Annotated in this window: 50 protein-coding genes and 2 pseudogenes; 23 read left to right on the top strand and 29 right to left on the bottom strand. The window is 37.2% G+C overall.

What is annotated here, in order from left to right; all coding sequences use genetic code 11:
- Positions 1-322: 322 nt before the first annotated feature.
- Positions 323-502: a 30S ribosomal protein S21 gene (rpsU, locus tag H5968_RS14525; protein ID WP_008226419.1), complete on the top strand. Its 180-nt coding sequence runs from the start codon at positions 323-325 to the stop codon at positions 500-502.
- A 300-nt stretch (positions 503-802) separates the two neighbouring features.
- Here the strand turns inward: rpsU (H5968_RS14525) and pth are convergent, their stop codons facing one another.
- The 3 genes from pth to psbH form a co-directional block, all read right to left on the bottom strand.
- Complete coding sequence (pth, locus tag H5968_RS14520; protein ID WP_187040526.1) at positions 803-1,435, bottom strand: aminoacyl-tRNA hydrolase; 633 nt, start codon at positions 1,433-1,435, stop codon at positions 803-805.
- Between the two features lie 54 nt (positions 1,436-1,489).
- Positions 1,490-1,741, bottom strand: coding sequence for a TatA/E family twin arginine-targeting protein translocase (locus H5968_RS14515; RefSeq protein WP_137667466.1), 252 nt, complete (start codon positions 1,739-1,741; stop codon positions 1,490-1,492).
- 213 nt (positions 1,742-1,954) lie between these two features.
- Complete coding sequence (gene psbH, locus H5968_RS14510; RefSeq protein ID WP_096566033.1) at positions 1,955-2,158, bottom strand: photosystem II reaction center phosphoprotein PsbH; 204 nt, start codon at positions 2,156-2,158, stop codon at positions 1,955-1,957.
- A 233-nt stretch (positions 2,159-2,391) separates the two neighbouring features.
- On the opposite strand from psbH, the gene psbN reads away from it, so the two are divergent.
- Both psbN and H5968_RS14500 read left to right on the top strand, forming a co-directional pair.
- Positions 2,392-2,529, top strand: a complete 138-nt coding sequence (gene psbN, locus H5968_RS14505) for a photosystem II reaction center protein PsbN (protein ID WP_096566031.1) — start codon at positions 2,392-2,394, stop codon at positions 2,527-2,529.
- 93 nt (positions 2,530-2,622) lie between these two features.
- Positions 2,623-3,051: an AAA family ATPase gene (locus H5968_RS14500; RefSeq protein WP_187040525.1), complete on the top strand. Its 429-nt coding sequence runs from the start codon at positions 2,623-2,625 to the stop codon at positions 3,049-3,051.
- Positions 3,052-3,067: 16 nt separating this feature from the next.
- Here H5968_RS14500 and H5968_RS26140 read toward each other — a convergent pair.
- The 4 genes and pseudogenes from H5968_RS26140 to H5968_RS14480 all read right to left on the bottom strand — a co-directional run.
- Positions 3,068-3,139, bottom strand: a pseudogene (locus H5968_RS26140) (nucleotidyltransferase domain-containing protein); the annotation flags it as partial.
- Between the two features lie 238 nt (positions 3,140-3,377).
- Positions 3,378-3,776 carry a type II toxin-antitoxin system VapC family toxin gene (locus H5968_RS14490; RefSeq protein WP_187040524.1) on the bottom strand — a complete coding sequence of 133 codons (399 nt, stop codon included), beginning with the start codon at positions 3,774-3,776 and terminating at the stop codon, positions 3,378-3,380.
- Positions 3,773-4,042 (bottom strand): hypothetical protein, encoded by a 270-nt coding sequence (locus tag H5968_RS14485; RefSeq protein ID WP_137668830.1) that lies wholly within the window; start codon positions 4,040-4,042, stop codon positions 3,773-3,775. The genes H5968_RS14490 and H5968_RS14485 overlap by 4 nt, the downstream gene beginning before the upstream one ends.
- Before the next feature lie 189 nt (positions 4,043-4,231).
- The gene (locus H5968_RS14480) at positions 4,232-7,429 is read right to left on the bottom strand and encodes an alpha-mannosidase (RefSeq protein WP_187040523.1); all 3,198 of its coding nucleotides are present in this window, start codon (positions 7,427-7,429) and stop codon (positions 4,232-4,234) included.
- A 234-nt stretch (positions 7,430-7,663) separates the two neighbouring features.
- Between H5968_RS14480 and H5968_RS14475 the strand changes: the two genes are divergently transcribed.
- A complete protein-coding gene (locus H5968_RS14475) occupies positions 7,664-9,121 on the top strand; it encodes a hypothetical protein (protein ID WP_187040522.1) in 1,458 nt (485 codons plus the stop codon).
- Positions 9,122-9,384: 263 nt separating this feature from the next.
- Here H5968_RS14475 and H5968_RS14470 read toward each other — a convergent pair whose 3' ends face one another.
- Together H5968_RS14470 and H5968_RS14465 are read right to left on the bottom strand one after the other, a co-directional pair.
- Positions 9,385-10,449 (bottom strand): DUF6765 family protein, encoded by a 1,065-nt coding sequence (locus tag H5968_RS14470; protein WP_187040521.1) that lies wholly within the window; start codon positions 10,447-10,449, stop codon positions 9,385-9,387.
- Between the two features lie 117 nt (positions 10,450-10,566).
- Positions 10,567-11,490, bottom strand: a complete 924-nt coding sequence (locus H5968_RS14465) for a 1-acyl-sn-glycerol-3-phosphate acyltransferase (protein WP_187040520.1) — start codon at positions 11,488-11,490, stop codon at positions 10,567-10,569.
- A 156-nt stretch (positions 11,491-11,646) separates the two neighbouring features.
- On the opposite strand from H5968_RS14465, the gene H5968_RS14460 reads away from it, so the two are divergent.
- The 4 genes and pseudogenes from H5968_RS14460 to H5968_RS14445 all read left to right on the top strand — a co-directional run bounded on the left by H5968_RS14460 (position 11,647) and on the right by H5968_RS14445 (position 17,716).
- A complete protein-coding gene (locus H5968_RS14460; RefSeq protein WP_187040519.1) occupies positions 11,647-12,534 on the top strand; it encodes an alpha/beta hydrolase in 888 nt (295 codons plus the stop codon).
- A 74-nt stretch (positions 12,535-12,608) separates the two neighbouring features.
- Positions 12,609-13,469, top strand: a complete 861-nt coding sequence (locus tag H5968_RS14455; RefSeq protein WP_187040529.1) for a Tab2/Atab2 family RNA-binding protein — start codon at positions 12,609-12,611, stop codon at positions 13,467-13,469.
- A 130-nt stretch (positions 13,470-13,599) separates the two neighbouring features.
- Positions 13,600-14,914: pseudogene (locus tag H5968_RS14450) on the top strand (TldD/PmbA family protein).
- A gap of 180 nt (positions 14,915-15,094) precedes the next feature.
- Positions 15,095-17,716 (top strand): chloride channel protein, encoded by a 2,622-nt coding sequence (locus tag H5968_RS14445; RefSeq protein WP_187040518.1) that lies wholly within the window; start codon positions 15,095-15,097, stop codon positions 17,714-17,716.
- A gap of 235 nt (positions 17,717-17,951) precedes the next feature.
- Here H5968_RS14445 and H5968_RS14440 read toward each other — a convergent pair whose 3' ends face one another.
- The gene (locus tag H5968_RS14440; protein ID WP_096572584.1) at positions 17,952-18,161 is read right to left on the bottom strand and encodes a hypothetical protein; all 210 of its coding nucleotides are present in this window, start codon (positions 18,159-18,161) and stop codon (positions 17,952-17,954) included.
- Positions 18,162-18,442: 281 nt separating this feature from the next.
- Between H5968_RS14440 and H5968_RS14435 the strand changes: the two genes are divergently transcribed.
- The 3 genes from H5968_RS14435 to H5968_RS14425 all read left to right on the top strand — a co-directional run bounded on the left by H5968_RS14435 (position 18,443) and on the right by H5968_RS14425 (position 21,401).
- Entirely contained in the window at positions 18,443-20,602 is a 2,160-nt protein-coding gene (locus H5968_RS14435) for a Tex family protein (protein WP_187040517.1), read from the top strand.
- A gap of 178 nt (positions 20,603-20,780) precedes the next feature.
- Positions 20,781-21,170 carry a phage holin family protein gene (locus H5968_RS14430; protein ID WP_096566009.1) on the top strand — a complete coding sequence of 130 codons (390 nt, stop codon included), beginning with the start codon at positions 20,781-20,783 and terminating at the stop codon, positions 21,168-21,170.
- 42 nt (positions 21,171-21,212) lie between these two features.
- Entirely contained in the window at positions 21,213-21,401 is a 189-nt protein-coding gene (locus tag H5968_RS14425; protein WP_187040516.1) for a YqaE/Pmp3 family membrane protein, read from the top strand.
- A 154-nt stretch (positions 21,402-21,555) separates the two neighbouring features.
- Here the strand turns inward: H5968_RS14425 and H5968_RS14420 are convergent, their stop codons facing one another.
- Both H5968_RS14420 and sbcD read right to left on the bottom strand, forming a co-directional pair.
- Positions 21,556-23,391, bottom strand: a complete 1,836-nt coding sequence (locus H5968_RS14420; protein ID WP_187040515.1) for an APC family permease — start codon at positions 23,389-23,391, stop codon at positions 21,556-21,558.
- 127 nt (positions 23,392-23,518) lie between these two features.
- Positions 23,519-24,760, bottom strand: coding sequence for an exonuclease subunit SbcD (sbcD, locus tag H5968_RS14415; protein WP_187040514.1), 1,242 nt, complete (start codon positions 24,758-24,760; stop codon positions 23,519-23,521).
- Between the two features lie 225 nt (positions 24,761-24,985).
- On the opposite strand from sbcD, the gene H5968_RS14410 reads away from it, so the two are divergent.
- The 3 genes from H5968_RS14410 to H5968_RS14400 all read left to right on the top strand — a co-directional run bounded on the left by H5968_RS14410 (position 24,986) and on the right by H5968_RS14400 (position 26,984).
- Positions 24,986-25,870 (top strand): serine/threonine-protein kinase, encoded by an 885-nt coding sequence (locus H5968_RS14410; RefSeq protein ID WP_222620682.1) that lies wholly within the window; start codon positions 24,986-24,988, stop codon positions 25,868-25,870.
- A 471-nt stretch (positions 25,871-26,341) separates the two neighbouring features.
- The gene (locus H5968_RS14405; protein ID WP_187040512.1) at positions 26,342-26,590 is read left to right on the top strand and encodes a DUF2281 domain-containing protein; all 249 of its coding nucleotides are present in this window, start codon (positions 26,342-26,344) and stop codon (positions 26,588-26,590) included.
- Position 26,591: 1 nt separating this feature from the next.
- Positions 26,592-26,984, top strand: coding sequence for a type II toxin-antitoxin system VapC family toxin (locus H5968_RS14400; protein WP_187040511.1), 393 nt, complete (start codon positions 26,592-26,594; stop codon positions 26,982-26,984).
- 461 nt (positions 26,985-27,445) lie between these two features.
- On the opposite strand, the gene cysH is transcribed toward H5968_RS14400, so the two are convergent.
- The 7 genes from cysH to H5968_RS25160 all read right to left on the bottom strand — a co-directional run bounded on the left by cysH (position 27,446) and on the right by H5968_RS25160 (position 33,248).
- The gene (cysH, locus tag H5968_RS14395; RefSeq protein ID WP_187040510.1) at positions 27,446-28,150 is read right to left on the bottom strand and encodes a phosphoadenosine phosphosulfate reductase; all 705 of its coding nucleotides are present in this window, start codon (positions 28,148-28,150) and stop codon (positions 27,446-27,448) included.
- 203 nt (positions 28,151-28,353) lie between these two features.
- Positions 28,354-28,860: a DUF29 family protein gene (locus H5968_RS14390; RefSeq protein WP_187040509.1), complete on the bottom strand. Its 507-nt coding sequence runs from the start codon at positions 28,858-28,860 to the stop codon at positions 28,354-28,356.
- A 13-nt stretch (positions 28,861-28,873) separates the two neighbouring features.
- Positions 28,874-29,392 (bottom strand): DUF29 family protein, encoded by a 519-nt coding sequence (locus H5968_RS14385; protein WP_187040508.1) that lies wholly within the window; start codon positions 29,390-29,392, stop codon positions 28,874-28,876.
- A 13-nt stretch (positions 29,393-29,405) separates the two neighbouring features.
- Positions 29,406-29,924, bottom strand: coding sequence for a DUF29 family protein (locus H5968_RS14380; protein WP_187040507.1), 519 nt, complete (start codon positions 29,922-29,924; stop codon positions 29,406-29,408).
- 150 nt (positions 29,925-30,074) lie between these two features.
- Positions 30,075-32,456, bottom strand: coding sequence for a phosphoketolase (locus H5968_RS14375; protein ID WP_187040506.1), 2,382 nt, complete (start codon positions 32,454-32,456; stop codon positions 30,075-30,077).
- A gap of 155 nt (positions 32,457-32,611) precedes the next feature.
- A complete protein-coding gene (locus tag H5968_RS14370) occupies positions 32,612-32,812 on the bottom strand; it encodes a type II toxin-antitoxin system HicB family antitoxin (RefSeq protein ID WP_187040505.1) in 201 nt (66 codons plus the stop codon).
- Between the two features lie 64 nt (positions 32,813-32,876).
- The gene (locus H5968_RS25160) at positions 32,877-33,248 is read right to left on the bottom strand and encodes a hypothetical protein (RefSeq protein ID WP_222620681.1); all 372 of its coding nucleotides are present in this window, start codon (positions 33,246-33,248) and stop codon (positions 32,877-32,879) included.
- 127 nt (positions 33,249-33,375) lie between these two features.
- Here H5968_RS25160 and H5968_RS14360 point away from each other — a divergent pair, with 127 nt between their 5' ends.
- From H5968_RS14360 to rpsU (H5968_RS14345), 4 genes are all read left to right on the top strand, one after another.
- Positions 33,376-34,116 carry a dienelactone hydrolase family protein gene (locus H5968_RS14360; protein ID WP_187040528.1) on the top strand — a complete coding sequence of 247 codons (741 nt, stop codon included), beginning with the start codon at positions 33,376-33,378 and terminating at the stop codon, positions 34,114-34,116.
- A 255-nt stretch (positions 34,117-34,371) separates the two neighbouring features.
- A complete protein-coding gene (locus tag H5968_RS14355; RefSeq protein WP_187040504.1) occupies positions 34,372-35,226 on the top strand; it encodes a 3'(2'),5'-bisphosphate nucleotidase CysQ in 855 nt (284 codons plus the stop codon).
- 323 nt (positions 35,227-35,549) lie between these two features.
- Complete coding sequence (locus tag H5968_RS14350; RefSeq protein WP_187040503.1) at positions 35,550-35,876, top strand: RNA-binding protein; 327 nt, start codon at positions 35,550-35,552, stop codon at positions 35,874-35,876.
- A 129-nt stretch (positions 35,877-36,005) separates the two neighbouring features.
- Positions 36,006-36,200 (top strand): 30S ribosomal protein S21, encoded by a 195-nt coding sequence (rpsU, locus tag H5968_RS14345; RefSeq protein WP_013192888.1) that lies wholly within the window; start codon positions 36,006-36,008, stop codon positions 36,198-36,200.
- A gap of 228 nt (positions 36,201-36,428) precedes the next feature.
- On the opposite strand, the gene H5968_RS14340 is transcribed toward rpsU (H5968_RS14345), so the two are convergent.
- From H5968_RS14340 to H5968_RS14330, 3 genes are all read right to left on the bottom strand, one after another.
- Positions 36,429-37,316 (bottom strand): hypothetical protein, encoded by an 888-nt coding sequence (locus tag H5968_RS14340; protein WP_187040502.1) that lies wholly within the window; start codon positions 37,314-37,316, stop codon positions 36,429-36,431.
- A 42-nt stretch (positions 37,317-37,358) separates the two neighbouring features.
- A complete protein-coding gene (locus H5968_RS14335; protein ID WP_096565969.1) occupies positions 37,359-37,868 on the bottom strand; it encodes a hypothetical protein in 510 nt (169 codons plus the stop codon).
- Between the two features lie 114 nt (positions 37,869-37,982).
- The gene (locus H5968_RS14330) at positions 37,983-38,639 is read right to left on the bottom strand and encodes a class I SAM-dependent methyltransferase (RefSeq protein WP_187040501.1); all 657 of its coding nucleotides are present in this window, start codon (positions 38,637-38,639) and stop codon (positions 37,983-37,985) included.
- Positions 38,640-38,904: 265 nt separating this feature from the next.
- Here H5968_RS14330 and H5968_RS14325 point away from each other — a divergent pair, with 265 nt between their 5' ends.
- Complete coding sequence (locus H5968_RS14325; RefSeq protein ID WP_187040500.1) at positions 38,905-40,557, top strand: glycosyltransferase family 39 protein; 1,653 nt, start codon at positions 38,905-38,907, stop codon at positions 40,555-40,557.
- A gap of 31 nt (positions 40,558-40,588) precedes the next feature.
- Here the strand turns inward: H5968_RS14325 and H5968_RS14320 are convergent, their stop codons facing one another.
- Positions 40,589-41,383, bottom strand: coding sequence for a histidine kinase (locus tag H5968_RS14320; protein ID WP_096565965.1), 795 nt, complete (start codon positions 41,381-41,383; stop codon positions 40,589-40,591).
- Between the two features lie 206 nt (positions 41,384-41,589).
- On the opposite strand from H5968_RS14320, the gene H5968_RS14315 reads away from it, so the two are divergent.
- From H5968_RS14315 to H5968_RS14305, 3 genes are read left to right on the top strand one after another with little or no spacing between them, the layout of a single operon-like run.
- On the top strand, positions 41,590-41,814 hold the full coding sequence (locus H5968_RS14315; protein WP_096565963.1) for a hypothetical protein: 225 nt from the start codon (positions 41,590-41,592) through the stop codon (positions 41,812-41,814).
- A gap of 2 nt (positions 41,815-41,816) precedes the next feature.
- A complete protein-coding gene (petJ, locus tag H5968_RS14310; RefSeq protein WP_187040499.1) occupies positions 41,817-42,152 on the top strand; it encodes a cytochrome c6 PetJ in 336 nt (111 codons plus the stop codon).
- A gap of 13 nt (positions 42,153-42,165) precedes the next feature.
- Entirely contained in the window at positions 42,166-43,185 is a 1,020-nt protein-coding gene (locus H5968_RS14305) for an aldo/keto reductase (protein WP_187040527.1), read from the top strand.
- A 382-nt stretch (positions 43,186-43,567) separates the two neighbouring features.
- Here H5968_RS14305 and H5968_RS14300 read toward each other — a convergent pair whose 3' ends face one another.
- The 5 genes from H5968_RS14300 to H5968_RS14280 form a co-directional block, all read right to left on the bottom strand.
- Positions 43,568-44,200 carry a bifunctional 4-hydroxy-2-oxoglutarate aldolase/2-dehydro-3-deoxy-phosphogluconate aldolase gene (locus H5968_RS14300; RefSeq protein ID WP_187040498.1) on the bottom strand — a complete coding sequence of 211 codons (633 nt, stop codon included), beginning with the start codon at positions 44,198-44,200 and terminating at the stop codon, positions 43,568-43,570.
- A gap of 188 nt (positions 44,201-44,388) precedes the next feature.
- Positions 44,389-44,529, bottom strand: a complete 141-nt coding sequence (psaI, locus tag H5968_RS14295; RefSeq protein ID WP_096565957.1) for a photosystem I reaction center subunit VIII — start codon at positions 44,527-44,529, stop codon at positions 44,389-44,391.
- A 97-nt stretch (positions 44,530-44,626) separates the two neighbouring features.
- Positions 44,627-47,140, bottom strand: a complete 2,514-nt coding sequence (locus H5968_RS14290) for a hypothetical protein (RefSeq protein ID WP_255427136.1) — start codon at positions 47,138-47,140, stop codon at positions 44,627-44,629.
- Positions 47,141-47,323: 183 nt separating this feature from the next.
- Positions 47,324-47,476: a hypothetical protein gene (locus tag H5968_RS14285; RefSeq protein ID WP_187040496.1), complete on the bottom strand. Its 153-nt coding sequence runs from the start codon at positions 47,474-47,476 to the stop codon at positions 47,324-47,326.
- Between the two features lie 10 nt (positions 47,477-47,486).
- Positions 47,487-48,119, bottom strand: coding sequence for a type I restriction enzyme HsdR N-terminal domain-containing protein (locus tag H5968_RS14280; protein WP_187040495.1), 633 nt, complete (start codon positions 48,117-48,119; stop codon positions 47,487-47,489).
- A gap of 478 nt (positions 48,120-48,597) precedes the next feature.
- On the opposite strand from H5968_RS14280, the gene H5968_RS14275 reads away from it, so the two are divergent.
- Positions 48,598-49,095, top strand: coding sequence for a hypothetical protein (locus H5968_RS14275; RefSeq protein ID WP_096565955.1), 498 nt, complete (start codon positions 48,598-48,600; stop codon positions 49,093-49,095).
- Positions 49,096-49,201: 106 nt separating this feature from the next.
- On the opposite strand, the gene H5968_RS14270 is transcribed toward H5968_RS14275, so the two are convergent.
- Positions 49,202-49,548, bottom strand: a 347-nt coding sequence (locus H5968_RS14270; RefSeq protein WP_187040494.1) for an RNA-guided endonuclease TnpB family protein, incomplete at its 5' end; no start/stop codon positions are given.

The following is a 49,548-nucleotide window of genomic DNA, read 5'->3' as shown; positions in this document are numbered from 1 at the left end:
GGCATTTTTGGTGTTTTTCTTTTTCAACAATGTATTTTTTCGCTAATATGTGATTTTTTAGGCTCAGTTTCCTTTCTTATTTCCGTAATTTCTCTATGTGCCAGATCAGGGTGCGGAATGTGGGTTTAATTACAAGTTAAGGATGTAAAAATTTTAATTAATTTTAATTATTTTAAAATATTTATGAATCAGCTTAAATGGGCAAGATAGTTAATTCCAAAATAAGATCAAACTCGTTTGACACTATGACACTATATAGTTTTGCTAAGTTTGCGGCTAATATTACAATGGAGATAATTGACAAATTGAGGAAAGACCCAGAATGACCCAAGTGGTTCTAGGAGAAAACGAAGGAATAGATTCAGCCCTGCGTCGGTTTAAACGCCAGGTTTCCAAAGCTGGAATTTTGGCTGACGTAAAGTATCATCGTCACTTTGAAACCCCCCTGGAAAAGCGCAAACGTAAAGCAGTCGCAGCTAGACGGAAACGCCGTTTTAAATAAACCTATTCGGTTTGGTAATGGATTGCTTGAGATATCCTTATCAATCAAGCACAATACCTTTACCATGTTCTTAAAATAATTCAGGAAGCTGCGACACACCCCTGATGGGGTGTAATTTTATTGGTGGAACTTAGTGCGTAAGCCTTTTGTCTTGCTTAGATGGAGTTAGCGGAAATCGCTTTCCATCTAACAAAAATGGTGACTGGTGATTGGTGACTGGTGACTGGTGACTGGTGACTGGGGATAAATATTTACTTTCTGACTCCTGACTCCTGACTCCTGAACTCCTTCTCCTAACTCCTATCCCTCAGCACTCCAGCTATTACAACGGTTCATGGCTTTTTCTACACCTTGCTTTAATGTGAGTTCTGCACACTCAACCACAAAGTCTAAAACCACATTCATTAATTTTGATTCTGTAGCAGAGAACTTTCCCAAAACATGAGAAACCGTGTCAGCATTATCATCATTTGCTGCACCTTTGGGTTTACCAATACCGATGCGTAAGCGGGGGAAGTTTTGACTATTTAAATGGGAAATAATACTCTTCATCCCATTATGTCCACCTGCTGAACCAGATAAACGCAGGCGAGTTTTCCCTAACGGTAAATCCATATCATCATAAATGACTAACACAGATTCAGGAGGTATTTTATACCAACTTATTACCGCTTGGACTGATTGCCCGGAACGGTTCATGTAAGTTAGCGGTTTTACAAGCCGAATTTTACCGCCTCCAGGTGCTAAACCTTCTGCAAAATGTCCTTGAAACTTACGATTTTCGGTTAAAGAAAATTGCCAAGCGTGGGCAAGAGCATCAATAGCCGCAAAACCAATATTATGGCGTGTTTGATCATACTTAGGCTCTGGATTCCCCAACCCGACTATTAACTGGGGAATAACCAAAGCAGGTTGCTTAACAGCTTCTGTCATCCGATTTTTGGATTTTGGGTTAATTTAGAGGATAAATCTGAAATTTGGAGAATTTTAGACAGAATTATCCTGTTTAGTAGATTCTATTTGTTTAGGTTCGAGTTCAGCAGTGGTTTTTACAGGTTGGTCTAGTTTTTCCGCTTCTTTCTTAAATTCGTTTTGAAACTCATTAGAAGCATCTTGGAAACTGCGAATGGTTTTACCCAAACTACGACCGATTTCTGGTAGTTTCTTAGGACCAAAGATTAATAAAGCTACTACCATAATTACAGCCATTTCTGGCAAACCAATACCAAATATATTCATTATTTTTTTTCCTTTAGCTCATCTTCAAATATATCAGGTGACTGGGGACTGGGGACTGGGGACACTTCGACAAGCTCAGTGCATCGCTGGGGACTGGGAGAAAAATTCTTTATCCGTTCCCTGTTAAAAGTTCCCTGTTCCCTATTAACTGAAAAACCCGGACAGGCCGGGTCTATATTAACTTGTATCCAAGTTATAATAGCTGTGTAGCAATTAGCCGCCTAAACTGCGCCAGTCTACAAGTACATCTTGAATTAACAGAGACTTGTTGTAAACTTGCAGAATAATGAGCAAGAACACGAAAAATAAACCCATAAAAACACCCATTAAAGGTGTTGTTCCCCAACCGGGGGATACTTTACCATATTCAGCGTTTAAGGGTCTGAGGATATCTCCCAATTTAGTCCGTTGTGCCATAGTTCACCTAAGATCAGTTGCCAAAACTTTTTTTATTTTTTTATTCCCCTCTGTAGGGTGCTGCAATATTTCAGCAGGATTTTAACCTTACGTTTGGGATGATTCTGACTATGACGATAATACCACTATCAGGGTAGGGCGGTTTACCTGACTTTAATGAATGGAGAATATAGTATTTACGTTAAGTTTTGTAATACTCTAGAAGATAACGCTCATAATATAACTCTAAATTTATGGACTTAGAACCTGGTTTAGTTCTTGGTGTTTCTTTTTCTGCCATCCTGATTGCTATTACTGGTATGGCAATTTACACATCCTTTGGTCCACCAAGCAGGGAATTAGCTGATCCTTTTGAGGATCACGAAGATTAAAAGCGTGATTAGTTTGATATGATGGTGGGCTATGCCCACCCTTTGGGGATGTTAAAATTAAGATCCCCGACTCATATATATAGGTGAATATTTATGAATCAAATTATTTTACAACTTATTGAAAATAAGAATTATAAAAATTTGTCTCTACCGCATCCTATAGAGTTAGATAATTTGAATATTTTTATCGGTTCTAATGGTTCAGGTAAAAGTAATTTTATCAGTTGTTTAAAATTTTTAAAGGACTGTTTAACTACTATTCCTGATGAAAGTCGGGGTGTGAGTAGTTTTGAAGATGCTGTTACCAAAATTGGGGCTGATAGAATTTTAGATAATACTGTAGAAAGTCCTGCGGTTATTAATTTTAGCTATTGTTTCTCTCAAAAATCACTAACTGAACCGCAGACGGAAAACTTTGACATAATGTTAACTCTAAGTCTTTATGTAGACAGAAGAAAGAAAAGCAAAATAGGTATTTATCAAGAATTTTTATTAGGAGGACAAAATCTGAATCGGGAGTAGCATCACCACGCGCTTGAGAACCAAAAAGAATTACTGCTATGAGTTGATTTTGATAAGTTGCAAGCAAATTATCGCATAATTCTTGCATAATTTGTTCTAGTTTGGGGTGTTTCATAGTTGTTTATTTGAGGATTTTTTTGTCAGAATCAGGATAACCAGGATTATAGGATTTTCAGGATGTTTTTGGATGATTGTTTGTTGGGAAGTTGGAGATTTTATTTGTCTGAATCAGGATGTCCAGGATTTGAGGATTTATAGGATGTTTTTGAATGATTATTTGTTGGGAGTTGAAGATCCATGATAGGATGTACAGGATGAAACCAATTCTAACGCCATACCTGCACTTTCATAACATCAAAATGATAGTCATAAGTCCATATTTGCAATTTCATTTCTTCAGATAAAATCGCAGTGATAGCATCACAGAGAGTAATTTTTTGATCTGGAAAAAAAGCGGTCTTTTCTGCTGCTGCTATATACTGTTCTTGGGAAGGGTTAATAAAATAAACTGATTCTATACAATCTCTAGCAAATTTAATTGCTTGTTCAGTTCCCAGACGATATAGCAAAAGATTATATGTTTCTAGATAAACAGGAAAGGGAACTAAGATTGTTAAATTTTCTGCATTGATTCTTTGTATTTGAGTTTTTGAACGCTGATGATATTGATCATCTATATCTATAGCAGCATAAAGGGGTCCAGTGTCAGCAATTATAGCTCTCAAGGTGTGTTTGGTGGTAATGATTGTGAGTATATTTGTTTAGCGAGAATTTGATCATGATTTACCGAGGTATCCAAAAATCCGCTTCCTTTAGTTGTAGGAGTAAAGTTAATTGGTTTTTTTGGAGGTAAATAACCACGTTGACTCAAAAATTCGATGATGGCATTTTCAATAATATCATTAGCAGGTAATAGATTTTCCTGATCTTTGATATAACTATTGAGAGCATTTGCTAATGTATCTGGTAATGTAATGTTGAGGGATTGCATAGGTTTTTAGTGGAAATTATATCTATATTATATTCTTGTCTGAATCAGGATAACCAGGATTTTAGGATTTACAGGATGTTTTTGGATGATTTTTGGTGGGAAGTTGGGGATTTTATTTGTCTGAATCAGACAAATACAACTTTAAACACAAACAAACCATCTAAAAATTACCATCCTGAAAATCCTGATTCAGACAAGTATTTCAAAACTTCCAATTTTCCAAGGTGCGATTTTTCCAACTTCCTCATTTACCTTCCTCTCCAATAAATCAACCGCTTCCCCTAACCTAAAATATGCACTTTCTAAACCTAACTCTGCTGTTTCTCCATGACATTCATAAAAACGCAAAATGATTTTTTTACTATCATCTTCACTGACTTTAAAAGCTGTGATAATTAAATTATTATCTGCTAATTTGATAAAACTTTGATTCGGTAAAATACCAGATGCAGATTTTTTGATTTCTGGATTTATCAACACATTTAATGGTATATTTAATTCATATCCTTTTTTCACTGTTTCCGCTTCTTGCCAACTGCCAAGATGAGGATATAAACTATAGGTAAATTCGTGTATTCCTCTATCTGTTTCTGGGTCTGGCCAGTTGGGACTTCTTAATAATGTCAGACGGATTTGATTGGGTTTAACATCGTATCCATATTTACAATCATTGAGTAAGCTAAAACCGTATTTTCCGCTATCTGTTTCTGTGGTTAAATCCGCCCATTGTAAAGCGGGTACTTCCCATTTTGCTTGTTCTGCGGTGGTTTGGGGGTTAGTTGGGCGGTTAATGACTCCGCAGGGGATTTCATAAGTTGCAGTTTCGGTGGTAAAATTTAAAGGGAAGCTGGTTTTAACTAATACTTGATTTTCTTGCCAATTTACAGTATTATTAATTTTAAGGATGGGGGTACTTTTTTGTAAGATGTAATTTTGGGTAAATTCAGATTTACCGATTTTACGAATCACTTGTAAATTCTGTTGAATTTCTCCATGTTCTAACCATTGAATTGATAGTAATTCGCTTGGAGGTAGGGGTTTTGTGCTATAATTTGGATCAATATTCCAAGCGTCCCAATATTGTCCACTATCTTGAAAAGCTTGGAGTTGGTTTCCTGCACCGTTTAATATTTCCCGTTGTTGGTTTTTATCAAAAATGCTGTCTATATCTCCGGTTTGGGGGTTAATTTTTACTTGGAGATATTCATTTTCTAAAGTCCAATTTTTCGGAAGTTCGTTTTTTGCAATGTTTGATTTTTCCGATGTGGGAGAAAGCCAATATATTTGATATCCTATAGATGGGACAGTTGCGAAAAATAATAAAGAATTTGCGGTTTGTTGGGTGGTAACTTCATTTCCTTGAACATCGTAAACTTTCCAACTCTGATCTTCTAAACTAAAAATATGGGAACTAACAAAAGCACCCTCTGAAACACTCTTGACTTCGCGTTCTTTGCGTTCTTTGCGGTTCATTATAATATGTATAACTTCCGATCGCTCCCAGTTGAGAGAGTTAAAAATTATTATAGGAATAGTATTAGGTTCGGGTGGTTGTGGTAAAGTAATGTGAGATGCGATCGCCCTTAAAGCATCATCTAAAATTCTATTTCCCACTTGTTGAACTTCTTCCCACTCCGGTAACGCATCGTGATAAACTTGGGTAATAGAAGAACCGGGTAAAATATCGTGAAACTGGTTAAACAGAACTTTTTTCCAAGAAGTTTCTATTTCCATTTTCGGATATTCACAACCATATATAGAAGTTGCCAGAGTTGCGAATAACTCAGCTTGATATAATAGATGTTCAGATTTACGATTGTAGCGTTTTTGATCTGCGTGAGTCGTATAACATCCGCGATGAAATTCCAAATATAACTCATCTTCCCATATTGGGAGAGGTGCGGGTAAATTTTCCGAGTCTAATTTTATATGTTGTAGATAATTTTCGGCGGTGGAAAATTGCAACTTGGGTAAAATGGGGGAATGTTCCCAGCGTCGTGCTACTTCTAGCATATCACGAGTAGGACCACCACCATGATCACCGACACCAGGAAGCCAAAGCGCATCATATAAACCCGTTTGAGTTTGCCACTCACACAGATATTGAGTCATCTTAACCGGATCAATAGTTTCCCCGATGAGAGCAGACATATAACTTAATATTTGACTACCATCTGGCGATCGCCACCAAAATAAACCATAATCAAATTTAGTAGTATCATTCCAGCGTAGCTTTTGAGTAACAAAAAACTCAACCCCTGCATTTACCAAAAACTGTGGTAAAGTTGCACAAAAACCAAAAGTATCAGGGACCCAAACTATGGGAGATATTTTTCCAAACTTCTGCAAAAAATAACGCTGACCATATAATAATTGTCTAACAATAGACTCACCAGAGATCAAATTCAAATCTGGTTCAACCCAGAAACCCCCCAAAACCTCCCACCTTCCAGATTTTACCTGACTTTGAATCTCCCGAAATAACAGAGGACGATTTTCCTCAACCCAAGCATACAAAGCAGGAGTAGAATGACAGAATATTAACTCAGAAAAATCTGATTGTAACCTTAAAACCGACTCAAAAGTATTTTGTGCAGCGTTCCAAGTTTCTGAAACAGGCCATAACCATGCTAAATCTAAATGAGCATGACCCAACAAATATATTTTAGATTTTAGATTTTGGATTTTGGATTGAAGTAAAAGCTGACGTAGGTTAAAAACAACATTCTTCCAATCTTCTTCTTCCCTCTCTTCCTTTGCGTTCTTTGCGCCTTTGCGGTTCCTTACCTCATCAACCCCCGCAACCAAACCAGCTAAACCCTGCGGTGAAAACCTTTCCAAAAGAACATGAGTAATAGCCAACTCATCAGCCACAATACCCGGGTCTACATCATTGTAACCCAAAGACTCAAAAATTAAAAGCGATCGCACCAAAGCACCATCACAATGACCAGGACTCACCAACCGCAAACAAACAAAAAACGCATCACCCGGTTTTACCCCTTGACTTAAAAGCACCCGTGGGGAACAATCAAATAAATCCCCAATTAAAACCAGATTACCATTAACATAAACCTCAACCGCATCAGCCCACCAAAGCAAAGACAACCGCAAAGACAAACCAGATAAAGGATAACCTTGCAAACTTTCAGGAACAGTGAACCTTTGCGCTAACCAAAGAACCTGTTTTCCCCCATCCCAAACAACCTGATTTTTCTGATTTATCTTAACAGATTGCCAGTCAGATAGATCAGAATTTACTACCTCATTAACTTCTAACTCATTAACTTCTAAATTACCTTGCTGATAAACCCAAGAAGAAAGGATATTAATTTGACATAAAGAGCGTAAATTTTCAACAGTCTTTGATATAGATGTAGTATCCATAGGAGTAAAATGAAAAGTTAGAGAAAATCAACAATGAAAATTCACAAGAGAAAACCACGCTCAGAACTTAAACATAAATTGAGATTGTCAAAATTAAACTCATCTGAATTTATTTTCAGTTATGATTATATCACTAACTAAATCTCAATCACAAGTTACGGGCAATCACATTTCACAAGAATCGGCAAAATTAATCAAAACTCAGCCTAATTACAGACTAATTATATTGATATCATGTCCTCCAGTTCATCTCGTCCTTATCAAAGTAAAGTATTTAACTTCTTCAATCAGCAATCTCGGCGGTTGAGTCAAAAATTAGAAAGTACCATCCGTAACTTACAAGTTGCTACAAAATGGAGTGTAGAGGCGTTACTTTATCCACTGTATCAAGCATTGCAGCCTGATAAACAACCAGGAAAGAAATTACAAACTTCAGCTAAGACCACCCAAACATACTTAAAATCCCATACTCCCCCACCAGCAGACACGCCTATTCAGAACGTCATAGAATTAGTTAAAAATTTACCATCTGCTGCCGCTGCTGAATCAGAAACTTTACAAAATGTCAAATCTTCAGGTTTCTTAGGTAAAACCTGGGAAAAAATCACTCATAGTTTTGGGTGGTTGCAAACTCAAAAAGCGCCGAAATTACCATCAGAAAATACTTTACAGCATCATATCCCCACTGTACAGGGAATTGCTGTCAAATTAGAAACTAGAGATTTGGTACTTGTCAGCGACAATAACAAAGTTTTTGATGTTTTGACAATATCCCAACAAAGAAAATTAAATGATACAATTAATCAAGAAATTGCCGAATATTCCCAAGTTTTACAATTAGTAGCAGCCCAAAAAGAGCAGAATTTATTACCAGAAATTGACCGGATTTTAAACAAATTAACTAATAGTTCAGATTCTAGTATAACAAATGTTACCGAAAATCAAAACACCCTAGAAATCAAATCTTATCCTGGTAAAATTTTAGCATTTTTAGATACAGCCTTAGCCAAATTAGAAGCTAAAGCAATTGTGCCTGTAAAACAACAAAGTCAGGGAATTATTAAAGTTGCCAAAACTCAATTAGATATCTTTATTTATGGGAAAGAACAGGTAGAAGCTAGGGGAGAAATTTCTGTAAATGCTGATAATTTAGAACAGCCAACTTTGAATATTCCAGCTTTAATTGAATCTGCAATTAATTACTTTTTTGGTGGTAGAAAAATTCCCCAACTTAGGGAAGATGAAAAAGACTATAAATTTCATGAAATTCCCAACCAAACTGTTAACACATTTATTGATACTCGGCAAATTCAAACATCTGAGTTAACCGGAGATTCTTGGTTAACTTGGGGTGATTTATTTGGTAATTTGGAAATCACAGCAGAAATCAAGGCTAACACCACAGAAGACAAAAATCAAGAAGTATTAAATACAAAGGAAAGGAAGGTTTTTAAAAACAAAAAATCTGTATCATCAACACCTGAATCTAGTTTTGCAAATGAAAGAGAAGCGGAAAAACAACAACAAAAACATAAATTAAAACCCGACTGGATAGAGACAACCGCTACATTTATCGGGTATGAAAAACACCCATTAGAGCAAATTTTAGCATGGTTGGATCACGTCATGCTGTGGATAGAAATGATTTTTATGAACATGATTTATTTCTTTAAAGGATTGTTGCAAGGTTAGTTTTTTCAACATTATCCAATAAATTGAGTATGTCAAGACGTGATATCTACCATAATTGTTTACAATAGAACTAGGACAGATTTTAATCAAGAACAAGATTATCAAATTAATTGTACTTGGTTTCCGTCATCCCAAAATTCGACCCTATACAAATTTTGCTGTTGGTTAGTTGGAATATTAATTTAATCCATATTTTAAAATGCAAATATTCCCGACTTTTTTACAATATAATACCAGAAGTTGGGGTCTAAAATTCACCTAAATTAAGCTACACAAATGCCATATTTAGGTAATAAATCATGAATAATATAAAATTGATGTGCTTGTAAAGCGTCGTGAAATAATTTCCAATTACTGACTAAAAAACTAGGATGATAGTGGAAAATTTCATTATCCTTATCAACTGCTTTTTCAGTTCGTAAAGCTTGATATTTCCAAGACCCTTGACCTTTAGGAATATAGTCTACATTAGCATCTCCAAAACTAAATTTACCTTGAGAAATAGCATCTAACCATTTGTGATGACGTGCATGACCATTTTTATCTTTAATATTTTCTAACATCCAAGCAATTAAACTTTTATCTGCTTCCGGTAAACCTGGTACAATGGCATCAGCATCACCTAATAAATAACGCTGCATAGCCTTACACATATTATCAGCAGCTTCTAAAAAATCTTCAGGATTATTGCGTCTAATTTTCTCACCTCTACCATTAATATAACCCCAACGTAAATAAGGTTTATCAGGATGACTTAAAACCGCACCATGTCCTAAAGGTAAAGCTTCACTAACAAAATAATTTTTCAATCTATCCATCAAATTTTTATCAGGTTTGTCATTTTCATCAAGTAATTTTTTCGCTTCATTAACTCGATGGTTAACACCTGCAAAACCTTGATGCGCCCAAGTATCAACATAAACGTGCATTGTAATCCCTAAACGATGTAAACTATAAGCAGTTTGACGACATTGAATACACTCCCTTACCATCTGCTGTGCAACATCACTATTAGGACGACAAATTAACTTTTCAATAAACTTTCCTTCCGGGTTCTCACCTGCTTTTTTACCCCCATTTCCTGGTAAAAAATGAAAAGGTATCCACACATGATAATTTGCTAATTCTTGAAAGTTGCGATAATCTAACATCTTATGCGCTGAACTGATGCGGGTAAACATCGCCCCATTATCAAATTTAATAATACCGCCATTAATGGCATCATCTACATATTGGGCGCAGTAAGCGATAATACTAGCATCTTCATGTTTAAAACCCGCTAGTCGTGCCACTACGTAGGTAACACCGTGGTGAAAGTCTATTTGCATTTTAAATAACTGCGGTTAAGGATTTTTAAATTTAGGAATAGACTATAACAATTTGGGTGCTTATTTCCTTTTTCTTCCTCTCTGCGACTCTGCGACTCTGCGTGATCAAAAATCTTATTACCACAACATCCGATTCAAAAAATGTTGTAACAACTTTATCCCCTCCGGTTCATGATAATCTGTAGGTAACAAATCCCTTATTGCTTGTTCCAAAGTTTCCACAGCTACATCTATTTCCTGACGCTTTGGCCGAGAAGTTGCAGGAAAATACAAAGGTTCACCTACCCAAATTGTTAACTTTTTTCTCCAAAATAAATCATGAGTGCCGATTAATGCTATGGGTACAATTGGCACTCCAGCCCGCAACGCATAAATTACAGTTCCCCGTTTTAGGGGATGCAAACGACCCTCAGCATTTCCCAGTCTACCTTCGGGAAAAATCATCAACCCATCCCCACGGGCTAAAATTGCCGAAACAATGCGGTCTATGCGGCGGACTGTTTGGATATTTCCACCAGGATTAACGGTACTTTTAATAACTTCTGCCAGTTCCTTTAAATCATCCCTTCCCGCTTCAGCAGCAGCAATAACAGCCTGTTCTTCTCCCCAAATGCGTTCCAAAGGAATAACACCACCTGCAAAACCTAAAATCAGGCGTTTCCACCATTTATTATAGAGAGTGCGGGCATCACCAAGAATATAATAATACGATTGAGTCGGTATTTCTGCGAGTAAAATCAAGGGATCAAAATGATGGAGATGATTAGCAGCTAAAATAGCTGATGTCTGCGGTATATTTTCCATATTTTCTACATGGACACGGAAAAAGCAATGAATGAGCGATCGCAACACCCAACGTCTGATATTAGCATTAACTCGCGGTTCTGTATTTTCCTGATCAATAGCAGATAACTGATTGAGAGTAGTATCAATAGTATCTCGAATAGTGCGATCGCTCGCCGCCGCCACACCTTCCCAAACCCGTTTAATAGCGTTCTCAGTCAAAAGCGGTAAATTATCAGACTCGTTATTATTTTCCATCTTTACAACATACTGTAACAACCCAATCACCAATCACCAATCACCAATCACCAATCACCAAAATTTCTGTAATCCTCCCACAGTTAGAAGATATTTTCCCTACAATGTACGTTGATAAGCTAAAAACTTGCTGGGAAATTAGGTAAAAAACTAATCATGACTATTTACCACAGCGTAGGCACATTTAAAGGTGTTGGGGGAATTGATCTGTATTATCAAAACTGGAATCCAGGGGGTAAAATCAGGGGGATATTAGCATTAGTACATGGACTCGGAGGACACAGCGGACTTTACAAAAATATAATTGAACATTTGTTACCTCAGCAATATGCTGTTTATGGCTTAGATTTGCGTGGTCATGGACAATCACCAGGTCAAAGAGGTTACATTAATACTTGGTCCGAGTTTCGTGATGATGTGCGAACATTCTTAAAAATGATGCAACAGCAACAACCAGAATGTCCAATTTTTCTATTTGGACACAGCATGGGGGGAATGATAGTTTTAGAATATGCTTTGCGCCATCCAGAAGAGATATCTGCATTACAGGGAGTGATTGCAGTTGCACCTAGTATTGGAGAAGTGGGAGTATCACCAGTGCGCGTACTGCTGGGAAAAATGCTTTCGAGGTTGTGGCCGCGTTTCTCCTTAAATACTGGACTCGACATCACCGCAGGTTCAAGAGATCCGAAAATTGTAGCTACCTACACTCAAGATCCCTTACGCCATACCCGTGCTACCGCTCGTTTTTCTACAGAGTTCTTTACTACACTAGCTTGGATTAATGCCCATGCTGAAGAATGGAAAGCACCTTTATTGATTTTACATGGTGGTGCTGACAGAGTGGTTTTTCCAGAGGGGAGTGAAATTTTTTATCAACGAGTAACTTACCCAGATAAGTTGCGTATTGAATATTCGGGAGCATATCACGATTTACATTGTGATCTTAATTATCGTGAATTTCTCTCGGATTTGAGTAATTGGATGGAACAACATTTACCAGCACAAGTGCGACAATTAGAGCCGATGATGAGTAATGAATGATCGTTCATTGCGGCTGTAGATTGGTAGAGTGGAAAGACAACAAAACATCAACTCGCCAGATTTCATCGTATAACATGGGCAGTATTTGGGAACTCGATTTTTACTCTCGTCCGATATTGGACGCAAATCAAAAAAAAGTTTGGGAAGTCTTAGTGTGTGAAAGTCCTACTGATGTACGCACTAAAACAGATTCCTTGTTTCGCTATGCTCAATATTGCCCTAGTACCCAAGTAAATTCAGTTTGGTTGCGGACAGCGTTACAAGAAGCGATCAAGAAAGCGGGAAAAGCACCAATTAAAATCCGCTTTTTCCGTCGGCAAATGAATAATATGATTACCAAAGCCTGTCAAGATATAGGTATTCCTGCCTTACCTAGTCGGAAAGCATTGATTCTCAATCAATGGATACAACAGCGAATGGAGGAAGTTTATCCCCAAGAACCAGGATATCAAGGCGGTACAAATCTTTCTGTGCGCTTAGAAAGACCCTTACCCCAGCGTTTACCGGATGCGTTGGAAGGCAAACAATGGGCATTTGTGAGTTTAGAAGCCGGAGATTTTGCAGATATGCCAGAATGGGAAATTGGCTTTGGTGAAGCTTTTCCCCTAGAATTGGCACAATTACCCCCAGAAACTCGCATTCCGGGGATTTTGATTTTTTCACCTAGAGCTTTACCTATCGCTGGGTGGATGTCAGGTTTAGAGTTAGCTTATTTGCGATTTGATACCAGTCAAGGAGACAGATTGATTTTAGAAACCGGTGCAACAGAAAGTTGGATTTTGGCAAATATCAGAACTCCTCAACTGCTCAAAGAAGCACAAGGTTTTGAAGCAGCCAAACAACAAGCCAATGGAGTGCATTTTATTGGTGTCCAGTCCGATCCCCAAGCTCAATCTTTTGCTGGTTTTTGGCTGTTACAAGAGGTGAATCTGTAGGGACTGGTGACTGGTGACTGGTGACCAGTCCCCAATTACCCAAAAATAATAACTGTTGATGCACGCTGATGGGATAATGGACTGGTCTATCTGGGGTTCAAAATCCAAAATCCACAATTAATCAAGGGAAATGGGTTCTGCAAAATTGTCACAAGATACACTAGCGGAACAGTTGCTAGAACTGGCTTTAAAATCTGGCGCAGAGGCTGCGGAAGTGTATCAGTCCCGATCGCTTTCTCGTCCTGTGTTTTTTGAGGCCAACCGCTTAAAACAACTAGAAACCAGTCAATCTGAAGGTACAGCATTGCGGCTATGGCGAAACGGTCGTCCAGGACTGACTGTGGCTTACGGTTCTGTAGATCCTCAAGGGATGGTAGAACGAGCTTTAGTTCTCAGTCAGTTAAATCACCCTGAACCTGTAGAACTCAGTAGTAATTCTGAAAAATATTACCCTGATTTGGGGGAAGCTGTTCCAGTGGACAAACTGATAGACTGGGGCAAAAATGCGATCGCTATCGTGCGTGAATTCTATCCTGATGTTCTCTGTAATAGTGATTGGGAATGTGATGTAGAAAATACTCGGTTAATCAATAGCAAAGGTTTGGATTGTCACTATACTGATACTACTCTCAGTTGCTATATGTCCGCAGAATGGGTCAGGGGTGATGATTTTCTCAGTGTTGCTGATGGACAAACTCAACGCGGTGAACTTGAACCCGCCAGAGTGGCGAATCAAATTTTACAGCGATTAAATTGGGCAAAAGAAAACGTTTCTACCCCTAGCGGTCGGTTTCCAGTTTTATTTACTTCCAAAGCTGCGGATATGCTTTGGGGAACTGTGCAAGCGGCATTAAATGGATAAGCAAGTCTTGGAAAAAGCTTCTCCTTGGGCAGAAAAAAAGGGTCTACCTGTTGTTGCACCCTCTCTCACCCTTTACCAAAACCCCCAAGCAGGTCCTTACAGTTGTCCTTTTGATGATGAAGGCAATCCTACCAAGTCTTTGATATTTATCGAAAACGGAATTTTACGCAATTTTTATAGCGATCGCACTATTGGCAGACAATTAGGTATTGGTAGCACTGGTAATGGTTTTCGTCCTGGTTTGGGTAGTTATCCCACCCCTGGTTTATTTAACTTTCTCATCCAACCTGGTAAAGCAACGTTACAAGAATTAATTCAAGATATGGATGAAGGTTTAATAGTCGATCAAATGCTAGGAGGAGGAGGAGGAATTTCTGGTGATTTTTCTATCAATATTGATTTGGGATATTTGGTAAAAAAAGGTCAAATAATTGGTAGAGTTAAAGATACAATGGTCGCCGGCAATGTTTACACAGCCCTCAAACAAATAGTTAAACTCGGTGGGGATGCAGACTGGAATGGTTCTTGTTATACTCCATCTTTGATAGTGGAAGGACTTTCTACAACTGGGAAAAATAGTTGATTTCAGGAGACAGGTGACAGTTGACAGGTGACAGGTGACAGTAAGAAGGTAAGAGAGAATAGCTAATAATTTTACCAATCACCAATCACCAATCACCAATCACCAATCACCAATTATAGAGAATTATGATTTATGGAGGTTATTTTTCAATTTTGAATGTTGAATTTTAAATTTTAAATTATGATTTCCCTGGACATACTAACCCAGCGTTTTCGCAACTTGTGGCAGTCCAAAAAAAGTTTAGCAATATCTTCAATGGGCTATGCCAATATTGAAGCTTGTGTCATAGGAATTATTGCGGCTTTATCAGCAGTATTACTTAAACAAGGTTCAGGTTGGTTGGGAACATGGCGAGTTCACAGTACCCAACTTTTACCAGCTTGGCTAACTTTACCTTTAATTGGGATGAGTTTTGGCTTTTTAGCAGGTTGGTTGGTACAAAGGTTAGCACCAGAGGCCGCAGGTAGTGGTATTCCTCAAGTTAAAGCTAGTCTTGCTAATGTTCCTATTAAGTTATCCTGGCGAGTGGCATTAATTAAGTTACTCAGTGCTATCATTGCCTTGGGTTCGGGGATCACATTAGGAAGACAAGGCCCCACTGTCCAAGTAGGTGCAGGTTTAGCGGCCGGAATGAGTCGCACTTTTCCCACTTCCCCAGAACATCGCCGCCAAATGATCGCCGCAGGTGCAGGTGCTGGTTTATCCGCTGCTTTTAATGCCCCTATTGCTGGGGTATTATTTATTATTGAAGAGTTACTCCAAGATTTATCAGGACTAACTTTAGGAACTGCCATTATTGCCTGTTTTATCGGTGGTGTAATTTCCCGGTTATTAGGTGGTGGAAGTTTGCAACTAAACCTAGAATTAATGGACTATTCTAGCCAATTTTCCCTGCAAGAAATTCCTATATTTTTATTGTTAGGTGTGTTGGCAGGGTTGCTAGGTGCTGTATTTAATCACGGTTTAATATTCAGTATTAAAACTTATCGGAGATTACACATTAGCTTATCTTTAAGAGTGGCTTTAGCAGGCTTGATTTCGGGTTTAATAGTGGCTTTACTCCCGGAATATTATCGTGATAATGCTGGTTTACGGGAGTATATGATTGCCAGTCAACCGAATCTTTTGTTAGCAATTATCACTTTTATTAGTCAATTTATTTTAACATTAATTGCCTTTGGTTCTGGCGCTCCAGGGGGATTATTTGCACCCAGTTTAATTTTAGGTTCTTGTTTAGGTCATATAGTTGGAGTTTGTGAGTTTCAACTGTGGGGTTTTGGTTCTCCGACTACCTACGCTTTAGCAGGAATGGGGGGCTTTTTTAGCGCCGTTTCTAAAGTTCCAATTACAGCTATTGTGATTATTTTTGAAATGACGACAGATTTCAATCTTGTATTACCTTTGATGATTGTTTCTGTCACTTCTTATTTAGTTGCGGATCAAGTTTTACCTGGTTCACTGTATGAAAAACTTTTACTATTAAATGGGATCAAACTTCAGAAAAATGCTCCAATTGAAGGGGTATTAACTGAATTAACAGCCAAGGATGTAATGCAGCAACGGGTAGAAACTCTAGAGGCAGAAATGTCTATAGAAGAATCAATTCAAGCCTTTTCTCGTTCTCATCATCGGGGTTTTCCAGTGGTAGAAAAAAATCAATTAGTGGGAATTATTACTCAATCAGATATACAAAATGTTTACCCCTTCCGGCATACAGTTTTAAGGGAAATAATGACACCAAAACCAATCACAGTTAAGCCGACACAAACTTTGAGTGATGTACTGTATTTACTGGATCGTTATCAAATTAGTCGTTTACCAGTGGTAGAAAAACAAAAATTGATTGGTATTATTACTCGTGCAGATATTATTAGAGCAGAAGCAGATCATCTGAACTGTAAAAATGGTATGACTGGACCACAACCAGAACCATCTTATGTAGTGTACCAAACGCGATCGCCTAGTGTGGGTAGAGGTAGATTATTAGTTACACTTGCTAACCCAGATACAGCAGACACTCTGTTACAAATGGCTGCTACTATTGCCCGCGATCGCCATTATGAATTAGAGTGTTTACAAATTATTTTAGTATCCCGTAACAGTTCCCCATCAGAAACAGAAGTCAGAACTACAAGAAGTCGTCGCTTACTCAGACACGCGGAAGCTTTAGCCAAAAAATTGCATATTCCTATTCATACACAAATACGAGTTGCCCATGATGTTGGGCAAGCAATTTTAGAAACAATCAAAGAACGTCATATAGATTTAATGTTCATGGGTTGGAAAGGAAATACTTCTACCCCCGGCCGTATTTTTGGTACTGTTGTTGACACTATAATTCGTCAAGCTACCTGTGATGTAGTTGTTGTGAAGTTAGGCAATTATTCAGAACCTCCCCATTTTAATCGTTGGTTAGTACCAATGGCAGGGGGACCAAATGCACCTATAGCCATTAAATTATTACCAGCTTTAGTCACATTAGGAAATGAGCCAGAAATTCGCCTCACTCAAGTATTTAAACCATCGGAATTAAAACCAAATCTGCAATTTTTAGAAGAATATACTCGTCAGTTAATCCGACACCGCAATTTACATAGTAATGTTTTTGCAACACCTATAGAAGCTGATTCTGTTACCGAAGGGGTAATTAATTTAGTCAAGAAAGAAGATTTTGATGTTGTAGTTTTGGGTGCTTCTCGTGAGGGTTTATTACAACAAGCAATTCACGGTAATATTCCTGAAAATATTGCTTCTGGTGTTGATAGTACAGTAATTTTAGTGAGAGGAGAAATTAATTCATAATAGGTGATTGGTAATTGGTGATTGGTAATTGGTGATTGGTGATTGGTGATTGGTGATTGGTGATTGGTGATTGGTAATAGGTGATTGGTGATTGGTGATTGGTGATTGGTAACTAGATCATGATTTTAGAACGAAATATAACCAACGCATTTCAAATGGATGAAACCACGTAGCAACGCCATGTACACTCTTTGAGTGTGTAGAGTCGCATTGCTACTGTTTTACCACAAACCGTTTAATAATATTTCTTCAACAACTTGTTAGAAAATAAAAGTACAAAAACTAACAAACTTAACTGAATTTGCCAAGGTGCAACAATCAGGCTCAGAATCAGCGTTACAGCCGTCAATACACCTGAAATATAAGCAACTTCATCATTATGTTTGTTCCAAAAGTAACCAGTAATTAACCCAGTAAATAATGGAATCAGAAAAAACAAAGGCATTTTAACCAATCCTGAACTAACAGCCTCATGGTTGAAATCCATAGATTCAACCTATAGGAGGAATAAGAATTGATTATACACTTACGTATGTTTCCTTTACAAGAATTTTACAATATTTTTCTTGAACAAAGCTTAAACTGAGGATAGGAAACAGTTTAAGTTATATAACTGGGTATATAATTGGGTATATAATTGGGTATATTATGAAATTTACAGGCTTGTACTGGCATATTGAGCAAGCATATTAAATTTTGAAGTAGCATTTTTAACTAAAAAATCGAATGTTGAACATTCCGCAATTACTAGCAACAGAACTAGAACTTAAACCCCATCAGGTGCAGAACGCACTGGAACTTTTCGCTGAGGGTGCGACAATTCCCTTTATTGCACGGTATCGCAAAGAACGCACTGGAGAAATGAATGAAGTGCAGTTACGGGACTTATCTGATAGGCATACATACTTAACAGAATTAGAAGAAAGAAAGCAAGTAATTTTAAATGCTATATCAGAACAAGGTAAACTGACAGACGAACTACAGCAGAAAATAACCTCCTGTTTACAAAAAACAGAACTTGAGGATTTATACTTACCATACAAACCAAAACGCCGCACCCGTGCAACTATCGCTAGAGAGAAAGGACTAGAACCTTTAGCAGCATTTATTAAATCATTAAATGTGAAAAATGGCGTAGGTGCTGACTTAGAAACAGAAGCGGCAAAATATATTTCTGAAGAAAAAGGCGTAAAAAATGCAGAGGAAGCATTAAAAGGCGCATCAGATATTTTAGCTGAAGAAGTAGCAGAAAAAGCAGAATTACGCGCCTATCTGCGGGATTATTTCTTAGATGAAGGGGTATTTGTTTCCCGTATTAAAGAAGAACATCCAGAAGGTACAACCAAATTTGAAATGTACCGCAATTATCAAATTAAAGTCAAAAATATCGCCCCTCATAATATGCTGGCTTTGTGTCGGGGTGAAGCAGAAAAAATCTTAAATTTTGACATTGATTTTGATGAAGATTTTGTACTTTCTTATTTAGAATCTCAAGAAATTAAAACCAAAGTTAGAAATATCAGAGACTTTTATCAAGCAATGTTAAAAGATGCCTTTAACCGCTTGATGAAAACTTCTCTTATCAGTGAAGTAATTTCTGAGAAAAAAACTTATTCTGATATAGAATCAATCAAAACATTTGAAGCTAATTTGCGGGAATTATTATTATCTGCACCTGCGGGAATGAAACCCACATTAGCCATAGATCCAGGTTTTAGAACAGGTTGCAAAGTTGCAGTTTTAGATCAAACAGGTAAATTCTTAGAATATCAAGCCGTATTCCCTCATCAAGCAGCAGAACAACGACAAAAAGCAGCACAAACACTAAAGAAATTAATTCAAAAATACAACATTGAATTAATCGCCATTGGTAACGGAACAGCATCCCGTGAAACCGATGAATTTGTAACAGAAGTATTAACAACTTGTGAACGCAAACCTGTTAAAGTCATAGTCAATGAATCTGGTGCTTCCATATATTCAGCCAGCAAAGTTGCACTAGCAGAATTTCCTGATTTAGATGTTACCGTCAGAGGTGCAATTAGTATCGGGAGAAGATTACAAGATCCCCTAGCAGAATTAGTAAAAATTGACCCCAAATCAATTGGTGTGGGACAATATCAACACGACGTTGATCAAAAATTGCTGAAAAAGAAACTCGATGAAACAGTAGAAAGTTGTGTGAATTATGTGGGAGTAGATTTAAACACCGCATCCAAAGAATTGCTCACCTTTGTTTCAGGAATTACCCCCACAGTTGCTAACAATATAATTGCTTATCGCAACCAAAACGGCGCATTCAAAAATCGCAAACAACTGTTAAAAGTAGCGAAACTAGGACCAAAAGCTTATGAACAAGCAGCAGGTTTTTTAAGAATTAGAAATGGAGAAAACCCCCTAGATAACACCGCAGTTCACCCAGAAAGTTATCCTGTAGTAGAGGCGATCGCTAAAGATTTACAAGTACCATTAAAACAGGTAACACAAATAGCTGAAAACCTGAAAAAAACCAACCTCAAAAAATACGTAACTGACACCATTGGAGAACCAACCCTGCGTGACATTCTCAACGAACTAGAAAAACCAGGAAGAGATCCCCGTGCAGAATTTAAGTATGCAACATTCAAAGAAGGAATAAAAGAAATTAGCGATTTAAAAGAGGGAATGGAACTAGAAGGAATAGTCACCAACGTTGCTAACTTTGGTGCATTTGTTGATATCGGAGTACATCAAGATGGTTTAGTTCACATATCCCAACTTGCAGATAGATTTGTAGATGATCCCAAGAAAATAGTTAAAGTTGGACAAGTAGTAAAAGTCAGAGTATTAGAAGTGAACGAAAAATTAAAACGCATTGGTTTATCAATGAAAGCAGTCAAACAATAAGCAAGGAGTCAGGAGTCAGGAGTCAGGAGTCAGGAGTGAAAACCGCTGACTGGAAAAGACTCCAGTTTCCTATAAGTGAAAAATCATCCTTTCGATATACCTCAATCCTATCTAGCAACAGATGTGAAAACTGCAAAATTCTTGAAAAATAAAGGTAGCAGTTAGAGAGGTAAAAATAATGTGGGCGACATTTTTAACCGCACTCGCTACAGCATTAAGCTTGTTAATTGTCGATATCATCTTTCCTGGTGTTAGAATTGCCAATTTTCCCGCAGCTTTAATTGCTGGGTTAGTAATTGGTGCGATTAATGGTTCAATTAAACCAATTATTTCCACCCTATCCTTACCATTGACTTATGTAACTTTCGGTGGATTTTCTTTAATAGTCAACGGCATTTGTTTTTGGTTAGCATCAGTTTTAGTTCCTGGGTTTAGAGTGCAGGGAATTATCGCTTTTCTTCTCGCTCCAGTAGTTCTATCTTTGGCTAATACCTTCATCAATAAATACTTTGCAGAAAGAAATCTGGAGTTACAAGGCAATAATAGTCAAATCACGACTGAATCTTAAATGAAAGCAAGTAAGTAGTTTTGAAAAAATAGGAATCATCCCATGAAATTAACTCGTTTGCTGCTTGGTTTGTTCTTACCTCCTGTGGGAGTATTTCTAACAGAGGGTGTAGGTATAACTTTGATAATTAACATTTTGTTAACCTTGCTGGGTTGGCTTCCCGGTAGTATTCATGCACTGTGGGTAATTACCAAACATGAAGAAAGATTGAATAGAGGGGAAGGTTATTAGTTGGTGCAGGGAATCTGCAATAAATCTTATTTGCTAATAGATTTGATGCTGCTTCTAATATAGATGCAGCAAGTAGATGCAGCAAGATTTTTTTAATTTTCTCAATCATTTAAATAAGTGGATGTTTAGCACTGCTCAACCCCTACAAATGATTTTACAAATAATATCTGACAGTTGTAACAACGCGACTTTTCTTTGCTCTTAAAGCATTCTTTAAAAATAAAGTCGTTTGGTTGTGCAGAATGCTATCCCACCAATTGCGGGTGACAAAAGCAGGAATAATAATTGTGGTGAAAACATCGGGGTGATGTTCTTCAAATTCACTGACAAAATTCACAATGGGGCTAATTACAGAACGATAGGGAGAGTCAATAATATTTAAGGGAATATCTGACTCTAAATTGCGCCATTTTTCTTGCAGTTTTTCCTGATCTGTTGAACCAATATCTACATGAACAGCGACTATTTCATCTGCTATTGTGCGAGCATAGTCTAAAGCTTCTACTGTTCCTCGGTTGAGTTGGCCAACTATCACCAATGCAGGATGGGTGATCACTTCTGGTTTTGGTTTGGGTATATAACTCCGGGGTGCTATGTCTTGAATACTGAGGCGTTGTGCTACATATTGATAGTGACGATGAATGGCTACAAAAAGACTGACTACAACGGGAATTGCAACTACAACTAACCAAGCACCTAAGAGGAATTTTGTCGAAATAATGACTAGGAGAACGATAAAAGTGGCGATCGCACCTAAATTGTTCATGATCGCACTAGCTTTCCAACCTTGGCTTTTTTCTTTAAACCAATGTTGTACCATTCCTGCTTGAGAAAGGGTAAAGGATGTGAATACACCCACTGCATAAAGAGGAATAACAGCGTTTACCTGTCCTTTAAAGATGATGACTAAAATGGCTGCACAAATACTCAGGAGAACGATACCATTAGAGTAAACTAAGTGATCGCCTAATAATGCTAATTGACGGGGTAAAAAACCATCTCTTGCTAAAAAGTAACACAGTCTAGGAAAATCGGCATAACTGGTATTTGCTGCTAACAACAAAACCAATAAAGTGACAATTTGCACAAAATAATAAACCGGACTATTACCAAAAATTTCTCTTCCTAAAAGAGAAACTACCGTTTGTCCTTCTGCGGGAACAACATGATAAGAATTAGCTAAAAATGTAATTCCTACAAACATTAAACCCAGAATTGTTCCCAAATAAAATAAAGTTAATCGTGCATTTTTCCATTCTGGAGGTTTAAAAGCTAACACCCCATCGGATATAGCTTCTACCCCAGTTAATGCTGTACAACCAGCAGAAAAAGCCCGTAAAATGAAAAACAAACTCAATTCTTTAGTAATAGGAATTGGTGGATATTCTGTAATAACTTGTCCCGTAACTTGTTTAAACAAACCGACAATAATTAGCAGAAAAATGCTGGCAATAAACGCATAAGTAGGAATCATAAATATCCTACCAGATTCTTTCACACCGCGCAGATTTGCCAACATTAATAAAAAGATGAAAATTAAACACAAAAGCACTGTATGGGGTTGCAGTGCGGGAATGGCTGATGTTAAAGCCGCCGTACCCGCAGATATACTGACAGTTACGGTTAAAATATAATCAATCATCAACGAACCACCAGCTACCAAACCGGGATATAAACCGAGATTTTCCCTAGCGACGATGTAAGAACCACCACCTTGAGGATAAGCGCGGATGGTTTGACGATAGGAAAGAACAACTATTCCCAAGAGAAATATAATGGCGATCGCAATAGGTAGAGACAAACCCAAAGCACCACTACCAGCGGCCACCAACACCAATAAAATTTCCTCAGTCGCATACGCAACAGAAGAAAGCGCATCCGAAGAAAGAACCGCCAAAGCAGCAGCATTACTTAATCTCTCCTCACTGTGGGCGCTAGTAGGTAGAGATTTACCGATGACAAATTGTTTAATTTGAGGGTAGAAGGACATAAAAAGTCCAGTAAAACCTAGTTTCTGAAATATAACAATTTTGCCAGATGATTGACAAACTAACCGTTAAATTTAAGTTAATTTATCTCATGAAATATCCGCGTTTATCTGCGTTTATCTGCGTTAACTAAAGATTATTGAGCAATATTTCTTCATCTTCTAATAAAGTTTGTGCAGCTTCTAACATAGTTGTAGCAATATCTTTTAAATCATCCCGATTATTTAAGTATGTTCTTAATGCTTCCATCGGATCTATACTGCTACTAGCGTTTAATTCAGGAATACGCGGTTTAGCTAATTGACTAACTAATTCTGGTTGAATTGTATAGATGTGCGCTGTACTTAAAGCTTTATGAATTGCGGAATTTTCAATTAAATCTAACTGTTCAGAACGCAATTTATAAATTAACCTAACTACAGTTTCTTCAAGATTATATTTGGCGATCGCCTTTAACAAAACATCCTGCGGATCATCACTTTTAGATAAATCTACCTCAATAGTGCGAAATGTCCGCACAGGTAAAGAGCAAAATTCCCACTCTACATTACCTTTTTCCAACTCCACCATTACATAACCTTTATCTTCCTTCTCCTCACTAAAATCTACCCTTTCTATACTCCCAGGATAAATCACTGGTGGATCATTAGATTTATTCAGATTTTGATGGCAGTGAACATGACCCAAAGCCACATAATCAAAACAAGGGCGTGTTAACAAAGATAAAGGTAAAGTAAAACCCTTACCCACAGCTAACAAACGTTCAGCACCTAACATAGCATTATCAGCCATTAAATGGGCTAAAAGTACGGTAGGTACATCAGGATCAAGTTTTCTCACTTCTCCTTCTAAAACCACTTCTAAGCGTTCTGTTAAAAGTTGATTGACTTCAGCCATAGATAAACCCGCTGTTTCCTTGCGAGTCATCAACATGGAACGAGTCAACCAAGGGAGTGTAATTACTTGTACTTTACCGTTACGGGTGGGGATATGATGGGTAGTTAATGTATCACCAACCACGAAACCGGGAACGCCAAGAGTACGGTAAATATTTAGACTTGCGCCGCCCACACCTTGGGAATGTAAGTCATGATTACCAACTAACAAAACTGTCGGTATATTGGCATCTACAAGGCGGCGGAACTGACTAGCAAAGGCTTCTTGTACGTAGGGTGCGGGTGTGGCATCGGGAAAAGCATCACCACCAAAAATCACCATATCTACTGGTTCTGATAAAGCGCGATCGATACACAAAGATAGGGTATTGACAAAATCTTCTAATCGTGTATTTAAGCCGGTGGCGGGGTTGATGCGGCCGTGGGAGAAACCGCTTCCTATATGGATATCTGAAAGGTGTAGGATTTTTATCATGTTGCTGAGTGGGATTTTTTTTAACGAACCGCAAAGAACGCAAAGGACACGAAGGTAAGAGGGTTTAAGAGAGATTTTCTATAGGTTTTATGATAACGAATCACAGAGGCACAGAGGACACGGAGGGAGGAGGTTTTAGTTTTTATCTGCGTTTATCTGTGTTCGATTATTTTTGATGCTTGGGTTATGTTACAATTACGGGCATATTTAAGCATACATCTTTTTATGTTACAACCTGGAAAGCCTTTACAACAACGTCCCCAATATGTAATAGAAGAAGAAATAGGTTCTGGGGGTTTTGGTGTTACTTTTAAAGCTATACATAAAGATTTGAATTTACCAGTTGTTATTAAAACTCCTAATAGTCGTTTGTGTAGAGATGCTAATTATCCTAAATATGTGGAAGGTTTTCGCAAGGAAGGAAGAAGATTAGCAGAGATTACCCAACTTCAACATCCCAATATTGTCAGAATTATAGACTTTTTTGAGGAGGATGGTTTACCATGTCTGGTGATGGATTTTGTTAAGGGTGAAAATTTATATCATTTAGTACAGGATAAAGGTATTTTATCAGAATCTACTACTATTGATTATATTAAACAAATTGCTGACGCTTTATCTATTTGTCATGAAAATGGCATTATTCACCGGGACGCACATCCTGGAAATATGATTTTAAGAGAAAATAGCAATACTGTAGTTTTGATAGATTTTGGTTTAGTAGGAAATGTGGACAGTGAGAGTATTAACCAAGCTGCTAATTTAGCTTTTGCACCTTGGGAACAAATGTTAGATACAGAGAAAGCACCAACTCTTGATGTTTATACTTTAGCTGCTTCTTTGTTTTATTTATTGACTGGAGATACTGCCACACCTTGTTTAGCAAGGAAGCTAGATAATCGGACTTTAATAGAACCGAAGGAATTAAATTCTAGGATTAGTGATAAGTTAAATCAAGCAATTGTTAAAGGATTGGAATTAGAACCTAAAAACCGTCCGCAAATTATTAAGGAATGGGTGGGTTTATTTTCTGAAGTTGACAGTATCAGGAAGATAGAAATTGAGCAAGTAATATGGTGGTTAATGGCTCTCCTAGAGTGGCTATGGTAATTTAATAAAAAACAACGGTTAAAACCATTAGATGTAAGTTGGGTTGAGGAACGAAACCCAACACTTCAAAAATGTGTAGATGTTAGGTTTCACTTTGTCTGAATCAGGATAACCAGGATTAAAGGATGTACAGGATGGTAATTTATAGATAGTTTAAATTATTCAAAACCAATCATTCAAAAGCATCCTGAAAAATCCCCAACTTCCAAAAAACAATCATCCAATAACATCCTGAAAATCCTCAAATCCTGGATATCCTGATTCAGACAAAAAAATTCTAACTTTTGACTTTTGACTTTTGACTTTTGACTTCCCGAAGGGTGTCCTAGACATCCTGATTCAGACAAAAAAATTCTAACTTTTGACTTTTGACTTTTGACTTCCCGAAAGGTGTCCTGGACATCCTGATTCAGACAAATTAAAATATTAGTAACCCACAGATAAAATCAATATCCTGATGCAGAAAAAATTATGACAATTGCTGAACAAATTTACACACTTGTGAAAACTCTACCCCCAGCACAAGCTGAAGAAATTCTCAATTTTGCAGAATTTATCCGTAATAAACACCTAAATACTAACCAAAATATCAATGATTCTACAAACCTTGCTTGGGAAGAATTAGTTTATTCACTTGCTGGAAGTTGGAAAGATGATTTTCCTAGTTTAGAAGAAATTCGCAGCAGTGCAGGAGAAGATGTTTTGCGGGAGAGTTTCTAAAATGTATGTTTTAGATACCAACACCTTGATTTATTATTTTAAAGGTCAAGGACAAGTTGCTGCAAATCTCGCTAAAATACCGAACCAAGAAATTATAATTCCTACAATTGTTCTCTTTGAATTACAAGTAGGAATTGCTAAATCAAATTCACCCGCAAAACGCACCCAACAACTGCAACAAATTATAAACAGAGTTAACTTAGTTCCTTTTGATAGAGATGCTGCTTTTGCTGCTGCTAAAATTCGCGCTGACTTAGAACAAAAAGGAACTCCAATAGGTCAAATGGATGTTTTAATTGCTGGAATAGCTATAGCATTGCAAGCAACTCTAGTTACTCACAATATTAATGAATTTTCCAGAATTTCAGGACTAACAATTATTGACTGGTATTAAATATAATATTGTCAGAATCAGGATAACCAGGATTAAAGGATTAACAGGATGGTAATTTTTAGATAATTCGTTGGTGATAGAAATTGCATTTTGTCAGAATCAGGATAACCAGGATTTAAGGATGTACAGGATGGTAATTTATAGATAGTTGATAATCATTGAAAAACCATCATTCAAAAGCATCCTGAAAAATCCCAACTTCCCAACAAAAAATCATCCAATAACATCCTGATAACGAAGCGTGGCGTTAGCCATAAATCCTCAAATCCTGGATATCCTGATTCAGACAAAAAAATTCTAACTTTTGACTTTTGACTTTTGACTTTTGACTTTTGACTTCCCGAAGGGTGTCCTGGATATCCTGATTCAGACAAATACAAAATATTAATATTAGTCATTAGTAATTAGCCATTTTTTAACACATTACCAATGACCAATGACCAATGACCAATAACTAAAAACTAAATGTGAATACCACACTCAGTTTTACCAGTTCCTCTCCAACGTCCAGCGCGTTCATCTTCACCTTCACGTACTTGAGTAGTAATAGGTTCATCACCAATGCTAGGATATCCTTGATCATGAAGTGGGTTATAAATCACTTTGTGTTCTGCAACATAATCCCAGCTTTGTTTGCGAGTCCAAGCAGCTAAAGGATTAATTTTTAAACGTCCTTGGTTGTCTAATTCAAAAATAGGCATATTGGCACGGGTAACAGCTTGGTCACGACGGCGACCTGTAATCCAAGCTACGGTGTTTAGTTCGTTTAAACCGCGTGTTAAAGGTTCAATTTTAGTAACGTCGTGGAATTTGATAATATCTGTATCCCATAATGCTTCACCGTACTTAGCCGCAAAAGCTTCACGGGTGTCTACATCAGGTGCTTTGTAGGTTTTTAAATCTAGGTTATATAGGTCTTTTACTTTAGCAACTAATTCTAAAGTTTCTTTGAAGTGATACAGAGTATCTAGGAAGATAACGGGTACTGGATGCTTGAGTACAGTATATAAAATGTGGGTGAGGATGATGTCATCAACGTTAAACGCGCTGGTTTGTACTAAACCTGTGGGTATGTTTTCCACAGACCAAGCTAGAATTTCTGTAGGGGTAGCGGTTTCAAATTTCTGATTTAAGCTATCTAAATCAAAAGTTGCAGCGACTGTCATGATAATTCTCTAGTAAGGTATTTTTACTTTGTGTTAAGTTTCATCCTACCTTATAAAGACACCTATTCCTATCGTTATTGTTGATATTTAGGTAATTATTTTGTACGGTTATTACTACACGGGATATTTTAAAGTCTGTTTTTAAACGCAGACAAACGCAAATAAACGCAAATTTATATATAATATAATACTATAATACATATTTATTGCCATTTTTCACTACCAGGTAATTTAATAATGATTTCTGTGATAGCTTTTGGTAAGTCTTTTACAGAATGGATATAAGTCAATTCTAGAAAATTTAAAGCAGTGGAAATTATGTTATTTTTATCAACCATTTCTGCTAGTTGAAATTCTGTATAGATACCATTTAAAACTTCTACGCTTGCATCACCTATGGCTAATTCTATTTCTTCTTCTAAATAATTATCCCATTCATCTTTATTGATGTAATAGGATTTTTTGTTTTCTTTAAGGTTGATTTTTTTGATTTCTACTAAAGCGTTACGAATAGATGCAACCCAAGAGTTTGTTAACCTTTTTTCTATTTGATTTTTAATCAAATGTATTAACAAAACTCTCAAAAATGATTGAATATTCCTTAAAATTGCTTGTTTACTCATCCCTTCTAATTCATCTACAATTGCTAACGCATCTTCATATCTTCCAGCTAAAATGCTATTTCTCAAGTCTATTAATTCCTGTGTCATTTTTTTTTACCTCTTAGCTTTTCCCTAACTGCCAATTTTCCCCACTGGGTAATTTACCTAAATATTCATCTATTATATCAGGTAATTCTCGGATTTGATAATTATAGATAAATGTGAGTAATTCTGTTGCTGTTAATATTAATTGTTCTTTATTGAGAAGTTGTGAAAGTTGTTTTCTGTTAAATTTACCATTCATTACTTCTAAACTTGCATCACCTATTGCTAATTCTATTTCTTCCTGCAACCAGGTATCCCATTCATCTTTATTGATGTAATAGGATTTTTTATTTTCTTTAAGATTGATTTTTTTGATTTCTACTAAAGAGTTACGAATAGATGCAACCCAAGAGTTTGTTAATCTTTGTTCTATTTGATTTTTAATCAAATGTATTAACAAAACTCTCAAAAATGATTGAATATTCCTTAAAATTGCTTGTTTACTCATCCCTTCTAATTCATCTACAATTGCTAACGCATCTTCATATCTTCCAGCTAAAATACTATTTCTCAAGTCTATTAATTCCTGTGTCATTTTTTTTTACCTCTTAGCTTTTCCCTAACTGCCAATTTTCCCCACTGGGTAATTTACCTAAATATTCATCTATTATATCAGGTAATTCTCGGATTTGATAATTATAGATAAATGTGAGTAATTCTGTTGCTGTTAATATTAATTGTTCTTTATTGAGAAGTTGTGAAAGTTGTTTTCTGTTAAATTTACCATTCATTACTTCTAAACTTGCATCACCTATTGCTAATTCTATTTCTTCCTGCAACCAGGTATCCCATTCATCTTTATTGATGTAATAGGATTTTTTATTTTCTTTAAGATTGATTTTTTTGATTTCTACTAAAGAGTTACGAATAGATGCTGCCCAAGAATTTGTTAATCTTTGTTCAATTTGATTTTTGATCAAATGAATTAACACAACTCTCAAAAATGATTGAATATTCCTGAAAATTGCTTGTTTACTCATCCCCTCTAATTCATCTACAATTGCTAACGCATCTTCATATCTTCCAGTTAAAATACTATTTCTCAAGTCTATTAATTCCTGTGTCATATTAATTAATCTCCAGGGTTAACTACCTTATATTAATATAACAAATAAATCAGAAATTAGATACCCTACATCCCCCTTAAAAAGTGTGAATCTATTCACCCCTTATTAAGGGGGGTTAGGGGGGATCTGGGGTTATTTAGTCGTTACGGTTTAATAAGGCCATTTCCAGTCTCTAATTTCTGGCATATCTTCACCGTGTTTCTCGATGTATTGCTTATGTTCAATCAATTTATCTTGTAAATTTTGTTTTACATAAGCGGCTTTATAACCCAATTTTGGTACACGATCTATTACATCCATTACTAAATGGAAACGATCTAAATCATTCATTACCACCATATCAAAAGGTGTGGTTGTTGTTCCTTCTTCTTTGTAACCACGAACATGAATATTATTGTGGTTTGTATGGCGATAGGTGAGACGATGAATTAACCAAGGATAGCCATGAAATGCAAAGATAATTGGTTTATCTGTGGTAAAGATGATATCAAAATCTTTGCTGCTTAAACCGTGGGGATGTTCACTTTTTGGTTGTAGTGTCATCAAGTCTACAATGTTCACTACCCGCACTTTTAATTCTGGGAAATTTTGCCGTAAAATATCCACCGCAGCTAGGGTTTCTAAAGTGGGAATATCCCCCGCACAAGCCATAATTACATCGGGTTCACCATCTTGATCATTACTTGCCCATTCCCAAATTCCTAAACCTTTGGTACAGTGTTTAATGGCTGCATCCATGTCTAAATATTGCAGTGCCGGTTGTTTTCCAGCTACTATCACATTTACATAGTTGCGACTTCTTAAACAATGGTCGGTGACAGATAACAAAGTGTTAGCATCGGGTGGCAGATAAACACGAATAACGTCGGCTTTTTTGTTAATTACATGATCCAAAAACCCAGGATCTTGGTGAGAGAAACCGTTATGATCTTGTCGCCAAACATGAGATGTGAGAAGATAATTTAAAGAGGCGATCGGTCTTCTCCAAGAAATATGACGAGTTGTTTTTAACCATTTGGCGTGTTGGTTAAACATCGAGTCAATGATATGAATAAATGCTTCATAACAGGAGAAGAAACCATGTCTTCCTGTTAGCAAATATCCTTCTAACCATCCTTGACAGTTGGTTTCACTCAGCATTTCCATTACCCGACCATTTGCTGATAAATGATCATCTTCGGGCAAAGTTTCCGCCACCCAAGTTCTGTTAGTAACTTCTAGTACAGGATCGATGCGGTTAGATGCGGTTTCATCGGGTCCAAAAACTCGGAAGTTCTGGCTGTCCAGGTTTTCTTTCATCACATCCCGCAGGAATTTTCCAGTAACTTTGGTAGCTTCAGCGTTAACAGTACCGGGTTTGGGGACTGCTACTGCATAGTTGCAAAAGTCTGGTATGATTAAATCACGGAGCAAGATACCACCGTTTGCGTGGGGGTTGTCTCCCATGCGTCGCTGGCCTGTGGGTGCGAGTTCTGCAAGTTCGGGAATGAGTTGACCGGTTTCGTCAAAGAGTTCTTCGGGTTTGTAACTCTTCATCCAGTCTTCTAACAGTTTTAGGTGTTCTGGTTTACCAGCTATATCGCTAAAGGGGACTTGGTGCGATCGCCAATAGTCTTCTGTTTTCTTCCCGTCTACTTCCTTGGGTCCAGTCCAACCTTTGGGAGTTCTTAAAATTATCATTGGCCATTGCGGGCGTTTTTTGAAACCATGTACCCGCGCTTCTCTTTGGATACCTTGAATTTCCGTAACGATAGTATCTAAAGTTGCAGCCATTTGTTGATGAACATCCGCCGGATCAGCACCTTCCACAAAGTAAGGTTTATAGCCGTAGCCGATAAATAGGCTTTCTAGTTCATCATGGGGCATCCGTGCTAATATGGTGGGATTAGCAATTTTATAACCGTTCAAATGTAAAATCGGTAAAACCGCACCATCAGTAGCAGGGTTGAGGAATTTGTTAGAATGCCAGCTTGTAGCTAAAGGTCCGGTTTCGGCTTCCCCATCACCCACAACCGCCGCAACTAACAGGTCTGGGTTGTCAAAAGCAGCACCAAAAGCGTGTACTAAAGCATAACCGAGTTCTCCCCCTTCGTGAATAGAACCGGGGGTTTCCGGGGCAACGTGACTAGGAATACCACCAGGGAAGGAGAACTGTTTGAACAGTTTTTGCATTCCCTCTGCATCTTGGGAGATGTTGGGGTAATATTCGCTATATGTTCCTTCTAAGTAGGTGTTAGCTACAAGTCCAGGTCCACCATGTCCGGGTCCTGCGATGTAGATGGTGTTGAGGTCGTATTTTTTAATGATGCGGTTGAGGTGGACGTAAATAAAGTTCAGTCCAGGGGTAGTTCCCCAATGTCCTAATAGTCGCAGTTTTACGTGGTCTTGTTTAAGGGGTTCTTTCAGTAGGGGGTTGTCGAGGAGGTATATTTGTCCGACTGAAAGATAGTTGGCTGCACGCCAATATGCGTTAATCTTTTGTAATTCTGTGTCTGTTAAGGGTTTTTGTTTTGGAGTGCTGGCTAATGTCATTTTTAACTCCGGTAGTATTTACACCATTGTCTAGTGTAATGGTTTGCTGTTTTGGTGTCATCTTACCTGTGATTTGTTTTTTCGGTGGGTTGTTACAGATTTTTTTTATGTCACGCAGAGACGCAGAGAGAGGAGTTAGTAATTTTGTAGCATTTTCACAATAATTCTAACTCCGCAACTTTTCTGATCGCAGGAATGTTACCACTGGTAAATTCGTGATACAAATCTAATAAGTTGTTTTGGAGTTCTTCTAAAGAAGTTCCTTGTGTCCAATAATCAGGATATTCTTCTAAGTAACCGATAAACATATCCTCATCTTGCCAATAAATATATTTTTTCTTTTTGATTGTTTCCATAATGGTTTTTACCTCATCAATTAAGTGAAATCATATTCGTTTAACATGATAATACCAATTACTATCAAGCAATTCTCTGATAAACAACATTTATTTTAGGCTGAGATTTTTCTGTTTGTTGGTTTGTTACCATTATTTCTATATTGTGTCCTAATTTTATTAAGTAAGTTAGTAAATTCTCAATTGTAAATTCTTTGAGAATACCATTACTTAAATTATTTATTTGATAATTGCTGCGAATTTCAAATACTCCATTAAAACCTTTTAAGGGTTTGATTTTGGTATGAGTTTGATTAGTTTGCACTCGATAGAGAATATACCCAATTTCATCAATTACATCTTCAGGAAATTCTAAAAGTTCTTCTTTGGATGTTTTGAATTTTACGACACATCCTTTATTGTATATGATAGCACATAGTCTTAGTGAAAGATACAAAAATATACAAAATGCGTGTCAAACTAGGAAATTCAACTTCTTGAAAAAATCGAGTATTTGGGAAAATTTACTGATTATTATTAAACCTGAAGAATTACAAATTAACACATTAGCAAAAAATCAAAAAATGCAAATTGTTAAACGCAATATCGAATTAAAAGTAGATGATAGTTTAATGCGGGTTTATGTCGCATCTCCTAAAACAGAGGGTAAATATCCAGGAATTGTTTTTTACAGTGATATTTATCAATTAGGTGGGGCAATAATTCGCTTAGTTAATTATTTAGCTGGGTTTGGTTATGTTGTCGCTGCACCGGAAATTTTTCACCGTATTGAACCTATAGGTTCTATCATTGAACCTGATGATCTGGGGAGAATGCGCGGTAATGATGATGCACGCAGAACTTTAATTTCTGAATATGATGCAGATACTCGCGCTGTCATTAATTGGTTGAAAAATGAGAAATCAGTTATTAGTGAACAAATCGGAACTTTAGGTTTTTGTATTGGTGGACATTTAGCTTTTCGGGCAGCTTTTGAAAGTGAAATAAAAGCTTGTGTTTCCTGTTATCCTACAGGTATTCCTATCGGTAAATTAGGTAAAGGTGTGGCGGATACTATTCACAGATTTTCAGAAATTAAGGGGGAAATGTTGTTAATTTTTGGTACTCAAGATCCCCATATTCCTGAACAGGATAGACAGACTATTATTAAGGGTTTAGAAACTGCAAAAATACCTCATCAATTTTTCTGTTATGCAGCGGAACATACTTTTATGCGAGATGACGGTTATCGTTATGATGCGGAAGCGGCGACATCTGCATGGCGGGAAATAATTGCTTTTTTGGGGAGGAAGTTTAAAGGGTAATTTATAAGTTTAAAACAAGTTAGTTAAGGGTTTAGCAGTGCTAAAACCCTACCTAATTTTTATTGTTTTTAGCTTAACAAATAAGTATTGAAAACCGACTATTTTTGATTTATTATGTGTGATTTATTTAATAATACCAATCAGGGTGATCAGTCTTTTTACCTTCTGCCTTGGCATAAGGATAAATTTCAACGCCTACCTACTTATTCGAACTCATGTTATGTTATGGTTGGTAAATTTATCACCCAAAGCCTAATGACAAACTTACCAGAAATACTCAAAATTACTCGTGAGGTGGGTTGGGGTGCAGCTAAGTTACTGCGCTCCTATTATCAAGGAACTGTTAACAACGGTAATCTAGAAATAGAATACAAGCAAAATGAACCTATAACTGTTGCCGATAGAGTTGTGAGTGAGTATATCCTATCTCACCTACAGGCAGCATTTGTTGATGAAGATTTTGGTTATATTAGCGAAGAAACCTATAAATCTCAACAAGGTAAATATCCTGGGGAGTTAGTTTGGATTATTGATCCTTTGGATGGTACAAGAGATTTTATTAATAAAACTGGGGAATATGCAATACATATTGCTTTAGTGCAAAACACAAGGCCAATTTTAGCGGTGGTAGCAATACCGGAAGCGGAAAAGATATATTATGCTACTAAAGGTGGTGGTACTTTTGTCGAAACTGTTAATGGTTCTCATCCTTTGAAAGTGGCTGCTGCTAAACCACTTGAAGATTTAATCTTGGTTGTCAGTCGTTCCCATCGTCATGATAAGTTAGAATTTTTACTTAAAAATCTACCCTGCCAAAAACAAAAAGCTATTGGTAGTGTAGGTTGTAAAGTGGCTGCTATCGTCGAACAACAGGCAGATGTTTATATTTCCCTTTCTGGAAAGTCAGCCCCTAAAGATTGGGATATGGCAGCACCAGAATTAATTTTAACAGAAGCTGGTGGTAAATTTACTTACTTTGACGGCAGACCATTAGAGTATAACACTGGTGACATCAACCAATGGGGCGGTTTGTTGGCTAGTAGTTCTCAAGATCACGAAATATTGTGTCAGAAAGCAGAGCAGATATTGACTGAGTTTGCGGCTAAATGAAGTTCGGACACAAAAGATAAATTATTTTCCATGTAGACGTGAGTTATGCTATAATTGAAAACTAGGTTAAATAAGAGTGATAATTCCTAAAATCCTTAATGATTTTTTAGCTTTCAGCCTTCCATCAGTAGCTAGTCTGCTATTCAGTTGGAGCTAGTTCATAGATGGCTGAAGAAATGTTACTCAATGTGAGTTCATATTCAAAGGCTGTGCTATACTCGCGGATATAAGGATTATTTTCGGTTGAGTAAGTCGTTTTAATTTGTTTTAAATGCGTCTCTCCGAATCTAACTCTCTACACTCTCTGGTTTGGGAGACCATCTATGTCAATTTACGTTGGAAATTTGTCCTATCAGGTGACAGCAGAAGATTTGAAAACGGCTTTTGCTGAGTACGGTAAAGTTACCAATGTGCAGCTACCCACTGATAGGGAAACAGGCCGTCCACGTGGCTTTGCCTTCGTGGAAATGTCGTCTGAAGCTGAGGAAACAGCAGCTATTGAAGCACTTGATGGTGCTGAGTGGATGGGGAGGGATTTAAAAGTGAACAAGGCTAAACCCCGTGAGGAAAGAGGTTCTTCTCGTGGAGGTGGAAGCTGGGGTGGCGGTGGCCGTTCTGGTGGAGGTCGTGGAGGCGATCGCCGTTATTAATCCTGTTCTGAAGAAATTTTAAATCTTTTAAATCTAGAGTCTCCAGCAGATAAAGCCCAGGGTTTGACTCTGCTGAGATATTTTTATACTCTAGTTTGTATGTGTTAAACCAAAAAAGGAGGACTAGGAATGACACAAGTAGTTTTAGGGGAAAATGAAGGTATTGAATCAGCTTTGCGGAGATTTAAACGTGAAGTTTCCAAAGCCGGAATTTTCCAAGATATGCGGAAGAATCGCCATTTTGAAACACCTTTAGAAAAAGAGAAACGTAAAGCAATAGCTAGACACAAGCAACGTCGTCAACAGCGTTCTCGCTTCAAGTAAGATAGTAGGTGACAGGTAACAGGTGACAGGTGACAGTAATGTTCACTGCAACTGTGTAGAAATCAGTTACCATCCTTTCATTATTCCGCTGAAAATCTGTTTTTTTGTGGTGATACAATCTACCAGCCACAAGTAATTAGTAGAAACTAATAGAAAACTTGTTTGTAGTAGTGCTGCATTTATTAATTTTCAGCACTACTACAAGTTGTATTTAGGCTCAAAAATTAGCTAAATTTCTGCAACTGCGCGTTCAATCAAACGTCGTGCTAAAGTTTGAGTTCCTGTATGTTCATAGTAATTAGTGGACATATCTAGAAAAGCGGCTACATAGTCTAATTTGTCATCACTAAATTCAAGAAAACCTTGTAAATTGCCAAGAACTTTCTGAGCAGTTAAAGCATTAGCACTAACTATACCATTCATCCAACCCTTAACAGAATCAACACTTTGACCAATAAAGTCTAGTTTACCACCAGTACCATTGCCAGGAATTGCATCTTTCATGGTTCTAAAAGTAGAGTTTTGATCCAACTCTTGGGGATTCATGTTACTGAGGAAAGTTAATGATTTTTGGATAAAATCAGGACCTAGAGGAATAATACCATCAACAGCAACCAAGGCAGCCATGCGAATCATTGACTCACCACTATATTCACCTAAAGCACCAACAAAATCGCCAATACTATCACCGGGAATACCATTAATTTGGCAAAAAGCGACTAATTCAGCGACTATTTTTAAAGTTAAATCAATAGTTTGAGCTTTATCTGGTTTGGGAGTGATCGAGTTTAAAAAACCAAATAAGGGAATGGTTTCACCAACTTTATTAGCCAAAGCGGCTGCACCTAAAGCCTTATCAGTACCATCAACAGTTTGATAAAGCCATAAAGCAGTTTGATAACCTTGGGATTTATCATTAAAAAGATAAATTGCCCGTTCACCAATTTGCTGAATTAGATCCTCATCATCTTCACCAGTCACAGTTTTAATAGTATTGACAAAACCCACAGTATTTTGCCATTCACCGGGAGCAATAAAATCCAAAGCATTTAACATAGAAATAGTTAAACCGCTGGTTGGCAATTCATCAACTAACTCAAAAATTGGTTTACTCACAAAAATCTCCTGATTGATATGTTGTTATCCGAAATTTAGAGGTCATTTCAACTTAGCTAAACCATCAAGATCAAATTTTTCAATCCAATCTTCCCTGTCACTAGCGTTAAATAATGGATCTTTAGAAATCACTTTGACTTGATACTTACCCACCAAAATAGAAGTTTGAGTTTTACCCGTTTCTACAGCAGGATAACCTTCAATTTTCTTGGTGCTATTGGCATATTTTGATGCTACTGTAGGCGTGCTAGTAGTATCAGAAATAGCTAATTGAGCAACAACTTTACCGTCTTTTTTCAAATTCGCTTCGGAAAAGCCTTTTTTCTCTTGGGTATAAACTCGGTCGTAATCATCATCACTTTCAGGAAAGAAAGCATTTAATTTACTACCCTGAGTGGCATTTTTAACAACAGCCTGACCACTTTTTTGTTTTGTGCTTTCCTGTTGTGCTTGATCAAAACGATTAGGTACTTTTTCCGCACAAGCGGTAGTCAGCAATAAAACACACAGTAGTAAACTGGCTAAAATTCTACGACTACGAGATAAGATCATGTTTTTTCTCCTTCAATGCTTGAAGCTTGAGGCAATTATCTGCTTTACTTGAGTATTTGCACCAAAAAATTTACTATTTGATCATGATTGGTAGTCAAGATAACCAATTTTTTCCTAACTTGATGATTCCACACGATAAGCTATCACAGCATAGAAGGGATCTCCTCCTGGTAAACCCAACCATTGTAAAAAATTCGGCGCAGTTGATTTATTGATGATCACTTCGGGAGTGGAAAACCCTGGTACTGAAGCGAAGTAACGCTTAACTAGCTCAACTCTAGACGCTTCTGAGGCATCCCGCCAGATTTGAATCGCCTTTTGATAAAACATCCGGTTAGAAAAGCTGATAATAGCCACACCACCAGGTTTAAGAATACGGTGAATCTCGGAAAATACAGCTTCTGGATATTGAATATACTGGACAGAAACACAGTTGACAACAGCATCAAAATCTTGATCTGGCAAGGGTAGCTGAGGTTGTGAGTTGAGATTTTGCACGAAATAATGGTTCAGTCGAGGATTGCGTGCTAGTTCCTCGGCGTTGAGTCCATGTCCCTCCACATAAGCAAATTCTATTTCTTCTGGTAGATGAGACACCCAACTGCTCATCATATCAAAAATGCGCGTGTTCGGTTGCAGTCGCTGACGATATAAATCTGTTAATTGTTGAATAAAGCCTTCATCAACGTGGGTGACAAAGCGCGGGTAGTCGTAAAACAATTTATCATCGGTGTCATCTAACTTGAGACGTTGATCTGGTCGCAACAGCATACGATTTGTTTGAGAATTTGTCGGGTAAGTTTGGGTAAGAAAAAATTGCCTGATTTGTGTCAATTTGGTGAGTATTCTGATTTTGAATTGTGTATACTAACCAAACTAATTCATGACTTACGCAGAACAGAACGCAAGTAGGGGTAATTCATAAATTACCCCTACGCAAGAATCAGGTTTTTAGTCCAATTTTGCCTAAGTCCTATAATTTTAAAACAAAACTGTTACACAATCTACAGATCAACTGATGATTCTCATTAATTAAATGTTCTATAAATCACCTTTATTGAAAGATGTCTGGCTACAAATTCGTTTATTGACAAAATCACACTATGCTCTTTTGTTAATTTGGTTACTACCTTTATTGCTATTTACTTCTGGTGAAACTAGCCTCATGGCACATGACGAAGCTCTTTATGCAACAAGAGCGCGTTTGATGTTTGATTCTGGTAACTGGATAGCACCTTGGGAAAATGCCCATCATAAAACCCCTGGTTTTTATTGGTTAATTGCTGTTTTTTATCAGTTATTTGGTGTCAGTGATACCACTGCCAGAATACCTGCTATGATTGCGGGAATTTGTTGCACATTAGTTATATATGAAATAGCTAAAATATTACTGGGTAAAAAGTTAGCTTACCTATCGACGACTATTTTGAGTGTAGAATTTCTCTGGCTACAATATTGTCGTTTAGCTGCACCTGATGTACCTACAATTTTATTAGTGTGTTTAGGTATTTTATGTTTATTAAATTCTGAATTATATCCAAAATATAGATGGATTCATGGTTTGATTGTTGGTTTATGTTTTGGTTTAGGTTTCTTGATAAGAAGCTTTATGATTTTTTTGCCGATGGTGGCTTTATTACCTTATTTAATTGGAGAAAATCGCCGTCATCGTCATCTTACCAACCCGATGTTATATGTAGGATTTTTAATTGGGTTTATTCCTACTTTAGTTTGGTTATGGTTTAGCTGGCAGCGTTATGGTGGTGATAGTTTTGGCCAGTTGTGGGATTTTGTCGTGCGACTGGGTAGTCGTGAACAACATGGAAATAATATATTTTTCTATTTCTGGAATATTCCTTTAAAATCTTTTCCTTGGTTCTTTTTTAGCCTTTTAGGTTTAGCTTTAGTAATTCGTAAACCTATCCCTCGCTACCAATTATTATTAGTAGGTTTTCCTATTGTTTTATTTTTAGAAATCAGTTTATTTTTGACTCGATTTTCTCATTATAGTCTTTGTCTTTATCCTTTTATTGCTATGTTTGCCGCTGTGAGTTTAGACTGGTTGGGGAAAATTTACCAACAAAGAAAATCGAGTAAAGTTAGTAACTTTAGGAAAGTTCAAGCATCTCTTACCCGCAATATTAGTTATGTATTTGGTGTTTTAGGTATTATCTTTATTTTAGCTGGTGTAGTGGCTTTGGTTGCAGGGATTCTTGATATTCAAAAGTATGCAATTCTGTCCTTAATTTCTGGTTTAGGTTGTTTAATTGTACCTTGTGTTTGGATTGGACGCTATCATTTTTATCAGAAATTTCTCACTTATCGTTACTGGATGGGTGGTTGGTTAATTGCCAGTTGGTTATCTATCGCTACGGCTGGGAGTTTAGGTTTATTAGGAGACTTAAACCCTGAATTTAGAATGTTTTTTCAGCAAGAATATATTGCGTCAATTCTCCAAAATTATCCGGTAGCTTTTGTCAAATCCGATGATAAATATTCTGTTTTGATTAATTTTTATACTCCTATTCATGGTCAAAAAGTACAGTCAATTTCTCAATTACCAGCTTTGAGTTATGCTTGGATTTATCCGCCTAATTCTGATGATTTAGTTAAGAATTATCGTGTTGTTGGTAGTATTAAAAATTATCAATTAATTCAAGTTTTACCAGTTGAAAATAAAAGTTCGTAGTCAGCGATGGATCGCTTACTACGAACCAACTTTATTTGACATTAGCTTCTGGTTGATGAGAGTCTTTATCTTTGAATAAATCAGCCGCTGCTAATAATAACTCTCTCAAATTTTGTTTTAATTGACGTTCTTTTTTCGCTATGGATGCACCTGCTTCACCGAGTTTGTTTTCTAACTGAGAGTGTTTTTCTCCTACTTGTGTAGCCAGATTTTCCGCTTGGGGACGAGCTTGATTATACCAGGTTTTGGCATCGTCTAAATATTCTTTAACTTCTACAGAACGTCCGCCATAACGTGCGGCTAAATTAGCACGAATAATGGCTAATTGTGCTTGTAATTGGGCGTAGCGTTTCTTTAATAAAGCGACTTCTTCACTATTTTGGATAGTATGAATTGCTGAGGCGATCGCATTTTTAATACTATCCGATTTTTCTTGACTTGTATCCTGAATTTCTGCTAACATTCCCTCAACTTCTTGTTGCAGTTGTTCTTCTTCTTGATCTAATTTCGCTTGAATTTGTTTGAGTTCGGTTTGGGTTTTGACAATAGCTTCATGTCTTTTGCTATTCACCCCTTCTAAAGCACCTTCAATAGAAGCTGTGACTTCTTCTTTGATTTCGCTACCTTTATCTTGGAGATTTTCAATTACTGTAGAAACAGCATCTTTAACTAAAGTGCGTAACTCACTAGAACCTTCTTTGACTTCAGCAGAAACTTGAGAAACTGCGGTTTTAACAATTTCTCTAATGTTTTCTGTTCTTAATTGTCCCGTGGCTTTGGCTTCTTGTAAATCTGCTTGGATTTTTTCTTTAATGTTGTTAGTCATTGTTAATCCTGATAATAATCATAATGCTACATAGTCATTATGACTCATGATTTTTTTGTCTACATACCTCCTGGAGATAGAAAACAGCGAATCAAAAGTTAGATTTGTGCAAAGTCACCAATTATGAGATGATAAATAATCAGATCCCCGACTTCTCAAAGAAGTCGGGGATCTATATCCTGATGATGAGAAATAAATAATTAACTATGTGGCGTGTAAATATCACTTGTTCGGGAGATGCTTGGAAAATTCATGGTGCTGAGTTTAAAACAATGGCACAAAATTATCGAGGTGAAGTGATATCTTCTAAAAAACTGCCCGATGGTACTCGCATCATGGCTTATAAAATTGAAGATGTCAGTGATGCAGAGGAATTTCAAGAAAAGTGCGCTAATTTTCCAGGGTTTACATCTGATTTTGAATCATTATAACCATGAAAAAACTCATACCTTTGTTATTATTCACTTTCTGTTTGTGGATAATCAATTTTTCCTTACCAGCTAACGCTTTAGATACCCAAAATGGGGCGGAAGTTTTTAGCGTTCATTGTGTTGGATGTCATATCAATGGTGGTAATATTATTAGAAGAGGCAAGAACTTAAAAAAGAATGCTTTGAAAAGATATGGTATGGATTCTTTAGAGGCAATTACAAATATCGTCACTAATGGTAAAAGTAATATGTCAGCCTATAAAGAAAAGTTGACAACGGAAGAAATCAAAAATGTCGCGGCTTATGTTTTGGACCAAGCAGAAAACAACTGGAAATAATCAGATCAAAAATATCATGTTACCTGAAGCAAGTTATTTACAATTTACCCCTGATTTAAAGATTTGCCGAATTTTAAATGGAATGTGGCAAGTTTCTGGAGGACATGGAAGGATAAACCAGAAAGCTGCTATTGAGTCAATGTTTCAATATGTGGATGCTGGGTTTACGACTTGGGACTTAGCAGATCATTATGGACCAGCAGAAGATTTTATTGGTGAATTTCGTCGTCAGTTAATAGCAACTCGTGGAGAAGAAGCTGTTAATAATATTCAAGCTTTTACAAAATGGGTTCCGCGTCCGGGAAAGATGACGAAACAAATAGTAGAGGAAAATATTAATATTTCTCTGCGTAGAATGGATGTGAAATCATTAGATTTGATGCAGTTTCACTGGTGGGAATATCGAGACTCTAATTATTTAGATGCTCTCAAATATATGGCAGAATTGCAAACAGAGGGTAAAATTAAGCATTTAGCTTTGACTAATTTTGATACGGAACATTTGCAAATTATCACAGAAGCTGGAATTAAGATTTTTTCTAACCAGGTGCAGTATTCTTTGGTTGACAGAAGACCACAGGTAAATATGGCTAAATTCTGTCAAGAACATGATATAAAATTGTTTACCTATGGTAGTGTGTGCGGTGGTTTGTTATCAGAAAAATATTTAAATCAACCAGAACCACGGGGTTTTGATTTGAATACAACCAGCTTGAAGAAATACAAAAATATGATTGATGCTTGGGGTGGTTGGAGATTATTTCAAGAATTGCTTTCCACCCTGACACAAATTGCCGATAAACATCAAGTGAGTATTGCTAATGTGGCTGTGAATTACATTTTAAATCAGCCCGTAGTAGGCGGTGTAATTGTTGGTGCTAGGTTAGGAATTGCAGAACATATTGCCGATAATGCGCGGGTGTTTGGGTTTAGTTTGGATGCTGAGGATGTGAAAAAAATTGATGCAGTTTCGCAGCAGTCACGGGATTTATATCAGTTAATTGGTGACTGTGGGGATGAATATCGAAGGTAGTTAAGCTGGGGTTGGGGAATAACTAACCCCTCATTTATTCTTCGTGCATCAAAGCTTGAAACTGAAAACTGAAAACTGAAAACTGATAATTGATCACTGAATAAATCAACAAATAGTTATTTGTTTTAGTTAGTGTTTGCTGAATAAACTCAAAACCTTGATATATCAAAGGTTAGAGGCTGATAAACACAGAAATTAGTGCAAGGGTTTTGAAGGGTATACCGGAAAAAGTGTGCATTTTTGGGGATTTCAAGAGATGGCAAAGAAATTTTCAAATCTCCTCCTGACTCCTGACTCCTGACTCCTATGCCCTCACGGAAAGACTTTCTCAGCAACCCCTAGTTAGGGTTTGCTGAAAAAGTTATCTGTGAGGGGTCAGGAACTAATTTAACCTCTGTGTAAGATTTTTGGCTTGGTCGGTGATTTTGTGCCAATTCCCTTCTAAAACCCAATTTTTCGGGAATAATTCCCCACTTAAACCCACGGCCACCGCCCCAACTTGTAAAAAATCTTGAGCATTTTCTAAAGTCACACCACCGGTAGGAATTAAGGGAATATGACCAAGAGGTGCTTGTAAACTGTGGATATAACTTGCACCTCCCACTGATTGTACAGGAAATACTTTGACACAACTTGCGCCCTGAGTCCAGGCGGTAACAATTTCTGTAGGTGTAAGTGCGCCAGGAATAATAGGAACATCTTGAGATACTGCAACTTTGATCATTTCTGGGTCAGTATGGGGAGTGAAGAGAAACTGCGCCCCAGCAGCGATCGCATCTTGTAATTGTTCCATATTAAACAGTGTACCAGTACCAATTATACAATCAGGTAATTGACTACGTAATTGAGAAATTAATTCCCCAGGGCGATCGCTATTCCAGGTAATTTCTATTAACTGCATTCCCCCAGATGCTACCGCTAAAGCCATTTTTTCACCCCAGTCCATTTTCGGGGCGCGAATAACTGCGATCGCTCGATGTTTCTGTAATTGTGACAACCAAACTTGATTAGACATAAAAAATAGGCGTTGCTATTATTACCCTGGGAATATGCACACTTAAAACCGCGTTGTTTATACATATTTATTACTTTTATCACTTTTATCAATTAGTCATTAAATTAAATCGGCTGCCTATAGGTACGGGTAATTGGTAAAAAACACAGCAGTTAATTACCGATTACCCATAACCTATGACTTAAAAATTAAGCAATATCTTCGCGTTCAATATATAAAAACATAAACGCGAAAGCGACTGCTGGGAAAACCAAACCAGTCAAAGGAACGAAAATGGAAGGCAAAAATGAAGAATAAGCCAGAATTGAAGGCAAAAATGAAGTTGACATAGTAAGAGTCCTTGGAAGTCACACTACAATTCACTTAGGAGCTTACTGCAAAATTCCGCCTCTTTTTGGAAATTCTCAAGATTTTTAACAAAACCGTTTACATTCCCAGTACCTCGTCGAGTTCTATTGTCGGTAAGTTAGGAGGTATGACAGTTTTAACTATTGTAACTTTGTGGCTTTCCTGTTGGGTATTCGTATCGAGAGCGATCGCCCCTACTAACACTTCTAGACAACCTAAAGGTACAATTAATTGAGCGATCGCTTCCCAATTTCCCCAAGGAGTAGGCCGCAAATCTTGGATCAGATGCGGTCCGTCTAGCAACCCACGAGTTTGGTAATCTTCCACCCATAACTTTAATACAACCGTCGATGATGCTTGGGACAGTTCTAAGCGCACTTTTATAGATGAGCCAGCAAGTAATTCACCATTGGGTAAAAACAGTTGGGGTGTGGGTAAAGATGTTAGTACCGGAGGAGATACATCCAGCAGTTGTTCCTGTGGTTCAGATGGTTGATTGCTGTCTTCATTGCTCAAGGTCATATATGTATCATCTAGAACTATTTCTTGAGACAACAATTGAGATATGTTGGGAGATGATTCTGGTTCGGGGGTTGGTTCACTTGTGCCTAGAATCATGTGTTCTGGCAAATCTATAACTTCTTCCATTTCTATTTCTGCATCTAAATTTAAATTGAGAAGTAATTCATCTGTAAAAGCGGGTGGAACAGCAGGATTTTCATCATTCAGAATTACAGGAGGCTCATCTGTTGATTCACTGATATCATCAGTATTATTAGCGTCTTGAGTATCAACTTCATCATTAGTATTATCCTCTTGATATACCAACTCGATACCTTCATCTAATAAGTATCCTTGAATCTTGATCCATTTTTGAATCAGAGGAGATGTTTCTGGAGTGATTTCTGGTGTGTTTAATTCCTCGATATCGAGAATAGGAACTTGAGGAATTGTATTTTCTATCAATTCATTGTCTATCAATTCATTGTCTATCAATTCCACAGCAGAAGTTTCTTCATGTTCCTTGCTGGGTAGTAATTCTGGTGTATTTTCTGGCTTTGATAATTGAATTTCCATCAATTTTGGCAGATTGTTTTTGGTTTTTGAATTTGGTTCTGTTGCAGGTTTTAAACGTTTCAAGTATGGGAAAGAAGTTTTAACCTGTTTGATCACCAGTTTGTCCAGATTTATGGGTGGTATCTGACTAGGCTTATTGACAGTTCCTGCTGATAAGCTGGAGTCTGCATTGGCAGAATTGCCAGCGATCGCATTTTTGTGAATCCGGGGTAATTTTGGCAGTGTGGGTGAACTTCCATCCAAAACAATGACTGGTTTTATTCTTGGGGGTAGAGGTTTGTTAGCTGCTGGTTTTAAAATATGAAACTGTGCTAATTTGGGAGCTTTGACGATATTGAATAGTTCTAAACTTACACGATGAGGTGGTTTTGGTTTGGTTGCTCCATCCTCAGTTGGTGGTAAGTTATCATCAGGTAACAAGTCTGGTGGACTAGATTTTTCTCTAGATCTTGCTGAGGTAACGGTCAGTAATTCAGTGACATCTGCTGTAATTATAAAAGGATGGCTGGCTAACAGTATGACTTCGCCACCTTTAGTCAGTGTGCCATATAAACTAATATTGGCCAAAATCAACTTAGATTCACAGTTTTTAGGAATTTCAATAATGCTACTAAATGTAAAAGGTAAGATTTGATCTGTTAAAGGCTGTGTGAATTGAGCTAAGATATTGGATTCTAAAGGCGATCGCAGTTGACTAATTAATTGCAGTTGAAAACAATGATTAATATTAGTTTTAGATAATCTTTCATTTGCCAAATTATCAATTTCTGCCAGTTCCACATACCCATTTATTGTCAAAGTTTTTCCCCAACGAGCAATATAGGTATCCCGTTCTAGAGATAAATGGAGGGGTGAGGGTGAGGATGGGACTGGTGAAATATCCTCATCTGACTGTTCTTCATCCCAAGATTCAGAACTGGGTAAAGCTAAATCGAGAACGCTTTGTAAAATTTGTTCGGCTGTTTCCCCTTTGAATAATACTGGGCTAACCGGCTGATTGATGATTGTATCTTCTACGGTTGCTGTAGACAAAGGATTGATGTCCAGGTTGCTGGGTGAAGCAACTGCAAATTCATCTTCCTGAGTGAGTGTCACCTGGGACTCTTCGTTAAATTGATCACCACTACCTAATAATGGTTGCTCATTCAATTCTGATTCTATGGGCAAAACTTTGAGGATGAGGCTATATTGCCAGGATTTTCCCAGTATATTCGTCATTAAGTCAGCAGAGCAACGTAATTCCCAAATTCCCGGGTTGAGGTCAGTAAAGGGAATTACTGCCATCAGTCCATCGGCATTGGTACGACGCAAACGCTTAAAAATGCGGCGTTTGGGTGGAACTTCCTGAATTGAGGAGTGAATTACCCGCACTTCTACAGATGTATTAGCAAGGTGAGAACGAGCCAAAACTCTGTACTTACCTGCGAAAATTCTTAAATTTGGCGATTCCAGGGGTTGCCAATTGCGATCGCCCTGCTTCTGTATCAGAAATTGCCAGTTTTCCATTGGAGTCATGCCCAAGCCCAGGATCAGCCGATTAATTTTTTGTATTAACTTGTTTGTCAGTTTAACTCAGTACGAAGTAAGAAAGTAAGCTTTATTAACTTTTTCTACTTTTTTCACTGGATAGTTATTTTCGCCACATCACGGGATGTTTTACAGCACAAGATTGTGACATCCCAAGGTGCGAAATGTGGGTTATAAACTCAACCAGCTAAAGACTTCTTGAACAGTAATATTTAATTCAATCCCTGTGAGAACTGGCAAGTAATCGCTATTTTCTGGAAAAGCTTTGGCAATTTTCTGAGGTTTAGTAATTTGATTAACAGTAAACCAAAAAGTTTTTCCCAAAGAGCGATTCCTATGTTGCGCTGAACGCTATCACCTCCATCCCCAAACGCTTTAATACCTGCAATACACTATAAAGCTCATTATCAGGGTTTACCAAAGAAAACAGCCGAGAGTTAGCATATTTATGTTCCAATACCTTTAAAAATAAAAACTCATTACCATTGGTAATCATGCCAAAGGTTGGTAGCACAGTTTCCTCATTACTCAACATATAAGCTAAAGCTTGAGGAATTGCGCGTGTCACCGCAAAATCACTCCGTTTTGATTCAATTACCAACAACCAAAGCCGATTTTTTAACACCAAAACATCAATCCGCCCCCGAATAATCGTTCCTTCATCCTCCATTTCTAAAGCCACACTCGTTTCTGTTTCAATCCTAAATGGCCTATGATAAAAACCAGCTAAATCTAACAAGGGCGCAAGTACCACCATCTTCACCGTATTTTCTAGCATTGGGGGATCATCCATCAATTCTAAAAAATTAGCCTTCACCCGATCTAATAAATGTTGCTCTTCCTCTTTCAAAGCCTCAAGCCCATCCAACCACTCAGGAAAAAAGGTAGCATCTTGAACGATTTGAATGCCAAAATTTTGCTTTAATTCCCGTAGTTTCACATCCTTGGCTGCAATAGACTGAACCATCTTGATATTTCTCCTGACGAAATTTTAGGCTCAAGTGTATAGAAAAACCTATTAAGCCTGAAACCCTTACTCCCATATTTCTCACAAACAATGTAATCGCAATTTGTATAACCCGTATAGAGAATCGGTTTCAGGCAACTCTACATTAGATTCCTCTCAACCCTTCTGTCAAGCCTAATTGAGATGCTCCTACTCACCCTCCTGATACTTACCCATTTAACTAACTTCCCAATCTTCAAACTTTAACCCATCAATTCTGCTACACTCTCTCACATTATTAGTTACCAATATTACAGCTATTTTCAGGTAAATAAACCACATTTTGATTTACGTTTCGCGTCAACAATGTAGGGGCGAAGCATTCGGACAATTAATTATCGGTTTTTACCTATTAAGATGCTTGCTTACTTGGAAGTTTAAATATTAGTTTAGCATACTATATACTGATGAACCATTTTTTAGAAGTACCAGTTTGATTATGACCAATTCCCAAATTTTTTCTACCTCTTTAAATTTTCAGGAAGAATACCCCTGTCCTGTTTGTCGGATCGGTAAAATCTCTGCTATGCCGTTAATGGAAACTATGTCTTGTGACTTTTGTCACGAAATTTTTACTGTCAATTTAGAATCACAGCAAATCAAGATGCCTTCTAGACAACCCCCCCTGGTGTGGCAGTGGAATGGTTTTAAGTGGAATCAAGCCCAGTTAGAAGGTGTGGAATTAGCATGGGGTTATGTGTTAGCTGCAATTGCTTTTGTGATTTTCCCGACTACTTTAATTGGCATTGGCGCTTATTATTTACCACCAAAACCAGATGTTCCTCTTTCTTGGATACCTTATGTTTGGACATTACTCACATTTTTGTCACATTCAGCAATTATAGTTTGGATTTTTATTGAAGTTTATCAAATTCCCATTAGGGCATATTGGCGTGGGATCACTCAGTGGACAAATGGCATAATTCGTAATTCGTAATTCGTAATGCGTAATTAAGAATAACTGCTATATAAAACCTAGACAAAACTAGACTTTACTTTCTACTTCAACGGGAGCATGGGAGCAGTTATCCCTCGGTAGACTTTCACGCTTTAGCCAAACGCGATAAATTAATTGCAGCGTTTAGATCCCTATCTATCTCAAAACCACAGTTCTCACAGCCATAAATTCTTTCGGATAAAGAAAGATTTTCTTTTTTATGCCCACATCGAGAACAGGTTTTACTTGATGGATAAAATCTATCAGCAATTATGATTATGGCTTCGCCACGCAGGCTATCACAGCCAAATTTTTTAGCTTTATAATCTAGCTGACGCTTAAACTCATAAAATCCACAATCAGCTATTGCTTGAGCTAATTTATGATTTGACAACATCCCTGAAACATTTAAATCTTCTACTACTATCTTGGCGTGGTTTTTGCATAAGTAAG

Origin of the sequence: Sphaerospermopsis sp. LEGE 00249, assembly GCF_014299995.1 — a bacterium.
Classification (GTDB): domain Bacteria; phylum Cyanobacteriota; class Cyanobacteriia; order Cyanobacteriales; family Nostocaceae; genus Sphaerospermopsis; species Sphaerospermopsis kisseleviana.
This window is presented reverse-complemented; position numbering and strand designations above follow the sequence as displayed.

Excerpts from the sequence above, each read along its gene's own strand:
- psbN (WP_096566031.1), top strand. The coding sequence starts at position 2,392 with ATGGACTTAGAACCTGGTTTAGTTCTTGGTGTTTCTTTTTCTGCCATC.
- H5968_RS14500 (WP_187040525.1), top strand. The coding sequence starts at position 2,623 with ATGAATCAAATTATTTTACAACTTATTGAAAATAAGAATTATAAAAAT.
- H5968_RS14480 (WP_187040523.1), bottom strand. The coding sequence starts at position 7,429 with ATGGATACTACATCTATATCAAAGACTGTTGAAAATTTACGCTCTTTA.
- H5968_RS14460 (WP_187040519.1), top strand. The coding sequence starts at position 11,647 with ATGACTATTTACCACAGCGTAGGCACATTTAAAGGTGTTGGGGGAATT.
- H5968_RS14275 (WP_096565955.1), top strand. The coding sequence starts at position 48,598 with ATGACCAATTCCCAAATTTTTTCTACCTCTTTAAATTTTCAGGAAGAA.
- H5968_RS14335 (WP_096565969.1), bottom strand. The coding sequence starts at position 37,868 with ATGATCTTATCTCGTAGTCGTAGAATTTTAGCCAGTTTACTACTGTGT.
- rpsU (WP_008226419.1), top strand. The coding sequence starts at position 323 with ATGACCCAAGTGGTTCTAGGAGAAAACGAAGGAATAGATTCAGCCCTG.
- H5968_RS14375 (WP_187040506.1), bottom strand. The coding sequence starts at position 32,456 with ATGACATTAGCCAGCACTCCAAAACAAAAACCCTTAACAGACACAGAA.
- H5968_RS14315 (WP_096565963.1), top strand. The coding sequence starts at position 41,590 with ATGTGGCGTGTAAATATCACTTGTTCGGGAGATGCTTGGAAAATTCAT.
- H5968_RS14300 (WP_187040498.1), bottom strand. The coding sequence starts at position 44,200 with ATGTCTAATCAAGTTTGGTTGTCACAATTACAGAAACATCGAGCGATC.
- H5968_RS14405 (WP_187040512.1), top strand. The coding sequence starts at position 26,342 with ATGACAATTGCTGAACAAATTTACACACTTGTGAAAACTCTACCCCCA.
- H5968_RS14420 (WP_187040515.1), bottom strand. The coding sequence starts at position 23,391 with ATGTCCTTCTACCCTCAAATTAAACAATTTGTCATCGGTAAATCTCTA.
- H5968_RS14355 (WP_187040504.1), top strand. The coding sequence starts at position 34,372 with ATGACAAACTTACCAGAAATACTCAAAATTACTCGTGAGGTGGGTTGG.
- H5968_RS14455 (WP_187040529.1), top strand. The coding sequence starts at position 12,609 with ATGGGCAGTATTTGGGAACTCGATTTTTACTCTCGTCCGATATTGGAC.
- H5968_RS14280 (WP_187040495.1), bottom strand. The coding sequence starts at position 48,119 with ATGGTTCAGTCTATTGCAGCCAAGGATGTGAAACTACGGGAATTAAAG.
- H5968_RS14425 (WP_187040516.1), top strand. The coding sequence starts at position 21,213 with ATGAAATTAACTCGTTTGCTGCTTGGTTTGTTCTTACCTCCTGTGGGA.
- rpsU (WP_013192888.1), top strand. The coding sequence starts at position 36,006 with ATGACACAAGTAGTTTTAGGGGAAAATGAAGGTATTGAATCAGCTTTG.
- H5968_RS14385 (WP_187040508.1), bottom strand. The coding sequence starts at position 29,392 with ATGACACAGGAATTAATAGACTTGAGAAATAGTATTTTAGCTGGAAGA.
- H5968_RS14465 (WP_187040520.1), bottom strand. The coding sequence starts at position 11,490 with ATGGAAAATAATAACGAGTCTGATAATTTACCGCTTTTGACTGAGAAC.
- H5968_RS14440 (WP_096572584.1), bottom strand. The coding sequence starts at position 18,161 with ATGCCTTTGTTTTTTCTGATTCCATTATTTACTGGGTTAATTACTGGT.
- psbH (WP_096566033.1), bottom strand. The coding sequence starts at position 2,158 with ATGGCACAACGGACTAAATTGGGAGATATCCTCAGACCCTTAAACGCT.
- H5968_RS14290 (WP_255427136.1), bottom strand. The coding sequence starts at position 47,140 with ATGACTCCAATGGAAAACTGGCAATTTCTGATACAGAAGCAGGGCGAT.
- H5968_RS14435 (WP_187040517.1), top strand. The coding sequence starts at position 18,443 with ATGTTGAACATTCCGCAATTACTAGCAACAGAACTAGAACTTAAACCC.
- H5968_RS14470 (WP_187040521.1), bottom strand. The coding sequence starts at position 10,449 with ATGCAAATAGACTTTCACCACGGTGTTACCTACGTAGTGGCACGACTA.
- H5968_RS14320 (WP_096565965.1), bottom strand. The coding sequence starts at position 41,383 with ATGACTAACAACATTAAAGAAAAAATCCAAGCAGATTTACAAGAAGCC.
- H5968_RS14445 (WP_187040518.1), top strand. The coding sequence starts at position 15,095 with ATGATTTCCCTGGACATACTAACCCAGCGTTTTCGCAACTTGTGGCAG.
- H5968_RS14485 (WP_137668830.1), bottom strand. The coding sequence starts at position 4,042 with ATGCAATCCCTCAACATTACATTACCAGATACATTAGCAAATGCTCTC.
- H5968_RS14380 (WP_187040507.1), bottom strand. The coding sequence starts at position 29,924 with ATGACACAGGAATTAATAGACTTGAGAAATAGTATTTTAACTGGAAGA.
- H5968_RS14400 (WP_187040511.1), top strand. The coding sequence starts at position 26,592 with ATGTATGTTTTAGATACCAACACCTTGATTTATTATTTTAAAGGTCAA.
- sbcD (WP_187040514.1), bottom strand. The coding sequence starts at position 24,760 with ATGATAAAAATCCTACACCTTTCAGATATCCATATAGGAAGCGGTTTC.
- petJ (WP_187040499.1), top strand. The coding sequence starts at position 41,817 with ATGAAAAAACTCATACCTTTGTTATTATTCACTTTCTGTTTGTGGATA.
- H5968_RS14325 (WP_187040500.1), top strand. The coding sequence starts at position 38,905 with ATGTTCTATAAATCACCTTTATTGAAAGATGTCTGGCTACAAATTCGT.
- H5968_RS14390 (WP_187040509.1), bottom strand. The coding sequence starts at position 28,860 with ATGACACAGGAATTAATAGACTTGAGAAATAGCATTTTAGCTGGAAGA.
- psaI (WP_096565957.1), bottom strand. The coding sequence starts at position 44,529 with ATGTCAACTTCATTTTTGCCTTCAATTCTGGCTTATTCTTCATTTTTG.
- H5968_RS14430 (WP_096566009.1), top strand. The coding sequence starts at position 20,781 with ATGTGGGCGACATTTTTAACCGCACTCGCTACAGCATTAAGCTTGTTA.
- H5968_RS14475 (WP_187040522.1), top strand. The coding sequence starts at position 7,664 with ATGTCCTCCAGTTCATCTCGTCCTTATCAAAGTAAAGTATTTAACTTC.
- H5968_RS14350 (WP_187040503.1), top strand. The coding sequence starts at position 35,550 with ATGTCAATTTACGTTGGAAATTTGTCCTATCAGGTGACAGCAGAAGAT.
- H5968_RS14515 (WP_137667466.1), bottom strand. The coding sequence starts at position 1,741 with ATGAATATATTTGGTATTGGTTTGCCAGAAATGGCTGTAATTATGGTA.
- H5968_RS14360 (WP_187040528.1), top strand. The coding sequence starts at position 33,376 with ATGCAAATTGTTAAACGCAATATCGAATTAAAAGTAGATGATAGTTTA.
- cysH (WP_187040510.1), bottom strand. The coding sequence starts at position 28,150 with ATGACAGTCGCTGCAACTTTTGATTTAGATAGCTTAAATCAGAAATTT.
- H5968_RS14410 (WP_222620682.1), top strand. The coding sequence starts at position 24,986 with ATGTTACAACCTGGAAAGCCTTTACAACAACGTCCCCAATATGTAATA.
- H5968_RS14330 (WP_187040501.1), bottom strand. The coding sequence starts at position 38,639 with ATGCTGTTGCGACCAGATCAACGTCTCAAGTTAGATGACACCGATGAT.
- H5968_RS14370 (WP_187040505.1), bottom strand. The coding sequence starts at position 32,812 with ATGGAAACAATCAAAAAGAAAAAATATATTTATTGGCAAGATGAGGAT.
- pth (WP_187040526.1), bottom strand. The coding sequence starts at position 1,435 with ATGACAGAAGCTGTTAAGCAACCTGCTTTGGTTATTCCCCAGTTAATA.